49 protein-coding genes, 2 tRNA genes, 1 other RNA gene and 2 pseudogenes (1 of these 54 only partly in view) are annotated in these 56985 nt (G+C 66.9%); 18 read left to right on the top strand and 36 right to left on the bottom strand.

Translation table 11 applies throughout. From position 1 onward, the window contains the following. Both AR540_RS20785 and cobG read right to left on the bottom strand, forming a co-directional pair. On the bottom strand, window positions 1–260 hold the beginning of the coding sequence (locus tag AR540_RS20785) for a precorrin-8X methylmutase (protein WP_059231723.1). Its footprint begins 367 nt before the window's first position; only the first 260 of its 627 coding nucleotides appear in the window; the start codon lies at window positions 258–260; its stop codon lies beyond the left edge, outside the window. Continuing rightward, on the bottom strand, window positions 253–1539 hold the full coding sequence (cobG, locus tag AR540_RS20780; RefSeq protein WP_059231721.1) for a precorrin-3B synthase: 1287 nt from the start codon (window positions 1537–1539) through the stop codon (window positions 253–255). The genes AR540_RS20785 and cobG overlap by 8 nt, the downstream gene beginning before the upstream one ends. A 98-nt stretch (window positions 1540–1637) precedes the next feature. Here cobG and AR540_RS20775 point away from each other — a divergent pair, with 98 nt between their 5' ends. From AR540_RS20775 to AR540_RS26690, 4 genes and pseudogenes are all read left to right on the top strand, one after another. Beyond that, window positions 1638–2840 carry a bifunctional cobalt-precorrin-7 (C(5))-methyltransferase/cobalt-precorrin-6B (C(15))-methyltransferase gene (locus AR540_RS20775; protein WP_059231720.1) on the top strand — a complete coding sequence of 401 codons (1203 nt, stop codon included), beginning with the start codon at window positions 1638–1640 and terminating at the stop codon, window positions 2838–2840. A 343-nt stretch (window positions 2841–3183) separates the two neighbouring features. Next, complete coding sequence (locus AR540_RS20770) at window positions 3184–3906, top strand: cobalt-precorrin-6A reductase (RefSeq protein ID WP_059231717.1); 723 nt, start codon at window positions 3184–3186, stop codon at window positions 3904–3906. Then, entirely contained in the window at window positions 3903–4634 is a 732-nt protein-coding gene (cobM, locus tag AR540_RS20765) for a precorrin-4 C(11)-methyltransferase (RefSeq protein ID WP_059231715.1), read from the top strand. The genes AR540_RS20770 and cobM overlap by 4 nt, the downstream gene beginning before the upstream one ends. A gap of 519 nt (window positions 4635–5153) precedes the next feature. After that, window positions 5154–5324: pseudogene (locus tag AR540_RS26690) on the top strand (IS110 family transposase); the annotation flags it as partial. Between the two features lie 28 nt (window positions 5325–5352). Here the strand turns inward: AR540_RS26690 and AR540_RS26140 are convergent. Beyond that, window positions 5353–5529, bottom strand: a complete 177-nt coding sequence (locus AR540_RS26140; protein WP_236712106.1) for a hypothetical protein — start codon at window positions 5527–5529, stop codon at window positions 5353–5355. Here AR540_RS26140 and AR540_RS26685 point away from each other — a divergent pair. Continuing rightward, window positions 5515–6207 (top strand): transposase, encoded by a 693-nt coding sequence (locus AR540_RS26685; RefSeq protein WP_442963811.1) that lies wholly within the window; start codon window positions 5515–5517, stop codon window positions 6205–6207. The genes AR540_RS26140 and AR540_RS26685 overlap by 15 nt on opposite strands. Here AR540_RS26685 and AR540_RS20755 read toward each other — a convergent pair. The 3 genes from AR540_RS20755 to AR540_RS20745 all read right to left on the bottom strand — a co-directional run bounded on the left by AR540_RS20755 (window position 6167) and on the right by AR540_RS20745 (window position 9845). After that, window positions 6167–6598 carry a hypothetical protein gene (locus tag AR540_RS20755; RefSeq protein WP_153014292.1) on the bottom strand — a complete coding sequence of 144 codons (432 nt, stop codon included), beginning with the start codon at window positions 6596–6598 and terminating at the stop codon, window positions 6167–6169. The genes AR540_RS26685 and AR540_RS20755 overlap by 41 nt on opposite strands. A gap of 821 nt (window positions 6599–7419) precedes the next feature. Then, on the bottom strand, window positions 7420–8097 hold the full coding sequence (deoC, locus tag AR540_RS20750; RefSeq protein WP_059231713.1) for a deoxyribose-phosphate aldolase: 678 nt from the start codon (window positions 8095–8097) through the stop codon (window positions 7420–7422). 422 nt (window positions 8098–8519) lie between these two features. Beyond that, the gene (locus AR540_RS20745) at window positions 8520–9845 is read right to left on the bottom strand and encodes a DUF3100 domain-containing protein (protein WP_059231711.1); all 1326 of its coding nucleotides are present in this window, start codon (window positions 9843–9845) and stop codon (window positions 8520–8522) included. A 126-nt stretch (window positions 9846–9971) separates the two neighbouring features. On the opposite strand from AR540_RS20745, the gene AR540_RS20740 reads away from it, so the two are divergent. Both AR540_RS20740 and AR540_RS20735 read left to right on the top strand, forming a co-directional pair. Beyond that, a non-coding RNA gene (locus AR540_RS20740) (sX9 sRNA) lies at window positions 9972–10047 on the top strand. Between the two features lie 274 nt (window positions 10048–10321). Then, window positions 10322–11224 (top strand): LysR family transcriptional regulator, encoded by a 903-nt coding sequence (locus tag AR540_RS20735; RefSeq protein ID WP_059231708.1) that lies wholly within the window; start codon window positions 10322–10324, stop codon window positions 11222–11224. Window positions 11225–11450: 226 nt separating this feature from the next. On the opposite strand, the gene AR540_RS20730 is transcribed toward AR540_RS20735, so the two are convergent. From AR540_RS20730 to AR540_RS20720, 3 genes are read right to left on the bottom strand one after another with little or no spacing between them, the layout of a single operon-like run. After that, a complete protein-coding gene (locus tag AR540_RS20730; RefSeq protein ID WP_059231706.1) occupies window positions 11451–12605 on the bottom strand; it encodes a M20 aminoacylase family protein in 1155 nt (384 codons plus the stop codon). A gap of 3 nt (window positions 12606–12608) precedes the next feature. Further along, on the bottom strand, window positions 12609–14126 hold the full coding sequence (locus tag AR540_RS20725) for an aldehyde dehydrogenase family protein (RefSeq protein WP_153014291.1): 1518 nt from the start codon (window positions 14124–14126) through the stop codon (window positions 12609–12611). Between the two features lie 2 nt (window positions 14127–14128). Next, window positions 14129–15058 (bottom strand): NAD(P)-dependent oxidoreductase, encoded by a 930-nt coding sequence (locus AR540_RS20720; protein WP_442963809.1) that lies wholly within the window; start codon window positions 15056–15058, stop codon window positions 14129–14131. A 301-nt stretch (window positions 15059–15359) separates the two neighbouring features. Here AR540_RS20720 and urtA point away from each other — a divergent pair, with 301 nt between their 5' ends. The 7 genes from urtA (at window position 15360) to AR540_RS20685 (ending at window position 22763) form a co-directional block, all read left to right on the top strand. Continuing rightward, complete coding sequence (gene urtA, locus AR540_RS20715; protein ID WP_059231700.1) at window positions 15360–16634, top strand: urea ABC transporter substrate-binding protein; 1275 nt, start codon at window positions 15360–15362, stop codon at window positions 16632–16634. A 314-nt stretch (window positions 16635–16948) separates the two neighbouring features. Next, on the top strand, window positions 16949–18517 hold the full coding sequence (gene urtB / locus AR540_RS20710; protein ID WP_059231698.1) for an urea ABC transporter permease subunit UrtB: 1569 nt from the start codon (window positions 16949–16951) through the stop codon (window positions 18515–18517). Continuing rightward, window positions 18514–19593, top strand: coding sequence for an urea ABC transporter permease subunit UrtC (urtC, locus tag AR540_RS20705; protein ID WP_059231695.1), 1080 nt, complete (start codon window positions 18514–18516; stop codon window positions 19591–19593). Before urtB ends, urtC begins: the two co-directional genes overlap by 4 nt. Next, a complete protein-coding gene (gene urtD / locus AR540_RS20700; RefSeq protein WP_059231693.1) occupies window positions 19590–20435 on the top strand; it encodes an urea ABC transporter ATP-binding protein UrtD in 846 nt (281 codons plus the stop codon). Before urtC ends, urtD begins: the two co-directional genes overlap by 4 nt. Before the next feature lie 135 nt (window positions 20436–20570). Next, window positions 20571–21269 (top strand): urea ABC transporter ATP-binding subunit UrtE, encoded by a 699-nt coding sequence (gene urtE, locus AR540_RS20695; RefSeq protein WP_059231691.1) that lies wholly within the window; start codon window positions 20571–20573, stop codon window positions 21267–21269. A 193-nt stretch (window positions 21270–21462) separates the two neighbouring features. Then, complete coding sequence (gene aroQ / locus AR540_RS20690; RefSeq protein WP_059231689.1) at window positions 21463–21912, top strand: type II 3-dehydroquinate dehydratase; 450 nt, start codon at window positions 21463–21465, stop codon at window positions 21910–21912. After that, window positions 21909–22763: a shikimate dehydrogenase gene (locus AR540_RS20685; protein ID WP_059231688.1), complete on the top strand. Its 855-nt coding sequence runs from the start codon at window positions 21909–21911 to the stop codon at window positions 22761–22763. The genes aroQ and AR540_RS20685 overlap by 4 nt, the downstream gene beginning before the upstream one ends. Window positions 22764–22893: 130 nt before the next feature. Here the strand turns inward: AR540_RS20685 and AR540_RS20680 are convergent, their stop codons facing one another. Continuing rightward, window positions 22894–23349: an REP-associated tyrosine transposase gene (locus tag AR540_RS20680; protein ID WP_059231685.1), complete on the bottom strand. Its 456-nt coding sequence runs from the start codon at window positions 23347–23349 to the stop codon at window positions 22894–22896. 129 nt (window positions 23350–23478) lie between these two features. Next, window positions 23479–25746 (bottom strand): YgiQ family radical SAM protein, encoded by a 2268-nt coding sequence (locus AR540_RS20675; protein WP_059231683.1) that lies wholly within the window; start codon window positions 25744–25746, stop codon window positions 23479–23481. Between the two features lie 268 nt (window positions 25747–26014). Between AR540_RS20675 and AR540_RS20670 the strand changes: the two genes are divergently transcribed. Beyond that, window positions 26015–27391, top strand: a complete 1377-nt coding sequence (locus tag AR540_RS20670; protein WP_059231681.1) for an amino acid permease — start codon at window positions 26015–26017, stop codon at window positions 27389–27391. A 202-nt stretch (window positions 27392–27593) separates the two neighbouring features. Here the strand turns inward: AR540_RS20670 and AR540_RS20665 are convergent, their stop codons facing one another. The 10 genes from AR540_RS20665 to rnr form a co-directional block, all read right to left on the bottom strand. Beyond that, window positions 27594–29075 (bottom strand): glucosyltransferase domain-containing protein, encoded by a 1482-nt coding sequence (locus AR540_RS20665; RefSeq protein WP_059231679.1) that lies wholly within the window; start codon window positions 29073–29075, stop codon window positions 27594–27596. Window positions 29076–29333: 258 nt separating this feature from the next. Further along, window positions 29334–30347, bottom strand: coding sequence for a D-alanine--D-alanine ligase (locus AR540_RS20660; protein WP_059231677.1), 1014 nt, complete (start codon window positions 30345–30347; stop codon window positions 29334–29336). Beyond that, complete coding sequence (gene dnaB, locus AR540_RS20655) at window positions 30347–31741, bottom strand: replicative DNA helicase (protein ID WP_059231674.1); 1395 nt, start codon at window positions 31739–31741, stop codon at window positions 30347–30349. The genes AR540_RS20660 and dnaB overlap by 1 nt, the downstream gene beginning before the upstream one ends. Before the next feature lie 151 nt (window positions 31742–31892). Continuing rightward, complete coding sequence (gene rplI, locus AR540_RS20650; protein WP_059231672.1) at window positions 31893–32339, bottom strand: 50S ribosomal protein L9; 447 nt, start codon at window positions 32337–32339, stop codon at window positions 31893–31895. A 20-nt stretch (window positions 32340–32359) separates the two neighbouring features. Beyond that, window positions 32360–33250, bottom strand: a complete 891-nt coding sequence (locus AR540_RS20645) for a hypothetical protein (protein ID WP_059231670.1) — start codon at window positions 33248–33250, stop codon at window positions 32360–32362. A gap of 35 nt (window positions 33251–33285) precedes the next feature. Next, on the bottom strand, window positions 33286–33516 hold the full coding sequence (gene rpsR / locus AR540_RS20640) for a 30S ribosomal protein S18 (protein WP_058765609.1): 231 nt from the start codon (window positions 33514–33516) through the stop codon (window positions 33286–33288). 26 nt (window positions 33517–33542) lie between these two features. Continuing rightward, the gene (rpsF, locus tag AR540_RS20635; protein ID WP_059231668.1) at window positions 33543–33953 is read right to left on the bottom strand and encodes a 30S ribosomal protein S6; all 411 of its coding nucleotides are present in this window, start codon (window positions 33951–33953) and stop codon (window positions 33543–33545) included. 182 nt (window positions 33954–34135) lie between these two features. Further along, window positions 34136–34510: a response regulator gene (locus AR540_RS20630; RefSeq protein ID WP_059231666.1), complete on the bottom strand. Its 375-nt coding sequence runs from the start codon at window positions 34508–34510 to the stop codon at window positions 34136–34138. Between the two features lie 133 nt (window positions 34511–34643). Continuing rightward, window positions 34644–35393, bottom strand: coding sequence for a 23S rRNA (guanosine(2251)-2'-O)-methyltransferase RlmB (gene rlmB, locus AR540_RS20625; RefSeq protein ID WP_059231664.1), 750 nt, complete (start codon window positions 35391–35393; stop codon window positions 34644–34646). Further along, window positions 35390–38596 (bottom strand): ribonuclease R, encoded by a 3207-nt coding sequence (gene rnr / locus AR540_RS20620; RefSeq protein ID WP_059231661.1) that lies wholly within the window; start codon window positions 38594–38596, stop codon window positions 35390–35392. Before rnr ends, rlmB begins: the two co-directional genes overlap by 4 nt. A gap of 212 nt (window positions 38597–38808) precedes the next feature. Between rnr and AR540_RS20615 the strand changes: the two genes are divergently transcribed. After that, a tRNA-Leu gene (locus tag AR540_RS20615) sits at window positions 38809–38895 on the top strand. A 112-nt stretch (window positions 38896–39007) separates the two neighbouring features. Further along, window positions 39008–39094 (top strand) — tRNA-Leu (locus AR540_RS20610). A gap of 85 nt (window positions 39095–39179) precedes the next feature. On the opposite strand, the gene AR540_RS26680 is transcribed toward AR540_RS20610, so the two are convergent. From AR540_RS26680 to AR540_RS20550, 13 genes and pseudogenes are all read right to left on the bottom strand, one after another. Beyond that, entirely contained in the window at window positions 39180–39914 is a 735-nt protein-coding gene (locus AR540_RS26680) for a methyl-accepting chemotaxis protein (protein WP_442963810.1), read from the bottom strand. 123 nt (window positions 39915–40037) lie between these two features. Then, window positions 40038–40208: pseudogene (locus tag AR540_RS26675) on the bottom strand (HAMP domain-containing protein); the annotation flags it as partial. Between the two features lie 1105 nt (window positions 40209–41313). Further along, complete coding sequence (locus AR540_RS20600) at window positions 41314–42609, bottom strand: adenylosuccinate synthase (RefSeq protein ID WP_059231657.1); 1296 nt, start codon at window positions 42607–42609, stop codon at window positions 41314–41316. Between the two features lie 221 nt (window positions 42610–42830). Then, window positions 42831–44018: an ATP phosphoribosyltransferase regulatory subunit gene (locus AR540_RS20595; RefSeq protein WP_059231655.1), complete on the bottom strand. Its 1188-nt coding sequence runs from the start codon at window positions 44016–44018 to the stop codon at window positions 42831–42833. 268 nt (window positions 44019–44286) lie between these two features. Continuing rightward, the gene (gene hflC, locus AR540_RS20590; protein ID WP_059231653.1) at window positions 44287–45156 is read right to left on the bottom strand and encodes a protease modulator HflC; all 870 of its coding nucleotides are present in this window, start codon (window positions 45154–45156) and stop codon (window positions 44287–44289) included. After that, complete coding sequence (gene hflK, locus AR540_RS20585) at window positions 45156–46340, bottom strand: FtsH protease activity modulator HflK (RefSeq protein WP_059231651.1); 1185 nt, start codon at window positions 46338–46340, stop codon at window positions 45156–45158. Before hflK ends, hflC begins: the two co-directional genes overlap by 1 nt. Window positions 46341–46438: 98 nt before the next feature. Beyond that, window positions 46439–47743, bottom strand: coding sequence for a ribosome rescue GTPase HflX (gene hflX / locus AR540_RS20580; protein ID WP_059231649.1), 1305 nt, complete (start codon window positions 47741–47743; stop codon window positions 46439–46441). A gap of 20 nt (window positions 47744–47763) precedes the next feature. Then, window positions 47764–48009 carry an RNA chaperone Hfq gene (gene hfq / locus AR540_RS20575; RefSeq protein ID WP_059231646.1) on the bottom strand — a complete coding sequence of 82 codons (246 nt, stop codon included), beginning with the start codon at window positions 48007–48009 and terminating at the stop codon, window positions 47764–47766. An 87-nt stretch (window positions 48010–48096) separates the two neighbouring features. Next, window positions 48097–49077, bottom strand: coding sequence for a tRNA (adenosine(37)-N6)-dimethylallyltransferase MiaA (gene miaA, locus AR540_RS20570; protein WP_059231644.1), 981 nt, complete (start codon window positions 49075–49077; stop codon window positions 48097–48099). A gap of 42 nt (window positions 49078–49119) precedes the next feature. Further along, window positions 49120–51021 carry a DNA mismatch repair endonuclease MutL gene (mutL, locus tag AR540_RS20565; protein WP_059231642.1) on the bottom strand — a complete coding sequence of 634 codons (1902 nt, stop codon included), beginning with the start codon at window positions 51019–51021 and terminating at the stop codon, window positions 49120–49122. Further along, the gene (locus AR540_RS20560; RefSeq protein WP_059231640.1) at window positions 51014–52444 is read right to left on the bottom strand and encodes an N-acetylmuramoyl-L-alanine amidase; all 1431 of its coding nucleotides are present in this window, start codon (window positions 52442–52444) and stop codon (window positions 51014–51016) included. The genes mutL and AR540_RS20560 overlap by 8 nt, the downstream gene beginning before the upstream one ends. A gap of 90 nt (window positions 52445–52534) precedes the next feature. Next, the gene (gene tsaE / locus AR540_RS20555; protein ID WP_059232035.1) at window positions 52535–52996 is read right to left on the bottom strand and encodes a tRNA (adenosine(37)-N6)-threonylcarbamoyltransferase complex ATPase subunit type 1 TsaE; all 462 of its coding nucleotides are present in this window, start codon (window positions 52994–52996) and stop codon (window positions 52535–52537) included. Continuing rightward, the gene (locus tag AR540_RS20550; RefSeq protein WP_059231638.1) at window positions 52984–54471 is read right to left on the bottom strand and encodes a bifunctional ADP-dependent NAD(P)H-hydrate dehydratase/NAD(P)H-hydrate epimerase; all 1488 of its coding nucleotides are present in this window, start codon (window positions 54469–54471) and stop codon (window positions 52984–52986) included. Before AR540_RS20550 ends, tsaE begins: the two co-directional genes overlap by 13 nt. A gap of 61 nt (window positions 54472–54532) precedes the next feature. Between AR540_RS20550 and queG the strand changes: the two genes are divergently transcribed. After that, entirely contained in the window at window positions 54533–55597 is a 1065-nt protein-coding gene (queG, locus tag AR540_RS20545) for a tRNA epoxyqueuosine(34) reductase QueG (protein ID WP_059232033.1), read from the top strand. A 16-nt stretch (window positions 55598–55613) separates the two neighbouring features. Here the strand turns inward: queG and AR540_RS20540 are convergent, their stop codons facing one another. Then, window positions 55614–56300, bottom strand: a complete 687-nt coding sequence (locus AR540_RS20540) for a DUF2931 family protein (protein WP_059231636.1) — start codon at window positions 56298–56300, stop codon at window positions 55614–55616. Beyond that, window positions 56297–56985, bottom strand: a 689-nt coding sequence (locus AR540_RS20535; RefSeq protein ID WP_059231634.1) for a hypothetical protein, incomplete at its 5' end; no start/stop codon positions are given. The genes AR540_RS20535 and AR540_RS20540, both read right to left, overlap by 4 nt.

The following is a 56985-nucleotide window of genomic DNA, read 5'->3' as shown; positions in this document are numbered from 1 at the left end:
CGGGTGCGAGTGACCCCCTCGGCGACCATGCGCGCATCGCAGAGGATGGGCGCGCCGGCCGCCAGGGCCGCGCGACCGGCCGCGCCGGCACCCGGGGAAAAGGCCAGGTCCTGGACCACGTCGACCATGCCGCAGGCGTGGATCACCCGCACGGCGAGCTTTTCCAGGTCGGCGGGGATGGCCGAGAGATCGGCCTCGGCGCGGATGGTAGCGAAGGATTGGCGATAGATCGCCTGGCCGTCGCGTTCATATTCAAGCATCACTAGGGCTCCGGGCCAGCCAGGCGGCGGCCTCGTCGAGGGATAGTTGGGTAGCGCGCCGCCGGCCCGGACCGGGCAGGGTGGCGTCGCGCACGAAGAGGTCATAGCGACCGGGGGCCACCGCCAAGAGGGTGTGGGGCGCCTGGCCGGCCAGGGCGCAACTGCGTGGGCAACCGGAGAGGTGCACCTCGACGTCCGCCGGCAGCCGCTCGGCCAGGCGCAGGGCATCGCCCTTGGTGTCGGCCTGGCCCTTGGCGCAGCCCGCGCTGCCGGTACAGGCGACCAGCCGGGCCAGGGGTGCGGCGGGATCGGTGGTCAGGGCCAAGTTGGCCAAGGCCGTGAGCAGCTCCAGGGCCTTGTCGGCCGGCACGTCGGGTAGCAGCAGGCCCTGCCAGGGGGTGAGGTGCAATTCGTCCTTGCCCAGTCGCTCGGCCAGGTCGGCGACCGCGGCCAGGCTCGCGGCTGGCAGTCGACCCAGGGCGGGTTGGGCGCCGACCCAATGGAAGCCGGCTTGGCGCTGCGGATGACTACCCAGGCGTAGCGCGATTTCAGCCGGCGCGCGTGGACTGGCGGGGACGGGGAGCAGGTCCAGTCCCGCCAGCAGCCCCTCGGCCGGGTGCTGTGCCAGCAATTGGCGCATCCGGCCCTGCTCGGGGCTGGCCAGGTCAAGGAAGCGGTGCAGCAGTCGCGCGACCGTCGCTACCTCGCGTCCTTCGGGAATCAGGGCGACAGGCACATCCTGCGGTGTACCGGCCAGGCCGAGGACGTAGCCCTCGGCGCGAGCCGACAGCCAGACGTCATGGGGATGATCGAGCCGCGCCAGGGCCTCGCCGCCGTCCAGTTGCAGGGCGAACTTGGGCGACAGGCCATGCAGCCGGCGGTCGCCTTCCAGCAGGGCGAGCAACTCGGCGGCCAGGGGGCGGACGTCGCACAGCTGCTGTGGATCACGACCCGCCGCCGGACTGAGCAGCAGATTGCGCACGTCGTCGGCGGCCGGGTCGGCCGGTCCGAGACCAGCGCCCTGCAACTCGGCCACCAGGGCCACGGCGCCGTCCGGGCGTATGCCACGCAATTGCAGATTGGCTCTGTTGGTCAGCTCCAATACCCCATTCGCCCAGCGCTCGCTGGCGGCGGCGATGGCCCGTGCCTGGCCTGCCGTGAGCCGGCCACCCGGCAACTTCACTCGGCACAGGCCGCCATCGCGCGCGGGCACGATGCGCAGCAATCCCGGACAGGCCGAAGGCCGCGGGACGAGGGCGGAGGAAGATGGAGGATTCACGGCGGAAGGTCGGGCTGGACGGAGAAAGCCGCTATTATGCCCGCTTTGCCCGACCCCTTGAAAACGCCCGGTCGGCTGACGTTCGATGAGGTTTGTTCATGATCCCCTGGCTGACCGTGGTGGGTATCGGCGAAGACGGCTACCCCGGCCTCGGCAAGCAGGCCCGCCGCGCCCTGCTGGAGGCGCAGGTCGTCATCGGCGGTCCGCGCCAGCTGGCCCTGCTGCCACCCTGCATCCGCGCCACCCGCGAGCCCTGGCCGCAGCCCTTCGCCCTGGCCCCGGTGCTGGACCGACGCGGCGCCCCCGTCTGCGTGCTGGCCAGCGGCGACCCCATGCTGTTCGGGGTCGGGGCAAGTCTTTCGCGCCAGTTGTCGGCCGACGAATTGCAGGTGTTGCCGGCGCCCTCCTCCTACTCCCTGGCCGCCGCCCGTCTGGGCTGGCCGCTGCAGGAGGTGGCGCTCCTGTCGGTGGTAGCCCGGCCCCTGGCCGCCGTCGTGCGCCATCTGCATCCTGGCGCACGCCTGCTGGTGTTGAGCAACGATGGCCACAGTCCCGCCGCCCTGGCCGCCCTGCTGGTGGCGCAAGGCTTCGGTGCCAGCCAGCTGCAGGTACTGGAGCACCTGGGCGGTCCCCTGGAAAGACGGATCGCCGGTCGGGCCCAGGACTGGTCGTTGGCGGAGGCGGCCGCGCTCAACCTGGTCGCCATCGAGGTCCTGAGCGAGACCAGCGAGACGGGCCTGCCCCTCACCCCCGGCCTGCCGGATACGGCCTACCGCCACGACGGCCAACTGACCAAGCGAGACGTGCGCGCCGTGACCCTGGCGCGCCTGGCGCCGCGCCCTGGCGAACTGCTGTGGGACGTAGGCGCCGGCTGCGGCTCCATCGGTATCGAATGGGCCCGCAGCCATCCCAGTTGCCGGGTACTGGCCATCGAAGCCGACGCCGGACGCCAGGCCCATATCCTGCACAACCGCGATCACCTCGGCGCACCGACGCTGCAACTGGTGGCCGGCCAGGCGCCGGAGGCCCTGGCCGGCCTGGCCACCCCGGACGCCATCTTCATCGGCGGCGGCCTCACCGCCCCTGGCGTGCTGGACGCCTGCTGGGCCGCCTTGCGCCCCGGCGGCCGCCTGGTCGCCAATGCCGTGACCCTGCAGACCGAAGCCGCCCTGGTGACCTTTCGCGAAGACCACGGCGGCGACCTGACTCGCCTGCAGGTGGCCCAGGCGCAACCACTCGGCGCCTTCGACACCTGGCGTGCGGCGCTGCCCATCACCTTGCTGGAGGTGGTTAAGTCGTGAGTGTTGGACGTGGCGCCCTCACCCCAACCCTCTCCCCGAGGGGAGAGGGGGTGGCTTGGTGTGACCCTTTGATCCGCGGCGGTAAGCAGCGCCTTGCCCCCTCACCACACCCCTCTCCCCGTAGGGGCGTGGGGGTCGTTCGGTGGTGGGTTGGAAGTCTAGCGCCCGGGCTAACGCCTTCTACTCTTTCTGAGCAAGCTGCAATGACCGGCGGGAAAGCCGCCTGCGAGACCAGGATTCCTACTGCACAGCTCAGTCCCAGGCGCCGGCTTTGCTCCCCTCTCCCCCCGGGAGAAGGGCCGGGGGTGAGGGCGCGCCCGGCCACCCGCTTGGGAACAATACGATGAAGATCCTCCTGCTCGGCGGCACCACCGAGGCCCTGGCCATCGCCCACACGCTGCCGGCGGACGCCCTCTACAGCCTGGCCGGCCTCGGTCGCGTGCCCCAGGACCTACCCTGCCCGGTGCGGGTCGGTGGCTACGGCGGCGCCGCAGGCCTGGCCGCCTTTCTCCGCAGTGAGGGCATCGAGCTGCTGCTGGACGCCACCCATCCCTACGCCGCCCAGATCAGCCATAACGCCGCCCGGGCCGCGACCCGCGCCGGCATCCCCTGCTGGGCCCTGCGCCGCCCGGGCTGGCAGGCAGGTCCCGGCGATGACTGGCGCGAAGTGGCCGACTGGAACGAACTCCAGACCGCGCTTGCTTCCTTCACCCGCCCCTTCTTCACCCTGGGTCGCGAACCCCTGGAACATCTCCAGGAGATTCCCGCGGGGCAGTTCTGGACCCTGCGCCTGCTCGACGCCCATCCCGGCCATGCCCGGGCGCGGATCATCGCCGACCGCGGTCCCTTCGCCCTGGAGGCCGAGCGCGCGCTGTTCGCCGCGGGCGACTTCGATGTGCTGATCAGCAAGAACAGTGGCAGCGCCGCCACCCAGCCCAAGTTGCAGGTGGCCCGCGAACGCGGCCTGCCGGTGCTGATCCTGCGCCGCCCCGAGTTGCCCACCGTCGACCGCGAATTCGCCAGCGTCGCCGAACTGCTCGCCGCCCTGACCGAGGAAACCCCATGACCGTCCATTTCATCGGCGCCGGCCCCGGCGATCCCGACCTCATCACCGTCAAGGGCCAGCGACTGATCCGCCAGTGCCCGGTGATCCTCTATGCCGGCTCCCTGGTGCCGGCCGCGGTGCTGGAAGGCCATAGTGCCGAGACGATGATCGATACCGCTCATCTGGATCTGGATGCCATCGTCGGCCATCTGGCCGTCGCCCATGCCCGTGGCCAGGACGTGGCCCGGGTGCACTCCGGCGATCCCTCGCTGTACGGCGCCATCGGCGAGCAGATCCGTCGCCTGCAGGCGCTGGGCATTCCCTATGAGATCGTCCCCGGCGTCACCGCCACCGCCGCCTGCGCCGCCCTGCTGGGCTGCGAACTGACCCTGCCCGGGGTCAGCCAGACGGTGATCCTCACCCGCTATGCCAGTCGCACGGCCATGCCGGAAGGCGAGGCGCTGGCCGACCTGGCGCGGCATCGCGCGACCCTGGCCATCCACCTCGGCGTCGGCCAGCTGGAGCGCATCGTCGCCGACCTCCTGCCGCACTATGGCCCCGCCTGCCCGGTGGCCATCGTCCACCGCGCCAGCTGGCCGGACCAGGACAGCGTTCGGGGCATCCTGGCCGACATCGTCGAACGGGCGCGGGACAAGGATTTCCGCCGTACCGCGCTGATCCTGGTGGGTGAGGTCCTGACGCCGGGGGATTTCAGTGATTCCAAGCTGTATCGCCAAGGGCCGGGGTAGCCTGGCGTAGGTTGGGCTGTAGGGCATTCGTAGGTTGGGCTGAGCCCCGCGAAGCCCAACCTCGTATCTCTCCTGGGTAATGGGATTAGCTACCGCATCACCCGGAGCCAGCTAAGCACCTACCCAACCTGAGCACCCGATACTGTCTCGTAGAGTGTGCCTGCCGGCGCCCTTTCTCCACATCCTGAATGGTATCCAGGCCCCTCCCGGGGAGTGAGGCGGTATGCACTAGACAAGGAGCGAGAAATGGCGATCATCGGTATCGACATCAGCAAGCAGAAATTCGACCGTCTGTAGCTGCGAGACGTCCGCAGCCTGAAAGTGATGACCAAGGTCTTCGCCAATCGGCCCGCAGGATTCGCCGAACTGATCGACTGGTGTTGCGCCCAGACGGGGGGAGACGATGGAGCAGCTGCAGGTCTTCCTCGAAACGACCGGGGTCTATCAAGAGGCGCTGGCGCTCTACCTCCATGATCGTGGCGTCCAGATCTTCGTCCTCGATCCTGCGCGGGTACGCGAATACGCCGTAGCCCGGGCGTGCAAGGCAAGACCGACAAGCAGGACAGCCTGATCCTGGCGCGCTATGGCGCCACCCAGCCCGTACACCCTTGGACGCCAGAGCGCCGCGAGGTTCGCGAACTCAAGGCGCTGATCGCTCGCCATGAGGCGCTGCAAGAGGATCTGCAACGCGAACTCAACCGGCGCGACAAGGCCGAGGTCAGTGGGAAGCCTGGGCGTACTGGCCGCTATCGACAACCTGGTGAAGGCTCTGCAACAGGAGGCGGCGCGGGTTCGCCAGGATATCGACGACCACCTCGATCGGCATGATGATCTCAAGCGTGATCGGGCGTTGCTGCAGAGCATTGGCGGGATCGGCGAGGTGCTGTCGCGCCATCTGTTGGCTCTGCTGCACCGTCGCGACTTCAGCAGCGCACGACAATGTACCGCCTTCGTCGGCCTGGTACCCCGTCCCTGGCAATCCGGTAAGTCGGTGCAGGGACGCACGGTGCCGAGCAAGGCCGGCTCGCCACGCATCAGGGCCAAGCTATACAGGGGGGCCATCGTTGCCAAAGGGATGTACGAACGCCTGTTGGCACGCGGTAAACCTCGCATGAGTGCCCTAGGCGCGGCCGTGCGCAAACTGCTGCAGATCGCCTACGGCGTGCTCAAGACACAACACCTTATCAACCACGACAGGCCCTTTAGCGGACCTGTTGTAATTGGTGGGAGAGAGGGTATCTACGAAATCGACCCCGGCACCGTTGGGCTTCGCCTTCGCTCGACCCAACCTGCGGCACCGCGCCAGCCGGACAACGCTCGTAGCGCGGGCGCATTCGTAGGTTGGGCTGAGACAGCTCCATCGCCGAAGCCCAACAGAGAACTCAACCGCAGCACTGTTGGGCTTTGCTGCGCTCAGCCCAACCTACGTTCGTCCTACCTTACTCTGGTCACGATTACCGCTTGTCCGGTGAAAAGGTCATTTCCCGGTGGCCGCCCCGACGCTCTGCGGCGCCTGAGGGACGTCCGGTGTTTCAGCGGCCGCGCACCGTCGACGTCCTGCGGGCGCCGATGATGGCGCCGATCGCACTGACGGTGATGCCGAAGCTGTTGATCGCGATCGCGCCGGCCCAGCTCACCTGCGAATGGTAGAGATCGGGCAGGAAGCCGCGCTGGACGTGTGGAATTATGCCGATGACCGGCAGCACCAGCACGAACAGCGCCATGCCGATGCGATAGGTCCGATCGTACCCGCGCCAGCCGGCGAACAGCACCGCCAGATAGACGGCGAACAGGATCGTTGCCTTGACCAGCGCGGTCGGCGCCAGGGGCACCTCGCCGTTCAGACGGAGTATGAGGCTTGTCGCGTTGAAGCTCATCGCGAGTCCGACATAGACCAGTCCGGCAATGATGATTCGAGGAAGAACAGGTTTTTCCGGCGCGATATCGACTGCATCCTGACTCATGTGACGGCGCCCCTGATGAATAGCCGCCAAGCTAGATCGAGCCGATCACCGCTGTCAACAGAAAGCGTCTAATCCGGTGATTACAGATGGATTGTGCTGTGGCACGTACGGCGCCGCCCGCGACGCTGGCCAACCTGTACGTCGCGATAATTGGGATGCCGCGGCCGACGCGCCGGCAGGGCGCTACATAAAAGGAGCACAAATCATATGCTTTGGCGCGCCCCGAGATGATGGCGACTGGAAAAGGCTGGAGGCGGATTGCCGGCTATTCAGATCGACGGCCTAGCATCAGAACGGCACCAAAGGTCGCCACTCAAAAGACTAGTGCATTGAATACGCTGCAAAAAAATCGTAAGGACCGGTGGCCATGGACCAATAGGCTAGAACTGCCTCAGGGATAAAGCAGGCAGTAGGAGGAGCCACGACGGTGAGCACAGCGGCAAGAGCAAGTCGTCTCCCCGTCATGATGGGATAGCGTCTTGTCGGGTTGATGCCCCGCAATGGCCCTGAAGCCGTTGCAACCGTCCACACTCGAGCCGCTTTCCCCTGCCAGCTTCCGCAGCATGTGTGGCCTGGCGTGACGGCAAACAGGCGATTTCCGCGTGACCGGGCCGGGACGATGCGAACCGATCCCGAAGTACGCCCGACCTGCACGAAAAACTCTGTCGCCTCGTTCCAACGGCGGCGGGAGGGTTGGTCGCTCATGCTGGTGGGTTACCTGCGGGTGTCGTCGGTCGACCTCCAGCGCGATGCGCTGATCGCGGCAGGGGTCGAGGAGTGCCACAGGCATGTGACAAGGCGCCGGGCGCGCGCGGCGATCGTCAATACCCCGCCCCGCCCTCGCCGCCACTGACGATGGCCACGCCCGAACTGGTGCCCAGCCGGGTCGCGCCGGCTTCCAGCATGGCCAGGGCGGTGGCGCGGTCACGTACGCCGCCGGAGGCCTTCACGCCCATTTCCGGGCCCACCTCTTCGCGCATCAGCCGCACGTCCTCCAGGGTCGCACCGCCGTGGCCGAAACCGGTCGAGGTCTTGACGAAGGCCACTCCGAGGTCGCGACAGATTCGGCAGGCCTGGCGCTTCTGCTCATCGTCGAGCAGACCGGTCTCCAGGATCACCTTGAGCGGCACCTCACCACAGGCGGCCAACACCGCGGCGATGTCGGCGGACACCTCGTCCAGCAGGCCATCCTTGAGCCAGCCGATATTGAGCACCATGTCGATCTCCCCGGCCCCGGCGGCGATGGCCTGCTCGGCCTCGAAGGCCTTGGCCGCGCTCAGCCCGGCGCCCAGCGGAAAGCCCACCACCGCGCAGACCTTGACCGCACTGCCGGCCAGCTGCGCCGCGGCATGGGGTACCTGGGCGGAATTCACGCACACCGAATAGAAGCCGTGGGTCCTGGCCTCGGCGCACAGCTGGGCGATGCGCGCCCGACTGGCATCGGGCGCGAGCAGGGTGTGGTCGATGTAGGACGCGAGGGAGCGGGCATCGGACTGCATGGAAACCTCCAGGGACAGAAGGCTGCAGTATGGACGCCCGGCCCCGGTACGGCGACCGGGGCCAGGCATCTTGGAGCCTTTTCATAATCTCGCGAGCTAGGGACAAACTAGGCGAAAACAGTTGAGGAAGCGGACCGGGCTCGCGTGCGAGTTTACGAAGGGTAAATGAGCATTCCGAAGGGGCCGCCTAGGTGGGGCGGGTGACCCCGACTGTTTGCAACGCAGTTTGGCCGACGCGCAGCAGGTTATGAACAGGCTCCTAGTGTGGTGTTTCAGAAGTTAACTACACAATTTTGGCGGCGCTTTTTCGGCCTGGGCGGCGTTGCCACTCCTCGCCATAGCTCTGCTATGACTTGTCGCGGCGCCTGGCCCAGACCAAAAAATCACTCGCCAATTCTTGCGCGAACTTCTGAAACACCACACTAGTGGAACAGCTCAGCAATGAACACCGCGCCGATGAAGGTCCCGAAGCTGGCGATCAGGGAAACCAGCACGATGCGCCAGCCGAGGCGGCGGAAGGCCGGGATGTCCTTGGCGATGGACAGGCCGGCGAACGCCAGCATGGGGGTGATGACCGCCAGCACCCCGACGCTGTTGGAGGCGGCGGTGATCTGCGGCGCCAGCGGGCACCAGGGCGAGGTGAGGAACATGGCCACCAGCGACACCCAGCACACCGCCGGCACCTTGCGGCGGAATAGTTGGCAGAGCAGCTCGCCGATGACGGCCGCGCCGATCATCAGCGTCACCGCGGCGAGGGCGGCAGCCGGCAGCGCCTTGGCGGCCACGAAGGTGCCAAGCAGGGCCAGGCCGGCCGCAGCGAACCAGGCACTCAGGCGTCCCGACCATCCCAGTTCCACCGGCTCGTCCACCACCGTCTCGTCCACCTCGCTCTGGGCGAAGGAGGCCTTGGTCGTCCGGCCGATGCGCGGCTCCAGCACCCGATAGCCCCAGACCGCCAGCGGCAGGGAGATGAACAGGGTGAAATAGGTACCCAGGGTGGTGGTGATCAGGTTGGCCGCGGCGGCCAGCGCCATGACCTCCTTGGCCACCTCGGGGGTCTGCTGGGCCGCCACCGCACCGGCCGCGGCGGCCATGATGCTGCCCGAACCGATGCCGGCGCCCATGGCCAGGGAATAGGGGTGGAAGAGATTCAGGCTGGCGATGAAGCCGGCGACGATGGCCATGAACACCGCGCCGATCAGGGTGCCGGTGAGGTACTCGGCGAGCACGCCGCGGCCCTCCGGGGAGTCCATGCCGTAGCGTTCACCGATGATCGCCAGGCTCGGTTCGCGCCCCACCGAGAAGGTGGCGCCGATGGCCTCGCGCTTGATGCCCAGCAGCAGCGCCACAGGCAGCCCGAGCAGGATGGTGCCGACGAAATGGCCCAGCTCCTGGAAGGCCAGCGCCCAGCCGGCGGCGATCACCGTGGGCAAGGAACCACCCACCACCAAGCCGAGCTTGGCGATGAAGATCAGCAAGGCGTACTGCAGGATGGCCGCCGAGCGCACCTGGGCGCTACGACTGACACTCAAGCCCTGCGGCAGACGTTTGCCCATCAGGCCGACCGCCGCGCCGAGCAAGAGGGCCCAGATCATTGGCAGCAGCACCACCTTGCCCGGCCCCAACGGGATACTGACCGAGCCGATCAGCTCGGCGATGAGCAGCACCACCGCCGCCCAGACATAGAGTTTCACGGTATCGCTGACGGCTCGTTCCTGGCCGACGGCCAGAGTCGGATTGGCGCTCATTCTTCCCCCCTGCGGCCCACTCGCGGGCTCGGTTGTTGGTATGGTTGGCAGACGCGAACGTCTTGGAACGACCAACAAAACTACTGCGCGTCCGCCAGACGGGCGCGTGCGGTGCTCGGAATCCTCATGTACCGCTCGTACACTGCGGTTCCCGCGCGCCGCGCGCACCCGCCTGACAACCGCTCGCTACGTTTTGTTGGCCGCTCCTGGGCTCGCTGGGCAGAAACGAAGGCTCCGCAGGGGAGCGTGACCCGGCCGTTCTAGGTGGGCTGGTCGAGGGTACACAGGGGCTTGCCAGAGCCGGAAGAACGGGAAGAACAGCGTCTTCTTCGAGGTTTTCCGTATTTCTGGGCCACTGCGCCGCTGGCCTCGTCCAGGCCGGGGCGGCCGTGGTCTTGGCTGGAGTATGGACAGCGGCCTGTTCTCTCTCCAATACTGGAAACCGCCTTTTCCGTTGCCTTTACGAGAACACAAGGATGCGTGGAATTCACGAACAGCGCCTGCATTACTTCGTCGAGGCCGTGCGCCTGGGCAGCGTGCGCGCCGCCGCCGACGCCCTGGACATCGCCCCGTCCGCGGTCAGTCGCCAGATCGCCCAGGTCGAGGCCGAACTGGGCGTCGACCTCATCGAAAGACACCGCCGCGGCATCACCCCGACCGAGGCCGGCCAGCTCGTCCTGGACTACTTCCGCCAGCGCCAGACCCAGCTCGACGGCCTGAGAGACGCCATCGCCGACCTCCAGGGCCTGCGCACCGGCAATGTGGTGCTGGCCATCGGCGAGGGCTTCATCGGCGACCTGTCGCATACCCTGGGGGACTTCTCCGCGCGGCATCCGGAGATCGAGGTACGGGTCAACGTGGTGGGCACCAACGAGGTGATCCGCCAGGTAGTGGAAGACGAGGCGCACCTGGGGCTGGTGTTCAATCCGCCCCGCGATCCGCACCTGCGGGTACACGGCAGCCGGCCGCAGCCGCTCTATGCGCTGGTGGCCCCGGAGCATCCGCTGGCCAGGACGCAGGGGCCCGTGAGCCTGGACGAACTGGCTCGGCACCGTCTGGCGCTGCCGGAGATTTCCTACGGCATCCGCCAGATGCTCGACGCCGTGGAGCAGGCCGCCGGCCTGCGCCTGGCACCGACCCTCACCTGCAATACCTTCGCCCTGCTCAAGCACTATGCACGCGAAGGCGGCGTGACCCTGCTGCCATTGTTCGCCGCCACCCAGGAGCTGGACAGCGGCGCCCTGCGCGCCCTGCCCCTGGCCGATCCGGGCTTCGCCCGCGCCCATGTCGAGCTGGTCACCCGCCTGGGCCGCAAGCTCAGCCGCGCGGCGGACGAACTCAGGGCGAGCCTGGTGCAGCAGATGACCGCCTTTCGCTGAGCGCCTGCCCAAAGCCGGCTGCGCGTCGGTCAAACCGCGTTGAAAACAGTCGGGATCGCCCGCCCCACCTAGGTGGCCCCGTCGGAATGCTCGATCACCCTTCGTAAACTCGCACGCGAGCCCGGTCGAGCGCGAGTCCGATCCGCCTCCTCAACTGTTTTCGTGGGGCCGCCCAGGCCCTGCTTGGCTCTGGCTCGCAAGCCTTTGAACGGACGCTGAAAGGCACTCAGATTGGCAACTCCTGCCGCACCAACTCGGCCCACAGCCGCACCGCCGGCTCGATGATGGCGTCATTGAAGTCATAGGCCGGGTTGTGCAGGGGTGCCGAGGGCTGCTCGCCGTCGACGCCCAGCCAGAGATAGGCCCCGGGACGCGCCGCCAGCATGAAGGCGAAGTCCTCGGAGGCCATGGACGGTGGCACGCCGTCGCTGACCCGTTCGGCACCGAAGGCCTTCACCGCCGCCTCGCGCACCCGCGCCGCTTGGGCGGGATGGTTCTGGGTCACCGGATAACCCCGGGTGAACTCCAGCTCGCCGCGTACACCCTGGGCCAGCGGCGCCTGGGCGACGATCTCGCCGATCAGCCGCTCCACCTCGGCGCGCACCGCGCCATCCAGGCAGCGCACCGTACCCTTGAGTCGCGCCACCTCGGGAATGACGTTGATCGCCTCCCCCGCTTCCAGCATGGTCACGCTGACCACCGCGGACGCCAGCGGCGAGATCCGCCGGGCGACGATGGTCTGCAGCTGCAGGATCAGGTCCGCGGCGGCGACGATGGGATCGCGTCCGCGCTCGGGCATGGCCGCGTGGCAGCCCTTGCCGGTCAGGGTGATGGCGAAGGTGTCCAGCGAGGCCATCATGGCGCCCGGATTGACCACTACCTGGCCGGCCGGCAGTCCCGGCCAGTTGTGCAGGCCGTAGAGGGCGTCCATGGGGAAGCGTTCGAACAGGCCGTCCTCGATCATCCGCTGCGCGCCGCCGAGGTTTTCCTCGGCGGGCTGAAAGACGAAATAGAGGGTGCCGCGGAAGTCACGGTTCTCGCTGAGGTAGCGGGCCGTGGCTAGCAGGATAGCGGTGTGGCCGTCATGCCCGCAGGCATGCATGCGCCCGGCAGCGGTGGATCTGTAGGGAACGTCCCCCACCTCCTGCATCGGCAGGGCGTCCATGTCGGCGCGCAGCCCCAGGCTGGGGCCCTCGCCATGCCGCAGCACCCCGACCACGCCGGTGCCACCGAGGCCACGATGGACCTCCAGGCCGAAGCCCTCCAGCAATTCGGCCACCCGCGCCGCGGTGCGGTGCTCGGCGAAACCCAGTTCCGGATGGGCGTGGAAATCGCGACGCCAGCGGCGGGCGTCGTCCAACAAGGCTTGATGGATGGTCATCCGTTACTCCAGGCTGGCGCCGTAGCCGAAGCCGGCGGCGGGCACCGCGGCGGTTTCCACCCAGACGCTCTTCACCTCACTGTATTCGCGCAGGGCGTCGAGACCGGAGGAGCGGCCATAGCCGCTCTCGCCGTAGCCACCGAAGGGCGAGCTGACGTGGATGGTCTTGTAGCCATTGACCCAGAAGGTGCCGGCGCGCACGCCACGGGCCACCCGGTGGGCGCGACCGACATCGCGGGTCCAGACCGCCCCGGCCAGGCCGAAGCGGCTGTCGTTGGCGATGCGAATGGCCTCGGCCTCGTCCTTGAACGGAATGGCCACCACCACCGGCCCGAAGATCTCTTCCTGGGCGCAGGCCAGGCCATTGTGACCGGCCAACACGGTGGGATTGACGTAGTAGCCGGTCCCGGCCGGCAGCGGCTCGACGCCGTTGGCGACATGCCGCGCACCTTCCCCCAGGGCCCCTTCCACCATGGTGCGCACGTGGGCGAACTGCTTGGCGTTGTGAATCGGGCCGATCTGGGTCTCGGGATCGCTCGGATCGCCCACCTTGAACTGGCTGGCGGCGCGGGCCACGGCCTGGATGAAGCGCTCGTAGATGGACGCCTGCACCAGCAGCCGCGAACCGGACACGCAGCTCTGGCCGGCGCCGGAGAAGATCGCCGCCTGGGCGCCGCGCACCGCCAGGTCCAGGTCGGCGTCTTCGAAGACGATGTTGGCCGACTTGCCACCCAGCTCCAGCACCACCGGGATGCAACGCTGGGCCGCGGCGGCGGCGATGTGCCGGCCGGTGGCCGGCGAGCCGACGAAGACCACCTTGCGGATGTCGGCGTGGGCGATCACCTGTTGGCCCACGGTATGGCCCTGGCCGGCGAGTACGTTGACCAGGCCCTTGGGCGCCCCGGCGCGTTCCACCAGCACGCCCAGCAGCAGCGAGGTCACCGGGGTCAGTTCGGAGGGCTTGAGGATCACCGCGTTGCCGGCGGTGATGGCCGGCGCGATCTGCCAGCCACCGGTGAAGATCGGCGCGTTCCAGGGGGTGATCTGCAGCACCGTGCCCAGGGGTTCGTAGGTCACGTAGTTGAGATGGCTGGTGGGCACCGGGATGACTTCGCCGTGCAGCTTGTCGGCCCAGCCGGCGTAGTACTCGAACATCTCGGCGACCTTGAGCACCTCCACGCGGGCATCGCGGATCGGCTTGTTGGCGGTCTGGGACTCCAGTTGCGCCAGGGCCTCGGCCTCCTCACGGATCAAGGCGCCTACCTTGTAGATGATGCGCCCGCGTGCCTGGGCGGTCAGGGCGCGCCACTCCTCACGCGCCCGGCGGGCGGCGGCATCGGCACGCTCGACCACGGCCAGGTCGGCATCGGGATAGCTATAAGCGGGGCTGTCGTCATGGGCGTTGCGCACGGTGATCCGCTCGCCGCTGCCGTCGACGAATTCACCATCCACATAGCTGGCGACCTGCTGGCGGTCACCCCAGAAGGGCTTGAGCAATTCCAGCGTCTTGGCATTCATCATGATCATTCCCCCTTGCCGAACAGGTCTTCGCTGGTGCGTCGGACGATGGCGCAGAAATCCTCGCCATCGGCCAGGGTCTCAGCACTGGCGGCCCACGCCTGGGCGGTAGCCGCGGCCAGCGGCAGCTCGAGACCGAGTTCGGCGATGAGGTCCTGGGCCAGGCCCACGTCCTTGCGCATCAGGCCCATGGTGAAACCGGAGTCGTAGGCCTTGTTCAGCACCCAGGTGGGGAACATCGCTTGGCTGGCGGCGCTGCGCCCGGAACCGGCGTTGATGCCTTCGATCAGCTTCTCCGGCGCGACGCCGGCGCGAGCGGCCAGGGTGACGGCCTCCGCGGTGGTGATCAGGTGCGCGGCGGCCAGCAGGTTGTTGGCGATCTTGGCGATGTTTCCGGCGCCCACGGCGCCGATGTGCACCCGCGTCGCGCTCATGGCTTCCAGGGCCGGCAACGCCTTGGCCAGGGCCGCCTCGCTGCCGCCGATGACCATGGTCATGGTGCCGGCCGCGGCACCGGCGGGGCCGCCGGAGACCGGGGCATCGAGGAAATCGGCGCCGACCTCGGCGAAGGCCGCCGCCACCCGGCGACTGGTCTCCGGAGTGGAGGTGGTGGTGTCGACAACCACGGTGCCCGGTCGCACGCGGCTGACCAGCCCCGCCTCGCCCAGACATACGGCCTCGACGTGCTCGGCCTTGGGCAGCGACAGCACGATGACGTCACTGCTCGCGGCCAGGGCAGCCAGGTCGCCGGCGACGGCCACGCCCTGGGCAGCGACCCGTTCGCAGGCGGCGCTGGAAGGGTCCAGCCCGATGACCGGCACGCCCTTGCGCGCCAGGGTGATCGCCATGTTGCCGCCCATGTTGCCGAGTCCGATGACCCCGACCTGCCTGCCCATGCCCTGTTCCTCTCTTCGCGGATGACGGTCGACCGGCACTCTGGCCAGCCCTTGCGATCGAGTATGGGAGGCGCCTGGCATCACCACCAATACGGCATTCGGTCTTTCGTGTTGCGCGAAAGGCAACGGATCTGCCCTCGGCACCAGTACTGTGCAAAGCCAGACCTGCGCGCACCGCGCAGCCCCAAACCGGTGCATGCAGCCATTCCTGAACAGCCGGTCAAGCCAGTGGCCACCGGCCCCCACGCGGTCGCCTGGCCGCTGGCACAAATCCTGAAATGGCGTCTGCCGGGCCCAGAGCCCAGCCCAACAACAGCGCACGTCGCCAGGAGCCTTTCGCATGAAGCGCCGCCCCCTACTGAAGTCCACCCTCGCCGCCAGCGCCCTGCTCATGAGCGGCCTGTTTCCCTGGAGCGCCGCCCACGCCGCGGACACCATCAAGGTCGGCATCCTGCATTCGCTCTCCGGCACCATGGCCATCTCCGAGACCTCGCTCAAGGACATGGCGCTGATGACCATCGACGAGATCAACGCCAAGGGCGGGGTGCTGGGCAAGAAGCTCGAACCCGTGGTGGTCGACCCGGCCTCCAACTGGCCGCTTTTCGCCGAGAAGGGCCGCCAGTTGCTGACCCAGGACAAGGTCGCCGTCACCTTCGGCTGCTGGACCTCCGTGTCGCGCAAGTCGGTCCTGCCGGTCTATGAAGAACTCAACGGCCTGCTGTTCTACCCGGTGCAGTACGAAGGCGAGGAGATGTCGCCCAACGTCTTCTACACCGGCGCGGCGCCGAACCAGCAGGCCATCCCGGCGGTGGAATACCTGCTGAGCGAAGAAGGCGGCGGCGCCAAGCGCTTCTTCCTGCTGGGCACCGACTACGTCTACCCGCGCACCACCAACAAGATCCTGAGATCCTTCCTGCACAGCAAGGGCATCCAGGACAAGGACATCGAGGAGGTCTACACCCCCTTCGGCCACAGCGATTACCAGACCATCGTCGCCAACATCAAGAAGTTCTCCGCCGGCGGCAAGACCGCGGTGGTCTCCACCATCAACGGCGACTCCAACGTGCCCTTCTACAAGGAACTGGGCAACCAGGGCCTGAAGGCCACCGACGTGCCCGTGGTGGCCTTCTCGGTGGGCGAGGAAGAACTGCGCGGCATCGACACCAAGCCGCTGGTGGGCCAGCTGGCCGCCTGGAACTACTTCGAATCGCTGGATAACCCGGTGAACAAGAAGTTCGTCGAGGCCTGGAAGGCCTACGCCAAGGCCAAGAACCTGCCCAACTACCAGACCGCCGTGACCAACGACCCCATGGAAGCCACCTACATCGGCATCCACATGTGGGCCCAGGCGGTGGAAAAGGCCGGCAGCACCGACGTCGACAAGGTGCGCAAGGCCATGGCCGGCCAGACCTTCGCCGCGCCGGACGGCTACACCGTGAAGATGGACGAGAAGAACCACCACCTGCACAAGCCGGTGATGATCGGCGAAGTCCAGGAAGACGGTCAGTTCAACGTCGTCTGGCAGACCGACGGCCCGGTCCGCGCCCAACCCTGGAGTCCCTACATCCCCGGCAACGACAAGAAGTCCGACGAACCGGTGAAGAGCGGCAAGTAACGGCCGCCCTCACCCCCGGCCCCTCTCCCAAGGGGCGAGGGGAGCAAGACAGGCAGCTCCGGGCTCCGGGCTCCGGGCTCCGGGCTCCGGGCTCCGGGCTCCGGGGTGAGGCTGCTCTTTCCCCCTCTCCCGCTGGGAGAGGGCTGGGGTGAGGGTAGCGCACCGCTCCGTCCTCTCCCTCCGGGAAAAAGCCGGGGGAAGGCCGCCAGAGCGCCCGGCCGAACCGCCAGGCACCCGGCACCAGAAACGAGGCCAGCCGCGCCGCACGCTCCACGTCGCTGCGCCGGAGCCTTTACCTTTAGACGAGGCCGCGCATGTCCCTACGCCTTTTCCTTCTGCCCCTGCTGTTGCTGCTCGCCGGCACCGTCCAGGCCGGCCCCGCCGCCGACCTCGCCGCCGCCAGCGCCAGCGACCAGGCCAAACTCCTGCAGGACTGGGCCGCCGCGCCCGATCCCGCCCAGCTCCCGGTGCTCCAGGCACTGCAGGACGGTCGCCTCTACGTCGACGACGCCAAGCGTCCCTTCTACAAGACCGGCGACACCTTCGCCGCCGCCGAAGGCGAGACCGCCGCGCCCGTCGGCACGCCCAAGCAGATCCGCCTGAACAACCGCCTGCGGGTGCTCATCGGCGCTGCCCAGGCCAGTGGCGGCCTGCTCTCCAGTGACGCCACCCAGCGCCTGGCCGCCGCCCAGGCGCTGCGCCAGGAGGCCAAGCCCGAACAGCGGCCCTTCCTGGAAAAACGCCTGCAGACCGAAGCGGACAAGGACGTGAAGGCCGCCCTCGCCGCCGCCCTGGCCAATCTGCAACTGACCGATCCCGACCCCGCGGTGCGCCTGGCCGCGGTGCGCCTGCTCGGCGAATCCGGCGAGCCCCAGGCCAAGACCCGTCTGCAGGCCCTGCTCGATCCCGCCGTGGAAGCCAACGAAGACGTCCGCAAGGCCGCCGCCACGGGCCTTGCCCAGGTAGACCGCAAGCTGCTGCTGGGCGATCTGCTCGGCCAGGCCTTCACCGGACTGTCGCTGGGCTCCATCCTGCTGCTGGCCGCCCTGGGCCTGGCCATCACCTATGGCCTGCTCGGCGTCATCAACATGGCCCACGGCGAGATGCTGATGCTCGGCGCCTACACCACCTACGTGGTGCAACTGACCCTGCAGCGCCTGGCGCCCGAGTGGCTGGCCTGGTATCCGCTGTTGGCACTGCCGATGGCCTTCCTGGTCACCGCCGCCATCGGCATGGCCCTCGAACGCACCGTTATCCGCCATCTCTATGGCCGGCCGTTGGAAACCCTGCTGGCCACCTGGGGCATCAGCCTGATGCTGATCCAGGCGGTACGGGTGCTGTTCGGCGCCCAGAACGTCGAGGTGGCCAACCCGGCCTGGCTGTCCGGCGGCATCCAGGTGCTGCCCAACCTGCTGCTGCCGTGGAACCGGGTGATCATCCTCGGCTTCGTGGTCTTCGTGCTGGTCCTGACCTGGACCCTGCTGAACAAGACCCGCCTGGGTCTCAACGTGCGCGCCGTGACCCAGAATCGCAACATGGCCGCCTGCTGTGGCGTGCCCACCGGGCGTATCGACATGCTCGCCTTCGGCCTCGGCTCCGGCATCGCCGGTCTCGGCGGCGTGGCCCTGTCGCAGATCGGCAACGTCGGCCCCGACCTCGGCCAGAGCTACATCATCGACTCCTTCCTGGTGGTGGTGCTGGGCGGCGTCGGCCAACTGGCCGGCAGCGTGCTGGCGGCCTTCGGCCTGGGCATCCTCAACAAGATCCTCGAACCCCAGATCGGCGCCGTGCTGGGCAAGATCCTCATCCTCGGCCTGATCATCCTGTTCATCCAGAAACGGCCCCAGGGCCTGTTCGCCCTCAAGGGGAGGGTCATCGATTGAACCAGCCACTCGCGCTTACCGCCGTGCAGAAGGTCGGCCCGCGCCTGAGCCTGGCCGTGCTCGGCCTGGCCCTCGCCGTGCTGATCGCCCTGCCGCTGCTGTCCCTGCTGCCCGCCGACAACCCCTTCCAGGTCTCGGCTTACACCCTCACCCTGGTCGGCAAGATCCTCTGCTACGCCATCGTCGCCCTGGCCCTGGACCTGGTCTGGGGCTACGCCGGGATGCTCTCCCTCGGCCACGGGTTGTTCTTCGCCCTGGGCGGCTACGCCATGGGCATGTACCTGATGCGGCAGGCCGCCGGCGATGGCCTGCCGCCCTTCATGAGCTTTCTCTCCTGGACCAGCTACCCCTGGTTCTGGGCCGGCACCGACCACTTCCTCTGGGCCCTGTGCCTGGTGGTGCTCGCCCCCGGTCTGCTGGCCCTGGCGTTCGGCTTCTTCGCCTTCCGCTCCAAGATCAAGGGCGTCTACTTCTCCATCATGACCCAGGCGCTGACCTTCGCCGGCATGCTGCTGTTCTTCCGCAACGAGACCGGCTTCGGCGGCAACAACGGCTTCACCGGCTTCACCACCCTGCTGGGCTTCCCGGTGGCGGCCCAGGGTACCCGCGCGGTGCTCTTCGCCCTCACCGTGGCGCTGCTGGTAGCCAGTCTCTGGCTGGGCTGGCGCCTGGCGCAGAGCAAGTTCGGCCGCATCCTCACGGCGATCCGCGACGCCGAGAACCGGGTGACCTTCTGCGGCTACGATCCGCGTGGCTTCAAGCTGTTCGTCTGGGTGCTCTCGGCGGTGCTCTGCGGCCTGGCCGGTGCGCTCTACGTACCCCAGGTGGGCATCATCAACCCCAGCGAGATGGCCCCGACCAACTCCATCGAGGCCGCCATCTGGGTCGCCCTCGGCGGACGCGGCAGCCTGATCGGCCCGGTGCTCGGCGCCGGCATCGTCAATGGCGCCAAGAGCTGGTTCACCGTGGCCTTCCCCGAGTACTGGCTGTTCTTCCTCGGCGCCCTGTTCATCGTCGTCACCCTCTACCTGCCGCGTGGCGTGATCGGCCTCATCAAGAAGGAGCGCGACGCATGAAAGCCGCCCCCGTTCCCCCTCTGGCCGCCGAGGTGCTCGACCCCGGCATCGGCGGCGAAGCCAGCGGCCTCGGCCATCGCGCCGGCAAGGGCCTGGACACCCGCCACGGCACCATCCTCAGCCTGGAAGGCATCGAGGTCAGCTTCGACGGTTTCAAGGCCCTGCGCGACCTCAATCTCTACATCGGCGTCGGCGAATTGCGTTGCATCATCGGCCCCAACGGCGCCGGCAAGACCACCATGATGGACGTCATCACCGGCAAGACCCGCCCCGACCGCGGCAGCGCTTGGTTCGGCGAGACCCTGGACCTCACCCGCCTGCAACCGGTGCAGATCGCCCAGGCCGGCATCGGCCGCAAGTTCCAGAAGCCCACGGTGTTCGAGGCCCTGACCGTCTGGGAGAACCTGGAACTGGCGCAGAAGACCGATAAGGGCGTCTGGGCCAGCCTCCGCGCCCGGCTCTCCGGCGAACGGCACGATCGCCTGGAAGAGGTGCTCAGCACCATCCGCCTGCAGGAGTCCCGCGGGCGCACCGCCGGGCTGCTCTCCCATGGCCAGAAGCAATTCCTCGAGATCGGCATGCTGCTGGTACAGGAGCCGCAGCTCTTGCTGCTCGACGAACCGGTGGCCGGCATGACCGACGCCGAGACCGAATTCACCGCCGAGCTGTTCAAGTCGCTGGTGCCCAGGCACTCGCTGATGGTGGTAGAGCACGACATGGGCTTCGTCGGCAGCATCGCCGACCACGTCACCGTGCTGCACCAGGGCCACGTCCTGGCCGAAGGCTCGCTGGACCAGGTCCAGGCCAACGACCAGGTGATCGAGGTGTACCTGGGGCGCTGAGCCCAATTGAATGCCTATCGCGGCCATGGGCCGCTCCTACCAGGAGCGGTCACATCGGCGAACCGCCATGGCCGCGAGCGACACCCTATCCGTAGGAGCGGCCCATGGCCGCGATAAAACCCGCCCGAGGCCCCCATGCTCCAGGTCAATGAACTCCATCAGTACTACGGCGGCAGCCACATCCTGCGCGGCCTGTCCTTCGATGCCCCCATCGGCGAGGTCACCAGCCTGCTCGGCCGCAACGGCGTCGGCAAGACCACCCTGCTACGCTGCCTCATGGGCCTGATCCCGGCCAAGCGCGGCAGCGTCACCTGGGAAGGCCAGGACATCACCGCGCGCAAGCCGCACCAGCGCGTGCAATCCGGGATCGCCTACGTGCCCCAGGGCCGCGAGATCTTTCCGCGCCTCACCGTCGAGGAAAACCTGCTCCTGGGCCTGTCGCGCTTTCCCGCCCGGGAGGCACGCGAGGTACCCGAGTCCATCTACGAACTCTTCCCGGTGCTCCGGCAGATGCGCCAGCGCCGCGGCGGTGACCTCTCCGGTGGGCAGCAGCAGCAGCTGGCCATTGGTCGCGCCCTGGCCAGCCGTCCACGGCTGCTGATCCTCGACGAGCCCACCGAAGGCATCCAGCCCTCCGTGATCAAGGAGATCGGCACCGTCATCGCCCACCTGGCCAAGCGCGGCGACATGGCCATCCTGCTGGTGGAACAGTTCTACGACTTCGCCAGCGAACTGGCCGACAACTACCTGGTGATGTCCCGCGGCGAGATCGTCCAGCGCGGTCGCGGCACCGACATGGAAGCCGAAGGGGTACGCGGCCTGGTGGCGATCTGATCCGGCACGAAGGCGCCGTGGTCGTCTCCGGCTGACCGCGGCGACGCCCGACACCGCGAGCCCGAACAAGGGCGATAATCGAACGATTCCGCTGTGGGCCATCTCCTGCCAATTGACGGAAGTAACCGGTTGGTACATTTTCTCTGCAGCGCCGAACCCATTCGGCCATAACAACAATACAGAGAAGCCCTCCATGTCCCGCCGTATCCTGGTCCTCAATGGCCCCAACCTGAACCTGCTCGGCACCCGCGAACCCGCTACCTACGGTCACGAAACCCTGGCCGACGTCGCCCACCTGTGCGAGCGCACTGCCACCGCGGATGGCTACGAAGTGGATTTCCGCCAGACCAACCACGAAGGCGAACTGCTCGACTGGATTCACCAGGCCCGAGGCGCCTATGCTGGCGTGGTGATCAATCCCGCCGCCTGGACCCATACCTCGGTGGCCCTGCGCGATGCCCTGGTGGCCAGCGAACTGCCGGTCTACGAGGTGCACCTGTCCAACGTGCATCGTCGCGAGGCCTTCCGGCATCATTCCTACGTCTCGGGCATCGCCGTCGGCGTCATCTGTGGCCTCGGCAGCCAGGGCTATCGCGCCGCCATCGCCGCGCTCATCGCATACCAGGAAAACCAACGTCCATGACCGCACCCACCTCCGTCCTCGCCGGCCTCATCGGCGCCGGTATCCAGGCCTCGCTGACCCCTGCCATGCACGAGCGCGAGGGCGATGCCCAAGGCCTGAGATACCTCTACCGTCTGATCGACCTGGACGTCCTCGGCCTTACCGCCGACGCCCTGCCCGAACTGCTGCAGGCCGCCCAGCGCACCGGCTTCACTGGCCTCAATGTCACCTTCCCCTGCAAGCAGGCGATCATCCCGCTGCTCGACGACCTCTCTCCCGAGGCCCGCGGCATCGGCGCGGTGAATACCGTGGTGCTGGCCGATGGCCGCGCGGTCGGTCACAACACCGACTGCCTGGGTTTCGCCGAGGGCTTCCGCCGCGGCCTGCCGGACGTGGCCAAGGGTCTGGTGGTGCAACTGGGCGCCGGCGGCGCCGGCAGCGCCGTGGCCCATGCCTTGCTCGCCGAGGGTGTCGACCAGCTGTTCATCTTCGACGTCGAGGCCGAGCGCGCCCAGGCGCTGGTGGACAACCTGACCCGCCATTTCGGCCCCGGTCGCGCCGCGGTGGGTACCGACCGGGCGGCTGCCCTGGCGGCCGCCGATGGCCTGGTCAACACCTCCCCGGTGGGCATGGCCAAGCTGCCCGGACTGCCGTTGCCGGCCGAACTGCTGCACCCCGGCCTCTGGGTGGCCGAGATCATCTACTTCCCGCTGGAAACCGAACTGCTGCGCCAGGCCCGCGCGTTGGGCTGCCGCACCCTGGACGGCGGCACCATGGCCGTGTTCCAGGCGGTCAAGGCCTTCGAACTCTTCAGCGGTCGCACCGCCAACGCCGACCGCATGCAGGCCCACTTCGCCGAATTGCGCGGCTGATATCGCGGCCATGGCGGTCCGCCGATGCGGCCGCTCCTACGGCACCTTTTATCGCGGCCATGGGCCGCTCCTACAGAAACTTGGGGACTGTAGGAGCGGCCCATGGCCGCGATAAGCCCTGTGGCACGATCTACAACCACACCGCATCCCAAAACGGATAATCGCCCACCCGTCGCACCAATCCTGCCCTTACCGGATTGGCAACGATGTAGCGTGCCACCGCCTGCATATCCTCTTCCACCCGCAAAGCATGATCGTGATATGCCGGTGCCCACACGGCGCCTTGCGTCTTTCGAGCCGCATTGACCTGGCGCGCACTCGCCGACTTCAAACGAAGAACCAAATCGCCCAGACTGAATCGTTCGCCGAGCGCTATCAGCCAATGCGCGTGATCGGGCATCAATACCCAGGCAAGCAACTGAGCGTCGCCGAACAAACGATGGTCGTTGAAAGTACGGGCAGCCGTGCACGCCACGGAGAAATTGGCGAATAGGGGCTGGCGCTGGTTAGTAGTCTTAGTCAGGAGATACAACTGGCCAGGCAAAGAAACCCGGCCCCTGCGCAACGCCGCATGACGCGATGACATCGCTCGTCCTTGAGAGATGAAAACGACAGTCTAAGCATTTCTAGCGGTTTTATCGCGGCCATGGGCCGCTCCTACGGAAACACCGGACTCTGTAGGAGCGGCCCATGGCCGCGATCAAAATCCCACACCCTACCTCGGTATATTCGGCTGCCGGCGCGACTTCTTGCGCGGGCCGCCCTTGGCGTAGCCGGCGGCCTGGCCTTCCTGGCCCTTGTCCCACGCCTTGCTGCCGTCGCTGGCACGGGGCGGCAGGCCGGTGTGCTGGGTGAGGATGCGCCCGCCACCGGTACCGGCCTTCTTGCTGCCTACCGGGGTGGAATTCTTGCGCCGCGCGCTCTGGTAGCCGGCATCGCCCACCGGCTGGGTGGCCGGAATCAGCTGGTGCTTGCCAGGACCGATCAGATCGGCACGCCCCATCTCCTTGAGCGCCTCGCGCAGCATCGGCCAGCCCTTGGGATCGTGGTAGCGTAGGAAGGCCTTGTGCAGGCGGCGCTGCTGGTCGCTCTTGACGATGGTCACGCCATCGCTCTTGTAAGTGACCTTGCGCAGCGGATTCTTGCCCGAGTGGTACATGGCCGTGGCGGTGGCCATCGGCGAGGGATAGAAGGCCTGCACCTGATCCGCGCGGAAGCCGTTGCGCTTGAGCCAGAGGGCGAGGTTCATCATGTCCTCGTCCGTGGTGCCCGGGTGCGCAGCGATGAAGTAGGGGATCAGGTACTGCTCCTTGCCCGCCTCCTTGGTGTACTTCTCGAACATCTGCTTGAAGCGATCATAGCTGCCGATGCCCGGCTTCATCATCTTGTCCAGCGGACCGCGCTCGGTGTGCTCGGGCGCGATCTTCAGGTAACCGCCGACGTGGTGGGTCACCAGTTCCTTGACGTACTCGGGCGACTCCACGGCCAGGTCGTATCTCAGCCCCGAGGCGATCAGGATCTTCTTCACCCCCGGCAGCGCCCGCGCCTTGCGGTACAGCTCGATCAAGGACGAGTGATCGGTATTGAGGTTCTCGCAGATGCCGGGGAATACGCACGACGGCTTGCGGCAGTGGCGCTCGATCTCTGGGTCCTTGCAGGCGATGCGGTACATGTTGGCGGTCGGTCCGCCCAGGTCCGAGACCACGCCGGTGAAGCCCGGCACCTTGTCGCGCATCTCCTCGATCTCGCGGATGATCGAGTCGTGGGAGCGATTCTGGATGATCCGGCCTTCGTGCTCGGTGATGGAGCAGAAGGTGCAGCCACCGAAGCAGCCACGCATGATGTTCACCGAGAAGCGGATCATCTCGTAGGCCGGGATCTTCTCCTTGCCATAGGCTGGGTGCGGCACCCGTGCATAGGGCATGCCGAACACATAGTCCATTTCCTCGGTGGTCATGGGAATGGGCGGCGGATTGAACCAGACGTCCACCTCGCCATGCTTCTGCACCAGCGCCCGGGCATTGCCCGGGTTGGTTTCCAAGTGCAGCACGCGATTGGCGTGGGCATAGAGCACCGGGTCGTTGCGCACCTTCTCGAAGGACGGCAGGCGGATCACCGTCTTGTCGCGGGTCATGCGCGGGCTTGCCAGCAGCTGGACCACCTTGGCTTCGTTGGGATCCTCGACCTCGCCCTTGGCCTGCTCGATGGCGCAGGCCTCGGTGTCCTGCGTATTCACGTAGGGATTGATGATCTTGTCGACGCGGCCAGGGCGGTCGATACGGGTCGAGTCGACCTCGAACCAGCCCTCCGGCGTGTCCCGGCGGATGAAGGCGGTGCCGCGCACGTCGGTGATGGCCTCGACGCGCTCGCCACGGGCCAGCCGCTGGGCGATCTCGACCACCGCCCGCTCGGCGTTGCCGTACAGCAGGATGTCGGCGGTGGCGTCCATCAGGATCGAGCGGCGGACCTTGTCCTGCCAGTAGTCGTAGTGGGCGATCCGGCGCAGCGAGGCCTCGATGCCGCCCAGCACGATCGGCACGTGGCTGTAGGCTTCCTTGCAGCGCTGGCTGTAGACCAGGCTGGCGCGATCCGGCCGCTTGCCGGCGACGTTGCCCGGGGTATAGGCATCGTCGGAGCGGACCTTCTTGTCCGCGGTGTAGCGGTTGATCATGGAGTCCATGTTGCCCGCCGCCACGCCGAAGAACAGATTCGGCTCGCCGAGCTTCATGAAATCGTCCTTCGACTGCCAGTCCGGCTGGGCGATGATGCCCACGCGGAAGCCCTGGGCCTCCAGTAGCCGGCCGATGATGGCCATGCCAAAGGACGGATGATCGACGTAGGCGTCCCCGGTGACGATGATGATGTCGCAGCTGTCCCAGCCGAGTTGCTCCATCTCCGCCCGACTCATGGGCAGGAAGGGTGCAGGACCAAAGCACTCGGCCCAGTATTTCGGATAGTCGAACAGCGGCGTGGCGGCTTGCATGGCAGCTTCCGGGAAAGGGGTGTATTCAGGAGGGCGCGCAGAATAGCACAAAAAATGACCAGTTCAGCCCCCGGACATCGATTGCCTTTGGCCGCTATTCCCCCTCTCCCTCAGGGAACGGGCCGGGATGAGGACGCCCCTCCAAACGCCAAGCCGTAGGGTGGACAACGGCGCAGCCTTGTCCACCTATGCTCCCCAAGACCAAGCCCTCGATGACGGGAGTGCTACCATAGCCCCTGCTCCCCTCACCAACGAGACACCCCCCTCCATGTCCCAGCCCCAACCCGCCGCCGGCCAGCTGCAGCGCGGCCTGAAGAATCGTCATATCCAGTTGATCGCCCTCGGCGGGGCCATCGGCACCGGTCTGTTCCTCGGCTCGGCCGGGGTACTCAAGTCGGCCGGACCGGCGATGATCCTCGGCTACGCCATCGCCGGCTTCATCGCCTTCCTGATCATGCGCCAGCTCGGCGAGATGATCGTCGAGGAGCCCGTCGCCGGCTCCTTCAGCCACTTCGCCAGTCGCTACTGGGGCCGCTTCCCGGGCTTTCTCTCCGGCTGGAACTACTGGGTGCTCTATGTGCTGGTGGGCATGTCGGAACTCACCGCGGTGGGCAAGTACGTGCAGTACTGGTGGCCCGAGGTGCCGACCTGGGCCAGCGCCCTGGTGTTCTTCGTGCTGGTCAACGCCATCAACCTGTTCAACGTGAAGGCCTTTGGCGAGACCGAGTTCTGGTTCGCGCTGATCAAGGTGGTGGCCATCCTCGGCATGATGGCTTTCGGCCTCTGGCTGCTGGTCAGTGGCAGCGGCGGCCCCGAGGCCTCGGTGAGCAACCTCTGGAGCCACGGCGGCTTCCTGCCCAATGGCTGGAGCGGCCTGTTCGCGGTACTGGCGATCATCATGTTCTCCTTTGGCGGCCTGGAGCTGGTGGGCATCACCGCCGCCGAGGCCGACCAGCCGCGCACCGTCATTCCCAAGGCCATCAACCAGGTGGTCTGGCGCATCCTGATCTTCTACGTCGGCGCCCTGACCATCCTGCTGTCGCTGCACCCCTGGGACGAACTGGTGCGCAGCATCGGTGCCGGCGGTGACGACTACGCCGGCAGCCCCTTCGTGCAGACCTTCGCTCTGCTCGGCAGCGACACGGCCGCGCACCTGCTCAACTTCGTGGTCTTGACCGCAGCGCTGTCGGTCTACAACAGCGGTGTCTACTGCACCAGCCGCATGCTCTACGGCCTGGCCGAACAGGGCGATGCCCCGCGTGCCCTGCTGCGCACCAATCGGCGTGGCGTACCGCTGCTGGGCATCGCCGTGTCCTCGGCGGTGACCCTGCTCTGCGTGCTGGTCAACTACCTGCTGCCGCAGAATGCCCTGGAGCTGCTGATGTCGCTGGTGGTGGCCTCGCTGGTGATCGCCTGGGCGCTGATCAGCCTGACCCACCTGAAATTCCGCGCCGCCCTGCGCCAGGCCGGGCGCACCTCGCACTTCCCGGCGTTCTGGTCGCCTGTCGCCAACTGGCTGTGCCTGGCCTTCGTCGGCATGATCCTGGTGCTGATGCTGCGCATCCCCGGCATCGCCGTCTCGGTCTACGCCATCCCGGTCTGGCTGGCCTTCCTGTTCGGCTGCTACAGGCTACGCCGGGGCTGATCGTCCCCTGCTCCCTCGTAGGTTGGTGTTGAAGCCTTTGATCGCGGCCATGGGCCGCTCCTACAGATGGGCTCCGTTCCTGTAGGAGCGGCCCATGGCCGCGATAGCCCGTAGGTTAGGCTGAGACCGCTCTCTCGTCGAAGCCCAACGGGCGTAGCCAGGCATTGTTGGGCTTCGCTACGCTCAGCCCACCTACTCGCCCCTACTCGAAGGGTATCCACGGCTGATGCGGCTTCATGATGATGCAGCCATCCTCGCCCACCGCCCAGATGTCGTAGAAGAGGTTGTCCACCAGGCGCACCCCGGCGCCGGGGACGGCCACGCGCTGGGTGCAGGTGTCGCTGTCGGAATCGTCGATCACCCCCAGGTCCAGCAGACGCTCGGCGATCATGAAGTTCCCCGGCGACAGCGCCAGGATGAAGGGCATCACCGGCAACTGCTCCAGGGTCTTGTGCGCCAGCGGCAACCAGGTCGCCTCCAGCGGACCACCGGTCCAGAGGATGCGCTTGAACTGGCGCAGCTCGGGCCGGCTGGCGAGATCGTGGTGCAGCTCCTGCGCCAGGCCGCGCTCGAAGGCCTTCTGCGCCGACAGGATCTGCCCGTAGGCATAGGCCAGCGACAGCATCCACAGCAACGGCAGCACCAGCAGCCAGGTCAGGCGCGGCTGCAGCCGCTCCAGCAGGTCGTGGGCCAGCAGCAGCGCCAGGGTCAGGACCACCGCCAGCCCCATCAGGGTGCGGGCCTCGAGGATGAAGTCGCTGAACAGCAGGGTGATGCCCGCCACGCAGAAGGCCAGCACCGGCAGGGTGGCCCCGTACACCACCAACGGCAGCAGCGCCCGCCGCCGGTAGGCGCGGCCATAGGCCAAGGCGCCGAGCCCGTAGCCGACCACCGCCAGAGCACCGAACAGCACCCATAGCCAGAGATTGCCCGGAGTGATCAGCAGCGCAACGCTATGGAACACCTCGCCCAGCCGCTGCCAGAGGATCGTCAGGACATCACCGCCCAGACCGGCATGCCGGGTGGTGGTGACTAGCTGATAGGCCGTCAGGTAATAGAGCACGCAGCCCAGCAGCAGCTGTACACCCTGGCGCAGCACCCGTCGCAATGCCTGCTCCGGTGCCTCGCGGCGTTGCACGGCGCGAACCAGCTCCAGGCAGCAGAGCGCGACGAAGACGTTGAGCGCCACCTGGTAGAAGGCGATGGCCGCCGCCACCAGCAGCGCGGGTACCAGCAACGCCAGGACGGTATGGCGGCTGCGATGGATGACTGCATAGATCACCGCCACCAGGCTCAGGGCCATGGTCGGGCCGTCGTACTGGTAGGTCAGGTTGCCCAGCCAGAAGGGCGAGAACCACAGCGGCAGCAGCGCCAGGCATTGGGTGGCGCGCGGTGCGCCGAAGCAGTGCCGGGCCAGATCGCCAAGGGCCCAGGCCGCGGCGCAGCAAGCGATCAGCAGCGGTAGCGGAAAGAGATTGAGGGTGCTGCCGCTGAAGGTCAGCAGGCGATAGAAGACCTCGGTGAGCACCCGTCCCTGCTCGCGCCATTCCGGGCCGTTGCGCAACTGGATGCGCCAGTTGTCGTCCACATAGGGAAAGTCGGCGAGGATGAAGGGCAGGACGAACAGCAGCAGGGCGATCAGGAAGAACAGGCGAGTCTGTAGCGGGGTCAACGGCCGATTCAAGATTCCGCTCCCTGGCGGCGAATGAAGGGACCTGCGGGTGGGCACCGGCAGGGGCTGCCAACCGATCGGGCGCCTGCCCGGCCGGGTTCCGGCAGGACCACAGGTGGCCGGCAACGACGCCGGGGAGGCAGGCAGGGCAGCCACAGGCCCATCCCCCAGGGAGTCACGGCCGACGCCTGGAGCAGGCTCTACCGGGTCGGATCGCGTCTACTGCGGGAGTCGCTCAGCGTGTCGCGACCTTCCCACAGCAGGTGCTCATCATCGCAGAGCCAGGCGACAAATGCGCTCGCACAGTTCATCGAAATCGATACCGACCGCCGCCGCCGATTGCGGCAGCAGGCTGGTGGCGGTCATCCCCGGCAGGGTATTGACCTCCAGGCACCATAGGCGCCCCTCGGCGTCCAGGCGGAAGTCCGCACGGCTGTAGCCGTCGAGCTTGAGTGCCCGGTGCGCGGCCAGGGCCAGGCGGCGTGCTTCCTCGGCGATCTCCGTCGAGACCTCGGCGGGAAACACCTCCACCGCGCCCTGGGGCTGGTACTTGCTGGTGTAGTCGAACACGCCGCTTTGGCCGAGGACGATCTCGCCCACCGCCAGCGGCTGGTCGCCCAGCACGCCCACGGTCAGCTCGCGCCCGGCGACGAAGCGCTCGATCATCACCTCGCGGTCGTAGCGCAGTGCCAACTCGATGGCCGGCTGCAGGTCTTCGGCACGGCTGACCTTGCTCAGGCCCACGGTGGAGCCCTGCTGGCTCGGCTTGACGATCACCGGGAAGCCCAGGGTGTCGGCCACGGTCTGGGCCTCCACCGGCGCCATCAGCCAGTCTGCGGTGGGCACGCCAGCGGCGCGGAACAGCCGCTTGCTCAGGTCCTTGTCCATGGCCACGGCGCTGCCCACCCGGCCGCTGCCGGTGTAGCGCAGCTCGGCCAGGTCGAGCAGGGTCTGCAGGGTACCGTTCTCGCCGGTACCACCGTGCAGGGCGAGGAATAGCAGATCCTGGTCGCCCAGCTGCGCCCGGCTGAGCACGGCACCGGCATCCTGGCCGCGCATGCGTACCAGGGCGGTCCGCTCGGGCGGTTCGAGGCCAACCCTCGCTTCCAGCAATGCTCGCTCGGCGTCCTCGTCGAGCAGGCCCAGGGCGGTGTCCACGGTCACCACCTGATGCCCGCGCCGGCGCAGCGCCGCCACCACCTGGGCACCGCTGGCGATCGACACGTCGCGCTCCTCGCTGGTACCGCCGAGCAGGACCGCGATCTTCAGCTTGTCCTTCACCATCATTCGTCCTCGAAAACGTAGCTGCCGGGCGCGAGATTCTCGAACCGGGTGTATTTGCCGATGAAGGCCAGCCGCGTGGTGCCGATCGGGCCGTTACGCTGCTTGCCGATGATGATTTCCGCCACGCCCTTGTACTCGGTCTCCGGGTGGTACACCTCGTCTCGGTAGACGAACATGATGACGTCGGCGTCCTGCTCGATGGCGCCCGATTCCCGCAGGTCGGAGTTCACCGGGCGCTTGTTCGGCCGCTGTTCCAGCGAGCGGTTCAGCTGGGAAAGCGCCACCACCGGGCAGTTGAATTCCTTGGCCAGGCCCTTGAGCGAACGCGAGATCTCGGAAATCTCGTTGGTCCGGTTCTCGCCGCTGCTGCCGCCGATCTGCATCAGCTGCAGGTAGTCCACCATGATCAGCGCCAGATCGCCGTGCTCGCGCACCAGGCGCCGGGTCCGGGCGCGCATTTCCGAGGGGCTGATACCGGCGGTGTCGTCGATGAACAGCTTGCGGTCGTTGAGCAGGTTGACCGCCGAGGTCAGCCGCGGCCAGTCGTCGTCGTCCAGCTTGCCGGAACGCACCTTGGTCTGGTCGATGCGGCCGAGGGACGACAGCATCCGTAGCACGATGGAGTCGGCGGGCATCTCCAGGGAGAACACCAGCACCGCCTTGTCGGTGCGCAACACCGCGTTCTCCACCAGGTTCATGGCGAAGGTGGTCTTGCCCATGGACGGGCGGCCAGCGACGATGATCAGGTCGGCCGGCTGCAGGCCGCTGGTCTTCTCGTCCAGGTCGGCGAAGCCGGTGGATACGCCGGTGATGGCGTCGCTGGAGTTGAACAGGGTATCGATGCGATCGATGGCCTTGGTCAGGATGTCGTTGACTCCAACCGGACCGCCGGACTTGGGTCGTGCCTCGGCGATCTCGAAGATCTTGCGCTCGGCCTCGTCGAGCAGCTCGTTGGCGCCGCGGCCTTCCGGGTTGTAGGCGCTGTCGGCGATGTCGGCGCTGATGCCGATCAACTGGCGCAGGGTGGCCCGCTCGCGGACGATCTGCGCATAGGCCTTGATGTTCGCCACCGAGGGGGTGTTCCGCGCGAGTTCGGCCAGATAGGCCAGGCCGCCCACCTGGGACAGCTGGCCTTCGTTGTCCAGTTGCTCGGACAGGGTCACCACGTCGAAGGGCTGGTTGCGCTCGGCCAGACGGGCCACGGCGCGGAAGATGAGTCTATGGTCGTGGCGATAGAAGTCGCCATCGGACACCTGATCGAGGACACGCTCCCAGGCGTTGTTGTCCAGCATCAGACCACCCAGCACGGCCTGTTCGGCCTCGATGGAATGTGGCGGGACCTTGAGGGCGGCGGTCTGCAGATCGTACTGCTCGGGCAGGGAAATCTCGTTCATGCGCAGGTCTTGGGCCCCCGTTGCGGGCGGCGAAGTGATTTTTCGAAACGGCAGAAAAGACAAAGGGCACGTCACTGCCTTGGCAATGACGTGCCCGATTGTCGGCAGACCGGCGCCGGGGCGCAAGTCCGCCAGTCAGGCGACGGCGCGCTTACTCAGCGACGACGACCACCTTGACGGTAGCTTCGACGTCGGTGTGCAGGTGCACTTCGACGTCGTATTCGCCGGTGTTACGCAGCGCGCCGTTGGGCAGGCGAACTTCGCTCTTGTCCAGCTCGACGCCAGCGGCGCTGACGGCTTCGGCGATGTCGCGGGTGCCGATGGAACCGAACAGCTTGCCTTCGTCACCGGAGTTGGCGGCGATGGTCACGGTCAGTTCAGCCAGCTTGGCGGCACGGGCGTCGGCCTGGGCCTTCTTCTCGGCAGCCTGCTTCTCGAGCTCGGCGCGACGAGCTTCGAAAGCCTCGACGTTGGCAGCGGTGGCTGCGGTGGCCTTGCCCTGCGGCAGCAGGAAGTTACGGGCGTAGCCGCCCTTGACGTTCACTTTGTCGCCCAGGTTGCCCAGGTTGGCGATCTTTTCCAGCAGGATGACATCCATTGAGTCTTTCCTCTTAACTTTTAACCTTCACCGTCCGTAGGACCCTGCGGCTCTTGCGCAGACCGTCCACGGAAATCGAACACGCTATCGATCACAGCCAGAATCACCAACAACGGATAGATCAACTGCCCGAACAGCAGCAGCGTCACGTACAGCCCCACCAACCAGAATCCCGCCAGGCGCTTGGCCGCCACCAGTCCGTGCAGCAGGGCGATACCGGCGAACGCCAGCGGCACACTGCACAGCGGGGTCAGCAGGCCGAGCCCACTGCCCAGGTTCGGCGCCAGCACCAGCAGGGCCAGCAGGCCGAGGGCGATGGCCGGACGCAGGCGCAGGGCCCGGAACTCGCGGCCAAACCCCTGGGGGTTGTACAGCGCCGCCTGCCAGTAGCGCCCGAGCATCAGGCACAGCAGGCAGGTGATCTGGAAGAACGCCGCCATCAGGCCGGTCAGCACGGGCAGCAGCAACTGCTGCAACTGCGCCTGCTTTTCCGGCGGCAACTGCGCCGCGCTCGGGCCCAGCACCTGGGGCAACATCTGGCGGATGGTATCCGCCAGCTCGTTGATACCCTCGGCGTAGACCTGTCCCAGCACCAGGGCGAAGACCAACCCCAGGGGAACGCTGGCCAACAGCACCCGCGTCCAGGACAGACTCTGGCGCAAGATGGCCGCCAGCAGCGTCGAACCCAGCACCACCAGCAGGATGCTGGCGTCGCCCCAGTACAACCAGAACAGCGCCGGCAGCAGGGCCCAGATCAGCACCCCGGCCGCCGCGGCAGGTCCCCGGCGCAACAGCACCAGGCTGCCACCGGCAGCGGTCATCCAGTACAGCAGCGGCACGACCGCCCCCAACACCACCACCAGGGTGGCCTGGGTACGCCCGCGCATGATGAACTCAGCCAGAGGCCGCATGCCGTGTTTATCCGTTATCCGTGCTCAGGCGTCGATCAACGACCGTGGCTGTCGGTGTAGGGCAGCAGGGCCAGGTAACGGGCACGCTTGATGGCGGCGCCCAGCTGACGCTGGTACTTGGCCTTGGTGCCAGTGATACGGCTCGGGACGATCTTGCCGGTTTCGGAGATGTAGGCCTTCAGGGTGTTGAGATCCTTGTAGTCGATCTCTTTCACGCCTTCGGCGGTGAAACGGCAGAACTTACGACGACGGAAGAAACGTGCCATGACAATGATTCCTCGCTAGATCCAGATTACTCGGCGCTGTCGGCGTCGTCGGAGCTGCCATCGGCGGACTCGGACTCGGCGGGACGCTCGCGACGCTCGCGACGCTCGTTGCGGTTTTCTTCGGCCTTGAGCATCTCGGACTGACCGGTGACGGCCTCGTCACGGCGCAGGATCATGTTACGGATCACGGCGTCGTTGTAGCGGAAGTTGTCTTCCAGCTCGGCCAGGGCCTTGGCGCTGCACTCGATGTTCATGAGCACATAGTGAGCCTTGTGCACGTTGTCGATGGCGTAAGCCAGCTGACGACGACCCCAGTCTTCCAGGCGATGGACTTTGCCACCGTCTTCTTCGATAGCCTTGGTGTAGCGCTCGACCATGCCGCCCACCTGTTCGCTCTGGTCCGGATGAACCAGGAACACGACTTCGTAATGACGCATTTAATGCTCCTTACGGGTTGCAGCCTGCCGCGGAAACGCGGTCAGGCAAGGAGTGAATAGTTCGGATGACTTGCCCGGCGGAGTACGGACGCACTCCAGGCAAGGGGCGACATTCTAGAGAAGGGCGCCAAAGGGTGCAACTGCAGCCATCACCGGCGCGACCATCGGCCGGCGCGCGGGACTCAGCGTTGCACGTCGGCGAGGGCCTGGCGGATCTTGTTCAGGTCGTAGGGCTTGATCAGCACCCCGACCCGGGCCTCCATGCCCGGCTCGCGCTCGAAGGCGTAGCCGGAGGCGACGACGATGCGCAGCGCCGGATCCATCGCCAGGGCGCGACGGGTCAATTCGATCCCGGACATGCCACCCAGCCCGATGTCGGTGAACAGCACATCATGGTTGCCCTGGGGCAGCAGTTCGAGGGCGGCCTCGGCCGAGGCGACCGCCGTGACCTGATGATCCAGCTCTTCGATGACTTCCGTGGTCAGCATACGCAGCGTGGCGTCGTCCTCGACGAGCAACACGCGCAAACCTACCGGCTCTTGGATCTCCTGACTCACACGGGCATCCTCTTGTTGGCAGGATTCGCCTCGAAAGTGCACGAGGCTAGCCCGGTATTCTGCGCACTGTGGCGCGATTCGTATAGTGCGATACGCACCGGAACAGCGCCCAAGCGTTTCAGCATGTTCACTTTCAGAGCGCGGATGGCCGTCGTTGACGCACCGCCTCGAACAGGCAGACGCCGGTCGCCACCGACACATTGAGACTGCTGACGCTGCCGGCCATGGGCAGCCGCGCCAGGTGATCGCAATGCTCGCGGGTCAGACGGCGCATGCCCTTGCCCTCGGCGCCCATGACCACCACCGTCGGCCCACTCATGTCGACATCGTAGATCTCCTGGGTCGCCTCGCCGGCGGTACCCACGATCCACAGGCCGCGCTTCTGCAGCTTCTCCAGGGTCCGCGCCAGGTTGGTCACGGCCACCAGGGGTAGCACCTCGGCGGCGCCGCAGGCCACCTTGCGCACCACCGCGGTGAGGGTGGCGGACTTGTCCTTGGGCACGATCACCGCCAGCGCACCGGCGGCATCGGCGCTGCGCAGGCAGGCGCCGAGGTTATGTGGATCGGTCACCCCATCGAGCACCAGCAGCAACGGCGGCCCTTCGGCGCGGTCGAGCAACTCCTCGAGCATGGCCTCGCCCCAGACCTGACTGGGGCTGACCTGGGCGACGACGCCCTGGTGCACCCCTTCGGCGATCTCATCGAGCAGGGCGCGCGGCTTGGTCTCCACCGCCAGTCGCTGGCCAGCGGCCAGCTCCAGCAACGCCTCGACCCGCGGCTCGCGCCGCCCTTCGGCGATCCAGAGCTGCTTGACCCGGCGCGGGTGGAAGCGCAACAGCGCTTCCACCGCGTGGATACCGTAAACGGTTTCCAGCTGGCTCATGCATCACCCTTAGAACGCGACTGTCCCTTGCGATGGGGCTTCTTCGCCTTGGCCTTGACCCTGTTCTTGGCAGCGGCCTGGGTCTGGCTTTCGTCCTTGGACTTGCCTGCCGACTTCTTCTTGGCGCCAGCGGCCTTGGCTTTCTTGACCTTGGCCTCCACCGCCGCGGCACCTTCGGCAGCCGACACCTTATCCTGCCGCGCGGGCGCAGTACGGGCCTTGGCCGTGTCGCTGGCCTTGCCTTTGCCGGCATTACCCTTGGCCTTGCCACTGGTCTTGCCTTGGGCTTTGGGCTTGCCACCCTCGACCTTGGCCTCGGCCAACAGCGCCTGTTTCACCGCCCGACTGCGCTTGACGTCGGTATTACCGAGCACCTGCTCGTCTTGCTTGGGCGACGTCGCAGCAGCGACCGCAGTCGACACCTCCGCGGTCGCACCGGTGCTCTGCGGCTGTTTTGCCGAAGCGGCGCGGCGGCGGTCGCTACGCGAGCGGCGCGGCTCAGGCTCAGACTCGAGTGCAACGCTTGCAGCGGGCGCTTCGCCGACGGAGGCGACGCTCTGCTCCTGGGCTGGTGCAGTGCGACGGCTGTTACGCGAGCGGCGAGGCTCACGCTCCGACTCCACCGACACGACCTCAGCCGGCATCTCGGCCGTCGGGGCAGCGCCTTGCTCCTGCGCTGGCGCACCACGACGACGGCTGTTGCGCGAGCGACGCGGCTCCCGCTCCGGCTCCGCCGACACGACCTCAGCCGGCATCTCGGCCGTCGGGGCGGCGCCTTGCTCTTGCGCTGGCGCACCACGACGACGGCTGTTGCGCGAGCGACGCGGCTCACGCTCTGGCTCCGGCGAAACTGCCGCAGCGGGCGCCTCGGCAGCCGGGGCAGCGCTCTGTTCTTCCGCCGGCGCACCGCGACGACGATTGTCGCGCTTACGGCGCGGCTCGCGTTCCTCACGCACCCGCGGTGCACCAGCGCTGGCCGGCAGCACGAAGTCGATCTTGCGTTCGTCCAGGTCGACCCGGGCCACCACCACTTCGAGGGGATCACCCAGGCGATAGCTGCGCCCGCTGCGCTCACCGGCCAGGCGATGATGGACACTGTCGAAGTGGTAGTAGTCATCCGGCAGCGCGGTGACGTGCACCAGGCCTTCGACGAATACCTCGGACAGCTCGACGAACAGACCGAAGCCGGTCACCGAGGTGATGACGCCGGCGTAGGTCTCGCCGACGCGATCCTTCATGAACTCGCATTTGAGCCAGTTGGAAACGTCCCGGGTGGCTTCGTCGGCGCGGCGCTCGGTCATGGAGCAGTGCTCGCCGAGCTGATCCAGGCGCAATTCGTCGTAGGGATAGATGCGCGCCTTGGCCATGCTCGTGGCGCCTGCGCGCTTGACGTGCTTGGTCTCCAGCTTGGAGCGGATCACGCTGCGGATCGCGCGATGGATCAGCAGGTCCGGATAACGGCGGATCGGCGAGGTGAAGTGGGTATAGGCCTCGTAGTTGAGACCGAAGTGCCCATTGTTGTCCGGACTGTAGACCGCCTGGCTCAGGGACCTGAGCATCACCGTCTGGATCAGGCGGAAGTCCGGCCGCTCACGAATCTGCTGGAGCAGCGCCTGATAGTCCGACGGCACCGGATTGGCCTTGCCCTTGGTCAGCGACAGCCCCATTTCACCGAGGAACTGCCGCAGATTGGTCTGCTTTTCCAGGGGCGGTGCGTCATGGACCCGGTACAGGGCCGGCACCTTGTGCTTCTCGAGGAATTTGGCGGTGGCCACGTTGGCGCACAGCATGCACTCCTCGATCAGCTTATGGGCATCGTTACGCTGGGTCGGGCGAATCTCGGAGATCTTGCGGTCGGCGCCAAAGACGATGCGCGTTTCCTGGGTCTCGAAATCGATGGCGCCGCGCACGTGGCGGGCCGCCAGCAGCACCTTGTACAGCCCATAGAGCTGCTCCAGGTGCGGCACGAGCGCGCCGAGCTGCTTGCGCAACTGCTTGCCTTCGGCCGATTTGGGCTGTTCCAGCACTGCGGAGACCTTGTTGTAGGTCAGGCGCGCGTGGGAATGGATGACCGCTTCGTAGAACTGGTAGCCCGTCATCCGGCCGGAGGCGGCGATGGTCATCTCACAGACCATCGCCAGGCGATCGACCTGGGGATTGAGCGAGCACAGGCCGTTGGACAGGGCCTCCGGCAACATGGGAATGACCCGCTCGGGGAAGTACACCGAGTTGCCGCGTCTCTCCGCCTCGGCGTCCAGCGCCGAACCGACCTTCACATAATGGGAGACGTCGGCAATGGCCACGTACAACCGCCAGCCGCCGGACTTCTTGGCCTCGGCATAGACGGCGTCATCGAAGTCGCGGGCGTCTTCGCCATCGATGGTGACGAAAGGCAGCTGGCGCAGGTCGATGCGCTTCTGCTTGTCCTTCTCTTCCACCTCGGGCTTGAGCTTGGCGGCTTCCTTTTCGACGGCCTTGGGCCATTCGTTGGGAATGTCGTAGCTGCGCAGGGCGACCTCGATCTCCATGCCCGGCGCCATGTAGTCGCCGAGGATCTCGACCACCTCGCCCTGGGCCTGACGGAAGGTGGTAGGCCACTCATCGATACGCACCTGCACGAACTGGCCGTGAGCGGCGCCGCCGTGCTTGCCTTCGGGCACCAGCACCTGCTGACCGATCTTCGGATTGTCGGGCACCACATAGGCCAGGCCACTCTCCTGGAAGAACCGACCGACCAGGGACTCGTGAGCGCGACTGACCACCTCGACCAAGCCGCCTTCGCGACGACCGCGACGGTCATGGCCGGCGACCCGCGCCAGGGCGATGTCGCCATCGAACACCAGGCGCATCTGCGCCGGGCTGAGGAAGAGGTCGTCACTGCCGTCGTCGGGGATCAGGAAGCCGAAGCCATCGCGGTGGCCGGCGATGCGGCCACGCACCAGATCGAGCTTGTCGATGGGGGCATAGGCACCACGGCGGGTGTAGATCACCTGGCCATCGCGCTCCATGGCGCGCATGCGTCGCCGCAGGGCTTCGAGCTGGTCTTCGGTGACGAGGCCGAATTCCTCGGCCAGTTGCGGCCTAGTGGCCGGGGCGCCGCGATCGGCCAGGTGAGCCAGAATGAGTTCGCGACTCGGAATGGGGTTATCGTACTTTTCCGCTTCCCGGGCGGCCTCGGGATCGAGGGATTGCCAATCGGCCATCAGTCTGGGGTTACCTTCTGTGTCTGTGTACGTTAGGAGCTGTCATGACGCCTATTGAAACGTGAAAACCGCGCAATAGTTAGCCTGCCATGCTCAATAAAATATTTTTCGCAGCAGGGGTTTACAAGCAAACGCCCCCTGAGTAAAGTGCCGCCCCACGACGGCGTGAGCAGTTGCGACGTCGGAGTCGATGAGCGATCATCGCACTGAGTGCCCAGGTGGCGGAATTGGTAGACGCACTAGGTTCAGGTCCTAGCGGTGGCAACACCGTGGAAGTTCGAGTCTTCTCCTGGGCACCACTCATTATAGTCGATCGATTTGCAGATCGGTCGACGAAAAGCCGGCGCTAGCCGGTTTTTTAATCCTGGAACCCGCAAGGGTGACGGGAAGCGGCCAGAAGTCGCGCTGCAGGCCCAGGTGGCGGAATTGGTAGACGCACTAGGTTCAGGTCCTAGCGGTGGCAACACCGTGGAAGTTCGAGTCTTCTCCTGGGCACCAATACCAAACGGACGATCCTGAATCGGACGTACAGAAAAAACCGGCTACGGCCGGTTTTTTCTTGTCCGCGAAAAAGTGCCCCACCCTAGGCCCTGAACTGCCCCAGACTGCCACGCAGTTGCGCCGCCAGCTCCGCCAGGGTCCGCCCACCGCGGGCGGTGGCCGCCATCGACTCGGCCGCCTTCAGGGCTTCGCCATGGATGACCTCGACGCGCAGCCGTACCGCCGCAGCTCCCTCCGCCTGTCGCTGGGCCGCCTGGGCAGCGGTCGTCATGCTGGCATGCACCTGGTCCACCGCAAGATGGACGTTCTGCTGGATACGCGTGCTGTCGCGCAGCATCACCAGGCCGCTACCCGCCTGCTGGCGAGCCTCGCCGATGGCCGCCACCGCCTCGCGGGCGCCGTCCTGCAATCCGGCGATATGGGCCCGGATGCTGCCGGTGGATTCCTGGGTCTTGCTGGCGAGCGCCCGGACTTCATCGGCGACCACCGCGAAGCCCCGCCCGCTCTCCCCGGCCCGCGCCGCCTCGATGGCGGCGTTGAGCGCCAGCAGATTGGTCTGCTCGGCGATACCGCGGATCACGTCCAGCACCACCTCGATCTGCTCGCTCTGCTCGGCCAGGCGCTCGATGACCTTGGCCCCGGACTCGACCCGGGTCACCAGGCCCTCGATGCCGTGGGCTACCTGGCTGGCGATCCGCGCGTTGCTCTGGGTGGAGCTGCGAATGGCTTCCACCTGCTGCAGCGCGCCCTGCATGGCGGCACTCTCGCCCTGCGCCTCTTCGGCGATGCCGGACAGCGCCTCCAGGCTGCGGGCCACCTCTTCGCGCTGCCGTTCGGCCGCGGCCTCGGCCGTAGCACTGCTGCCGGCCAGCCCGCGGATCTCCTCGCCGGTGCGCTCGGCGACGCTATGGGCCTCGCTCACCAGAGGTTGCAGCTTGGCGATGAAGCGGTCGACCGCTCCTCCGAGCGCCTGGATCTCGTCGCCCTCCCCCAGCTTCAGCCGCCGGGTGAGATCGCCCTCCCCCGCCGCCAGATCGTCCAGCGCCCACTGCAGCAGGCCGATACGCCGCAGCACGCGCCGGCCCAGCACCAGGGCCACCGCCAGCACCATGACCACACCAACCAGCACCAGCCCGAAGGCGATCTGCCAACGCAGCGCAGCGGCCATGGAGGCCACCGTCTCACCCGCATTACGGCTCATCGCCAGGGCCGTCTGACGAGTGCCCTCCAGGCGCGTGGCCAGGGTGGCCGTGCTGCCCTTGGCGGCCTCCGCCACGCTGGAAGACACCAGGCCGCCCGCATCATCGATCAGGCTCTTGAAACTCTTGTCCAGCTTGGCACCCGCGCGCTCGATGGACGCCGTGGAAATCCCCACCAGCACCTTGCCGATCTCCACGCCATTGGGACTGATGGAGGCGTCCACGCGATACACGGACGGGTCGCGGGTCGCCGCATCAAGCACCTTGGCCAGGGCGCCCTCACCTTGGCCCACCTCGAGCAGATGGGTGATACGGGCATCCTGACGATTGAGATAGCGCGTCAGGTTCTGGCCCTGAGCATCCTGGAAGATCACGAAGAGCACATCGGGATTGCTCTGGGCCCGCCGCGCCAGATCGGAGAGCGCCGGCACATCGGCATCCCACATCGCCTTGGGCGACACCCCAGCCAGCAGCTCCGCCAGGTTCTTCGCATTGCCCTTGAGGGTATCGGTCAGGGTTTCCCCCACCTGCTCCCGCTCGCGGGTCAGCCGCTGCGACAACCCCTCGGCCAGGCGCCCACGCGTCTGGCCAGCCAGTTCAGCCAGGCTGCCACCCACCTCACTCCCCGCCTGGCGCAGCGTATCGGCAAGACGCTCGGACTCCCCGGACAGACGCTCGGCCAGGCCGAGCTGCAGATCCCGCACCGCGCTCTGGGTCAACCACACCGCCAGGGCGACCTGGATGACCACCGCCAGCAACAGACTGATGAACACCGGCAGCAACAGCCGACTGCGCAACAACGACAAGAGAAACGACATGGGGGTCTCCGGCGACAAAGGACGATTAAAGGCTGTCGGCCAACTCCTCGCGAGCTGGAGCCAAGTGGTCAGATGTCATAGCAATTTGCTGGCCACACTAGACCAGTGGCCATTACCGGCAGATGGCTGAGAGGCTTACCCCTGGAAAGCACAAAGCCCCGCGAGGCGGGGCTTTGGGAGCTGCATCCTTCTAGCGCATTCAGGCGAAAGGATGGCGCAGCACGATGGTTTCCTTGCGATCCGGACCGGTCGAGACGATGTCGATCGGCGCGCCGACCAGCTCGCCGATGCGGCGGATATAGGCCTGGGCGTTGGCCGGCAGCGCTTCGAGGCTCTGGGCGCCAACGGTGGATTCGCTCCAGCCGGGCAGGTCCTCATAGACCGGCTGCAGACCTGCGTAGCTGTCGGCGTCGGTGGGGGCCTCGGTCAGCAGGTTGCCGGCGGCATCCTTGTAGCCGGTGCAGATGCGCACGGTTTCCAGGCCGTCGAGTACGTCCAGCTTGGTCAGGCAGATACCGGAGATACTGTTGATCTCGATGGAGCGACGCAGGATGACCGCATCGAACCAGCCGCAACGGCGCGGACGGCCGGTGACGGAGCCGAATTCATGGCCCTGCTTGGCCAGGTAGGCACCGGTCTCGTCGAACAGCTCGGTCGGGAAGGGACCGGAGCCGACGCGGGTGGTGTAGGCCTTGGTGATGCCGAGGATGTAGTCCAGGTACAGCGGACCCACGCCGGAACCGGTCGCCACGCCACCGGCGGTGGTGTTGGAGCTGGTGACGAAGGGATAGGTACCGTGGTCGATGTCCAACAGGGTGCCCTGGGCGCCCTCGAACATCAGGTTCTCGCCGGCCTTGCGCAGCTCGTGCAGACGGCTGACCACGTCCATGACCAGCGGCTGCATGACCTTGGCATGCTCCATGGCCTCGTCGTAGGTCTTCTGGAAGTCCACCGGCGGCTCGTTGAAGTAGTTCTGCAGGACGAAGTTGTGGTAGTCCAGCACTTCCTTGAGCTTGGTGGCGAAACGCTCGGGATGGAACAGGTCGCCGACGCGCAGGCCGCGGCGAGCGATCTTGTCTTCGTAGGCTGGGCCGATACCACGACCGGTGGTGCCGATCTTGGCTTCGCCGCGGGCCTTCTCGCGCGCCTGGTCCAGAGCCACGTGGTAGGGCAGGATCAACGAACAGGCCGAGCTGATGCGCAGACGCTCGCGCACCGGGACGCCACGGGCTTCCAGCTCGCCGACTTCCTTGAACAGCGCCTCTGGCGAGAGCACCACGCCATTGCCGATCAGGCACTGGGTATCGGCGCGCAGGATGCCCGAGGGAATCAGCCGCAGGATGGTCTTCTGGCCATCGATGACCAGCGTGTGACCGGCGTTGTGGCCGCCCTGATAACGCACCACGGCAGCGGCCTGGTCGGTCAGCAGGTCCACGATCTTGCCTTTGCCCTCATCACCCCACTGGGTGCCCAGGACGACGACGTTCTTACCCATAACCTTATCCCCTGTCAGGAAGATTTCTGTCGGCCAGGCCGACGATGCTCACGTTCACCCGGATGCACGATCCGGTGCTTAGAGCCTGTTCACGATCTCGCGAGCTAGAGCCAAACAAGGCGAAAAGGCCTGAGGAAGCGGAGTTTACAAGTAGTAAATGAGCATTCCGAAGGCGTTTTCAACGCAGTTTGGCCGACGCGCAGCAGATCGTGAACAGGCTCTTAGGAATTCAAGGGCTCCACCACCCAGCTACCCTGCCGCTCGACCAACCGCCGGTCGCAACCGGCGGCACGCAGCTGGGCTTCGTCTTCCAGGCTGGTGGCCTGGATGATCCGCTCGCCGGCAGCCCGCAGGGTGCGCACAGCCTGCCAGAGCGGCGCCCCGTGCCCGGTCGGCGCCCAGATGCCGCGCCGCGGCTCTTCGAGCACGGCGGTACCCAGCTCGACGAGACTCTTGAGGTCGGTGGAGAAACCGGTCGCCGGCCGCGAACGGCCGAAATCGGCGCCGATGTTGTCGTAACGGCCACCCTGGGCGATGGACTGCCCGGTCCCCGGCACGAAGGCGGCGAAGACCACACCGGTGTGGTAGTGATAGCCACGCAGTTCGCCGAGATCGAAATACAGCGGTACGTTCGGGAAACGCCCCTGCAGCGACTCGGCCAGCGCGACCAGTTCATCCAACGCCTGCAGTACCTCTGCCGGCGCACCGGCCAGACGCTGACGCGCCTGGTCGAGCATGGTGGCATCGCCGCTGAGCTCCACCAGGGCCCGCAGCCAGCCACGCGGCGCGGCGGGCAGGTCGGCGGTCAGCTGATCGATTTCATCGACGGCCTTGCGCTGCAGGGCGTCGAACAGCTCCTGCTCGCTGGCGCCGGAGACACCGGCGACCTGGCAAAGGCCACGGTAGATGCCCACGTGGCCGAGATCCATGTGGACATTAGGCACCTGGGCCTGCTCGAGCACGTCGAGCATCAGGCTGATGACTTCGAGATCTCCTTCGCTGCCCGGCACGCCATAGAGCTCGGCGCCGACCTGGATGGGACTGCGGGAGGTGGACAGGGCCCGCGGCCGGGTGTGCAACACGCTGCCGGCGTAGCACAGGCGGCTGGCGCCATCGTGCTTGAGGCTATGGGCGTCCATGCGCGCGACCTGAGGCGTGATGTCGGAACGGAAACCCATGAGGCGCCCGGAGTTGGGATCGGTCACCTTGAAGGTGCGCAGTTCCAGTTCCTGGGCGGCGCCGGTGAGCAGCGACTCCAGAAACTCCAGGTGCGGGGTGATGACGAACTCGTAGCCCCAGCAATGGAACAGCTCCAGTACCCGGCGCCGGGCGCCTTCGATGCGCGCCGCGTCGGGCGGCAGGATTTCCTCGATACCGTCAGGCAGCAGCCAGCGGTCTACCGTAGCCATTAGGCCTCTTCTCCATGTCATGGATCGGCACGCGGCCAACACGGTCAGCGCGATGGGCTCGCAGGGGAGCCATCGGCCGGATCGAGCCGCGTTGCCGTGGATTGCTACCCGGATCAGCCAGGGCGTTGCCCTGCCACGGGTTTCGTACGGACGCAAAAAAGCCGGGGATGGCCCCGGCTGATTCATGATAACACGAAAAAATCGGCGATCGGGGAGGAACGACGAGCGAGGCGTACCGCGCTTGCCTAGTCGTCGTCCCACCCGGCCATCACTGCCCCGGGCTCTGGAAATACTTGAAGAAATCGCTCTTCGGATCCAGCACCAGGACGTCGCTCTTGCTGGAGAAGCTGGAGCGATAGGCCTGCAGGCTGCGATAGAAGGAGAAGAACGACGGATTCTTCGAGTAGGCCTGGGCATACACCTGGGCCGCCTGGGCGTCGCCCTCACCGCGGGCCTGTTCGGCCTGGCGATAGGCTTCGGCCAGCAGCACGCGGCGCTGACGATCGGCGTCGGCACGGATGCCTTCGGCCAGCTCGCGACCCTTGGCCCGATGCTCGCGGGCTTCCCGCTCACGCTCGGTGCTCATCCGCTCGTAGACGCTGCGACTGACTTCCTTGGGCAGATCGATGGCCTTGACGCGCACGTCCAGCACCTCGATACCCAACTCCTGGTTGGCCATCTTGTTCAGCGAGGCAGTCAGGGAGCCGACCATGGCATCGCGCTCGCCGGAGACCACCTCATGCAGGGTGCGACGACCGAACTGGTCACGCAGCCCCGCCTCCAGGCGGCGCAGCAGGCGCTCGTCGGCGATCTGCTTGAGACCCGAGGTGGCAGTGTAGTAACGGTCGGCATTGAAGATGCGCCACTTGGCATAGGCATCCACCATGACCGCCTTCTTCTCCAGCGTCAGGAAACGCTGGGTCGGGGTGTCGAGGGTCTGCAGGCGGGCATCGAACTTGCGCACGCGATTGACGTAGGGAATCTTGAAGTGCAGACCGGGCTCCAGGTTGGGCTCGACCACGCGACCGAAGCGCAGCATCACCGCCCGCTCGGTCTCCTTCACTACGAACAGACTGCTCCAGGCGCCGAGGCCCAGGACGACCACGACGATCAGCGCGGCCAGCGATTTATTGCTCATCAGCGGCTCTCCCTGGTACGCGGCTCGGTGGACTGCGGCAGATTACGAATGACCGAGGCAGCCGTATCGCTGGACGCCGCCGGAGCCGCGCCACTGCTGATGGCCGAGGTCGGTGCCGGAGCGCGGTTCTGCATCAGCTTGTCGAGCGGCAGATAGAGCAGGTTCTGGCCGGCCTGACCGGTGACCATGACCTTGCTCGACTGACCCAGCACCTCCTGCATCGTCTCGATGTACAGACGCTCGCGGGTCAGCTGCGGGTTGAGCGCGTACTGCACCGCCAACTGGCTGAAGCGCGACGCATCGCCCTGGGCGCGGGCGACGACTTCGTCGCGATAGCCGTTGGCCTCCTCGATGATGCGCTGGGCAGCACCGCGGGCTTCGGGGATCACGCCGTTGGCATAGGCCTCGGCCTGGTTCTTCTCGCGCTGCTCGTCTTCGCGGGCCCGGATGACGTCGTCGAAGGCTTCCTGGACCTCACGCGGCGCCGAGGCGCTCTGGATGTTCACCTGGGTCACGGTGATACCCGTGCCGTAGGTGTCGAGGAAGCGCTGCAGCCGCTCGCGGACGCTGGTAGCGACCTGCTCGCGGCCGTCGGTCAGCAACTGGTCCATGGTCGACGAACCGGCGACGTGGCGCAGCGCGCTGTCGGTGGCCTGCTGCAGGCTCACTTCGGGCTGGTCGACATTGAGGACGAAGTCCTTGAGGTTGGTGATGCGGTACTGGACCGTCAGCGGCACCTCGACGATGTTCTCGTCCTGGGTCAGCATCGCACCCTGCTTGCTGTAGGCCCGCTCGCGGGTGACGTTTTCCTGGTACTTGGTCTCGAAGGGCGGGAAGTAGATATTCAGGCCGGGCCCTACGGTCTCGTGGTACTTGCCCAGGCGCAGCACCACGGCCTGCTCCTGTTCGTCGACGACGTAGACGGCGTTGTACAGCCAGAGCGCACCGATCAGCACCACGCCGAGCAGCAGCAAGCCCTTGCCGCCACCGGAGCCGAGGCTGTTGCCGTCGCTGCCGCCGGAGCGCTTCTTGCCGCCGACCAGACGGTTGATGCGATCCTGAAATTTACGCAAGGCTTCGTCGAGATCCGGCGGCCCCTTGCGTCCACCATTGTTGCCACCGCCGTTGCGGCCGCCCCAGGGGTCTTGATTATTCGAGTTGCCACCGGGCTCGTTCCAAGCCATAGCGCTCTCCCTACTGATAACGCGAAAACGCGCCGAAATGGCGCGTCGACCAATGCTACCGGATGGTCCCCGCCCGAACAAAAGCGCCGAGCAAGGGTTTATTGCAAAACATGTTGCTGGATAAAGACTTCCGGTTCTTCACCGGCCCGGCTGAGCAGTCGATTGAGTTCGGCGCGGGGTACTCGTACAGACAACAGGATATTGCCTTCGTCGTCATGGTCATCGCCTTGCACCACGCCGAGTTCGAACAGCCGCGCGCGCAGGCGGGCATGGCGCTGGGGCAGGCGGAACACGCCGACGAAGAGGTCTTCGCCGAGCAATTCGGCCACGGCCTGACCGATAAGGTCCAGACCACGGCCGTCGCGCGCCGAGACCCAGACCCGGATCGGGCGGCCGGTTTCGTCGTCGCGCTGGATATGGGGTTCGACGCCGTCGAGCAGGTCGATCTTGTTGTAGATCTCCAGCATCGGCAGACCGTCGGCACCAATTTCGTGCAGGACTGCCTCGACCTGCTGGATCTGCAGCTGGCGATCCTCTTCATGAGCATCGATCACGTGCAGCAGCAGGTCGGAATTGCTGGACTCCTCCAGCGTCGCACGGAAGGCTTCCACCAGCTTGTGCGGCAGGTGGCGGATGAAGCCGACCGTATCGGCCAGCACGATCGGCCCGAGATCCGGCAGCTCCAGGCGGCGCAGGGTGGGATCGAGGGTGGCGAACAACTGGTCGGCGGCATAGACGCCGGACTCGGTGAGGCTGTTGAACAGGGTGGACTTGCCGGCGTTGGTGTAGCCGACCAGGGACACGGCGGGAATCTCGGCGCGACGCCGGCCGCGGCGGGCCTGCTCACGCTGGCTGCGCACCTTGTCCAGGCGCTGGCGAATCTGCCGGATCCGTATCCGCAGCAGACGACGGTCGGTTTCCAGTTGGGTTTCACCCGGGCCACGCAGGCCGATACCGCCCTTCTGCCGCTCGAGGTGAGTCCAGCCGCGGACCAGCCGGGTGCTCATGTGTTCGAGCTGGGCGAGCTCCACCTGCAGCTTGCCCTCGTGGGTACGGGCGCGCTGGGCGAAGATATCGAGAATCAGACCGGTACGATCCAGGACGCGGCACTCGAAGGCTTTTTCGAGGTTACGTTCCTGACTGGGCGTGAGGTCGTGATTGAAGATGACCAGGTCAGCCTCGTTGGCATGCACCTGATCGTGCAGCTCTTCGACCTTGCCGGTACCTATGAGAAAACGCGCGGTCGGCTGGCTGCGGTTCACCGTGACGAAAGCCACGGTTTGCGCACCCGCCGACCGCGCGAGTTCGAGAAACTCCTGAGGGTCTTCGCGCGCCTCGGGATGCAGGCCTTCCAGATGGACCAGAATGGCCCGCTCACCACCTTCGTGACGCTCGAAGAACAACAGGGCGCTCCTCTTGTTATTTATTCGCTATCCGACTCGCCAGTCTCGGAGCTGGGCAGACGGACCGGGCGGCTCGGCACCACCGTGGAAATCGCATGCTTGTAGACCATCTGGCTGACGGTGTTCTTGAGCAGGATCACGAACTGGTCGAAGGACTCGATCTGCCCCTGCAGCTTGATGCCGTTGACGAGATAGATGGAAACCGGAACGCGCTCTTTACGCAGGGTGTTCAGGTAAGGGTCTTGTAGCGAATGCCCTTTTGACATCGTGTCGCTCTCCTAAAGAATGAAAAATACCGATCTGGCGACATGCCAGCTTCCGCTGCCCACCATGGACATGCGGACAAAAACGATTCAGCTGCGGGGCGATATGGAGTCGCCGGCGAGACATTTCAAGATCCGTGGCAGATTGTCGCAAGCCAGGCTGTCGAAGGTGTACGCGGCGGGCCAGCCACGCAACCAGGTCAACTGCCGCTTCGCCAACTGCCGCGTCGCCGCGATGCCACGCGCCACCATTTCTTCCCGCGTGCAGCCCCCCTCGAGGAACTCCCAGACCTGACGATAGCCCACGGATCGCATGGACGGCAGACCCGGATGCAGATCGGGACGTTCCCGCAAGGCTGAGACTTCGTCGATGAAGCCCTGTTCCAGCATCAGTTCGAAGCGCTCGGCGATTCGCGCATGGAGCACGTCGCGACGGCCAGGCGCCAGGATCAATTGGGCGACAGTATAGGGCAATTGTGTCTGGGACGCCCCGTTCGAATCGGTATTGGCACTCATTTGCCGCGCCCGATGCTCGGTCATCGAACGGCCGCTGACGCGAAACACCTCCAGCGCCCGCAGCAGACGCTGGGGGTCGTTGGGATGGATGCGCGCGGCGGAGACCGGATCGACCTCCGCCAGTTGCCGATGGATCTCGCTCCAGCCGGCCTGCGCCGCCAGGGCTTCGATCTCGGCACGCACCGCCGGATCGGCACTGGGCATGTCGGCCAGGCCTTCGAGCAGGGCCTTGAAGTAGAGCATGGTGCCGCCCACCAGCAGCGGGATGCGGCCGGCCGCGGTGATCTCGGCCATGGCGGCCAGGGCATCGCCGCGGAATTCGGCGGCGGAGTAGCTCTCGGCGGGATCGCGGATGTCCACCAGTCGGTGCGGATGGGCCGCCAGCAGCTCGGCGCCGGGCTTGGCGGTACCAATGTCCATGCCGCGGTAGATGAGCGCTGAGTCGACGCTGATCAGCTCGATGGGCAGCAGCCGGGCCAGTTCGATGGCGAGGTCGGTCTTGCCGGAGGCGGTCGGCCCCATGAGGAAGATGGCGGGCGGCAGGGGGGCGGTCATCAGGGGTTCTCGAAAGACGCCGCGCAGGACGCGGCGTGGCGGTCAGCGGCCGCGCAGGAAGAGTTTGTCCAGGTCGTCCAGGCTGAGCTGGGCCCAGGTCGGACGACCGTGGTTGCACTGGCCGCTGCGCTCGGTGGTTTCCATGTCGCGCAGCAGGGCGTTCATCTCCGGCAGCGTCAGCCGGCGATTGGCGCGCACCGAGCCATGGCAGGCCATGGTACCGAGCAATTCGTTGAGGTGCGCCTGGATGCGGTCGCTGGTGCCGTAGTCGAGCAGATCGGCGAGCACGTCCTGCACCAGCCGGGCGGCCTGGGCCTGCTTGAGCAGCGCGGGAATCTGGCGGATGGCCAGGGTCTCCGGACCGAGGCGCTGCAGTTCGAAGCCGAGGCGCTCGAACCACAGCCCGTGCTCTTCGGCGCAATCGGCTTCGCGCTCGCTGACCGCCAGGGACTCGGGCACCAGCAGCGGCTGGCCGCGCAGGCCTTCGCTGGCCATGGCCACCTTGAGGCGCTCGTAGGTGATGCGCTCATGGGCGGCATGCATGTCCACCAGGATCAGGCCCTGGGCGTTCTCGGCCAGGATGTAGATACCCTTGAGCTGGGCCAGGGCATAGCCCAGGGGCGGGACGTCGCCCTGCTCCGCCGGCAGGGACGCAGCCTGCTCACCCTCCGGCAACGGCGCGAAGAAGGCCTTGTAGGCACTCTGCACCTCGGCGACCGGCGCCCCGGCATAGGGCTGCGGCATGGGGCCACTGTAGCGCGGCGCGCCACCCGGGCCACCGCCGCCGGCAAAGGGCTGGGCAGGCGGGGCGGGACTGTCGTGCAAAGCGGCGGCGGCCAGGCGCATTTCGCCCTGGGGGCCGAATTCGCCGGCGGCCGGGCCGCTCAGGGGCGTCGCTGCGGTAGGCGCCACCACGGCGAGTTGGGCGTCCGGACGGATGTCACCCAGGGCACGGTGCAGGGTGCCGTAGAGAAAGTCGTGCACCTGGCGGCTATCACGGAAGCGCACCTCGTGCTTGGTGGGGTGGACGTTGACGTCCACCGTCGCCGGATCGAGTTCGAGGAACAGCACGAAGGCCGGATGGCGACCGTTGTAGAGCACGTCGCGGTAGGCCTGACGCACGGCGTGGGCGACCAGCTTGTCGCGCACCATGCGGCCGTTGACGTAGAAGTACTGCAGATCGGCCTGGCTGCGCGAGAAGGTCGGCAGGCCGACCCAGCCCCAGAGACGCAGGCCGTTGCGCTCATGCTCCAGCGGCAGGGCCTGTTCGAGGAAGGCCGGGCTGCACACGGCGCCGACCCGCCGTCCCTGGCTCTGCGGATCGCCCGCCGGATGCAGGGCGAGCACGCTCTTGCCGTTGTGTCGCAGATGGAAGCCGACGTCGAAGCGCGCCAGTGCCAGGCGTCGCACCACTTCCTGCAGGTGGTCGAATTCGGTCTTCTCGGCGCGCAGGAACTTGCGCCGCGCCGGCGTATTGAAGAACAGGTCGCGGACCTCCACCGAGGTACCCTGGGGATGGGCGGCGGGCTGGACCCGCGGCTGCATCTCGCGGCCTTCGGTCTCCACCTGCCAGGCCTGGTCCTCGCCCCGGTAGCGCGAGGTCAGGGTGAGGCGCGACACCGAGCTGACCGAGGCCAGGGCCTCGCCGCGAAAGCCCAGGCTGGTGACGCTTTCCAGTTCGTCCAGATGGTAGATCTTGCTGGTGGCATGGCGTGCCAGGGCCAGCGGCAGGTCATCCGCCGGGATGCCGTGGCCATCGTCGCGGATGCGCAGCAGCTTGACGCCACCCTGCTCCACCTCGATGTCGATGCGAGTGGCCCCGGCATCCAGGGCGTTCTCCAGCAACTCCTTGGCCACCGAGGCGGGGCGTTCGACCACCTCACCGGCGGCGATCTGGTTGGACAGCCGCGGACTGAGCAGCTGGATGCGCCGGGGTTCAGTCATTGCTGGCCGCCAGTTCGTGGGTGGGAATGGTGAGGACCTGGCCGGAGCGGATGCGGTCGCCCTTGAGCCGGTTGGCGGCGCGCAGGGTGGAGAGGTCCACGTCATAGCGCCGGGCGATCAGGCTCAGGCTCTCGCCGGGTTGCACCCGGTGCTGGTCGACGCCACGCACGATGCCGAGCTTGCCACCACGCTGCTCGCGCTGCCAGGCCAGGTAGGTGCCGGGCGGCGGCCGGTGCTGGAAGTATTGCACCACACCCGCCTGGATCTGCCGGGCCAGTAGGCCCTGGTGCGCCGGACTGGCCAACTTGGCCGATTCGTTGGCATTGGTGATGAAGCCGGTCTCCACCAGGATCGAGGGGATGTCCGGCGACTTGAGTACCACGAAGCCGGCCTGCTCGACCCGCGAATGCAGTAGCTTAGTGGCCCGGCCGACCTGGCCGAGGATGGTCTGGCCGACCTCCAGGCTGGAGGCCACGGTGGCGGTCATGGACAGGTCCATGAGCACGCCGGCGAGCATGGGATCCTTGTTGTCCAGGGCGTCGGAGACGCCGCCGACCTGGTCGGAGCGGTTTTCCGCGTCGGCCAGCCAACGGGCGGCCTCGGAAGTGGCGCCGCGCTGGGACAGGGCGAAGACGGTGACGCCCTCGGCGCTGGAGCTGGGCGCCGAGTCGGCGTGGATGGAGATGAACAGGTCGGCGCCCTTCTTGCGGGCGATGACCTGCCGCTGGCGCAGCGGGATGAAGTAGTCGCTGGTACGGGTCAGCTCGGCGCGAAAGCCCTTCTGCCGGTTGAGATTGGCCTGCAGCTGCTTGGCGATGGCCAGCACCACGTTCTTCTCGTACAACCGGCCGCGACCGATGGCACCCGGGTCTTCACCGCCGTGGCCCGGATCGATCACCACCACCACGTCGCGCTTGCCACTAGGGCTCGACGGCAGGCGCGTCGCCGGCTGGGCGGGCGTCACCGGAGTGGCCGGCAGATTGGGCGTGACGGTGGCGGGGATGTCGCTGGTGGCGGGATCGGTGCCCTGGTCGTAGAGGTCGACCACCAGGCGATTGCCGTATTCCTTGTTGGGCGCCAGGGTAAAGCTCTTGGGCGTCAGGGCGCCCTTGGTGTCCAGCACCAGGCGCACCTCGCCCGGCGAACGCTGGGCCGCCCGCAGGCCGGTGATGGGGGTGTTGCGCAGCGGCTTTTCGTTCAGCCCACCGTCGAGCTGCGCGCCGGACAGGTCGATGACGATGCGGTCCGGGGCACTGAGGGTGAAGACGCTGGCCTTGACCGGGCCGGTGAGATCGAACACCAGCCGGGTATTGTCGGGCGCACGCCAGACGCGCATCCCCTTGATTTGGGTAGCGGCGAGGAGCTGGCTGCTCAGGATCAACAACAACAGGCCGAGTCCCGACCTGAGAAAACGCTTGCGCATGCCTGCGACCGTATAGCTGGAGAACGAAGGATCGGCGCCTAGGAGTCGCCTGACAGTCGCGGAGCGACTATCGGGTCGTTTCAGACCGACCTAGGACGCGAGGGCGGCGCACCAGGCCTCGCCATGGGCTCCCTGGCTGACCAGGCGGAGATCACGGCCGTCGGCGCGTGGCGTAATGGTAATGGCCAGGTCCGGCTTTGGCAAAACGCCCTGCCCGCGCTCGGGCCATTCCACCAGGCACAAGGCCTCGGATGTGAAGTAGTCGCGAATCCCCATGAATTCCAGTTCCTCCGGATCGGCCAGGCGATAGAGGTCGAAGTGATAGACCGCGCCGCCGGCCAGTTCATAGGGCTCGACCAGGGTGAAGGTAGGACTCTTCACCGCGCCGGCATGACCGAGGCCGCGCAGGATGCCGCGCGACAGGGTGGTCTTGCCGGCGCCCAGATCACCGTGCAGATAGAGCACGCCGCGCCCACCGCTGGCCTGGGCCAGGCGCGCGCCGAGGGCGTACATGGCGGCTTCGTCGGCGGCGTACAGGGTCAGTTCAGGCATGGCTGGAGTTCCTCGAGCAACTGGCGGGCGACCGGGGGCAGATCGCTGGCGGCGAGGCCGCGGCCCTGGCGACCCAGCTCGGCGCCGGCGCGGCCATGCAGCCAGGCTCCCAGGCAGGCCGCCTCGAAGGGTGCCAGCCCCTGCCCCAGCAGGGCGGCGATGATACCGGTGAGGACGTCGCCCAGGCCACCGGTGGCCATTGCCGGATGCCCTTCGCCACACAACGCCATGCGTCCATCCGGATGGGCGATCAGGGTGCCGAAACCCTTGAGCAGAGCCACGGCGCCGTAGCGCCGGGCCAGTTCGCGGGCACTGCCGGGCCGATCAGCCTCGATGTCGGCGGTCGCCACGCCCAGTAGCCGCGCCGCTTCGCCTGGGTGGGGTGTCATTACCCAGGGACCACGGGGCGCCTGCACCACGCCAGCGGCGAGCAGGTTGAGAGCATCGGCGTCCCAGACCTGGGCGACGTCAAGCGTCGCGGCCGCACTGGCCAAGGCTTTGCCCCAGGCGCCCTGCCCCAGGCCCGGCCCGACGGCGAGCACATCGGCCTTCTTCGCCAGTTCCAGCACGGCAAAACTGGAATGCACGCCAGCGACCATGATCTCCGGGCGCCGTGCCAGGACCGCCGCCACGTTGGACGGCCGGGTTGCCAGGCTGAGCATGCCGGCACCGCAACGCAGCGCCGCCTCGCTGGCCATGATGGCTGCACCGCCGGTGCCTTCGTCGCCGCCGATCACCAGCAGATGCCCGAATTGCCCCTTGTGCGCATTGAGCGGTCGCGCCATCAGCCGCGGCAGGTTGCCCGGCGCCAGGCGTTGGGCGGTGGCATGGGCGGGATTCTGCGGCTCCTCCATCAAGGGCTCGAACACCAGGCTACCGACGTGATCCGGGCCCTTGCCGGTGAACAGCCCGAGCTTGAGGCCAATGAAGCAGATGGTCAGGTCGGCCCGCACCAGGGGGCCGGCCGCGGCGCCGGTATCGGCGTCCAGCCCGGACGGGAGGTCGATGGCCACCACCGGCAGTTCGCTGGCGTTGATCCGTTCGATGGCCGCGGCGTAGGGCTGGCGGGCCGGCCCCTTGAGGCCCGTACCCAGCAGGGCATCGACCACCACGCCGCCGAGCGGGGCATCCGCGCGCCAGGGCTGGATGTCCACCCCGGCGGCCTGCGCCTCGGCATGGGCCAGGGCGGCGTCGCCCCTGAGCCCAGCCGGGTCGGCCAGGTACCAGACACGCGCCTGCCAGCCGGCCTTGCGGGCCAGGCTGGCGACCAGATAGCCGTCACCCGCATTGTTGCCGCCGCCGGCCAGCACGCACAGCGCGCCGGCATGGGGCCAGCCATGGCGCAGGGAGCGCCAGGTCGCCGCAGCCGCACGGCGCATCAGTTCGAGCCCCGGCAGGCCGCCGGCGATGAGTTGGGCATCGAGATCCCGCACCTGCTGGGCGCTGTAGAGCTGGAACGGCAGTTCGTCGTGCATGCTGGGAAAGCCTCCGGAGTCTGGCAAAATGGGCGGCCCTCCTGCCCGTGCGTTCCTGTCGATGTCCGCTTGCGCCCTAGACCTCGCCGCCCTGGCCGACCTCATCAAGACCTGGGGCCGGGAACTGGGCTTTCAGCAGACCGGTATCGCCGGCCTGGATCTGGCACGTCACGAAGAACATCTGGAGCGCTGGCTGGCCGCCGGTTTCCACGGCGAGATGGACTATATGGCCGCGCACGGAACCAAACGTTCGCGGCCGGCCGAACTGGTCCCGGGCACCCTGAGAGTCATTTCCCTGCGTATGGACTACCTGCCCGGCGACACCCGCATGAGCGAGCGCCTGGCCGATGGCACCGCCGCCTACCTCTCGCGCTATGCCCTGGGCCGCGACTATCACAAGCTGATCCGCAAGCGCCTGCAGCACTTGGCCGAGCGCATCCAGGCCGAGGTCGGCCCCTTCGGCTATCGCGCCTTCGTCGACAGCGCCCCGGTACTGGAAAAGGCCCTCGCCGAACAGGCCGGCCTGGGCTGGATCGGCAAGAACACCCTGGTGCTCAATCGCAAGGCCGGGAGCTGGTTCTTCCTGGGCGAACTCTTCGTCGACGTGCCCCTACCGGTGGACGAGCCTACCCCACGTGACCATTGCGGTACCTGCCGCGCCTGCCTGGACATCTGCCCGACCCAGGCCTTCGTCGGTCCTTACCAGCTTGACGCCCGGCGCTGCATCTCCTACCTGACCATCGAGTTCAAGGGCAGCATTCCGCCGGAGCTGCGCCCTTTGATCGGCAACCGGGTCTTCGGCTGCGACGACTGCCAGCTGGTCTGCCCCTGGAATCGCTTCGCCAAACCCTCTGCCGAAGGCGATTTCCAGCCACGCCACGGACTGGACAACGCCAGCCTGGCCGACCTCTTCCGCTGGAGCGAAAGCGAATTCCTCAGCCGCACCGAAGGCTCACCCCTCCGCCGTGCCGGCTACGAGCGCTGGCTGCGCAACCTGGCGGTGGGCCTGGGCAATGCACCGACCAGCATTCCGGTGCTGGAGGCGCTGAAGGTCCACGCCGAGCATCCTTCGCCGCTGGTGCGCGAGCATGTGGAATGGGCGCTGGCGCGGCACGGCGAGGCGTAGACTACACGTCCCGCGTTCAAGGGCCGACCGTGGTGTAGGGGATCGGCGCCCACCAGCTGCCGTAGGGCACGCCGTACTTGTCGACATAGGCCTTCACCACCGGAGACAGCGGGCGGTACTTGCCGCCCGACTTGCCACCGTAGGGCCCCTTGGGCTCAATTTCGGCTTGCAAGGTCAGGACTTCGATGGGGTCGAGACAGGGGCCCATGATCCAGACTTTGACCACACCGCCTGGGGCCAAGCCGATGGTGAGATCCTTGCGATAGTCCGAGGTGCGACCACTGACAGGACAGTCTGCTGGCAGACTCTCGACCATCTTCCTTCGCGCCCAATCGGGAATAAGAAACGCCGCATGGTAGGTCTGGGGCTCGACCATGGATTGCCAACGCAGTGAAACCACATAGGGCAGATCCAGGCCGGTCATGGAGCGGCCTTTGCCCGAGCCGATTCGCTTGGGCCAGCCCCTGGCGGTAGCCGATAGACTCTCGGGCTGGCCCATGGCAACCACCCCCCCCATGGCCCTGGGAAAGATGAGGCCGTTGATGTCGCTGATGTCGGCTCGCTCCAGCCAGACCTCCATGTAGTTGGGTGCCAGGAAGCCCAGGTACCAGGCAGCGTAGGGCAGCTTGGGGTTGGTCGCGGCACTGGACTGGCAGCCGGTCAGTCCCAGCACCAGGATGAGGCAAAGCAGCCAGCGGCTCATTGTGGATAACCTGCCTGGGGAAGGTTTGGATAGACGTAGCGCCGACCGTCGGGCGTGGGGGCATGGACGAAGACCACGTCCACGTTGCCCAGGCCGCGGCCGATCTGGGCCTGCCAATGGGCGGAGAGGTGCACGTAGCGCCCGAACAGCAGGCGGGTTTCGGCCTGGTCGAGATGGAGCGCAGCCCCCTGAGCATGGGCCTGAAGCTTGGTGGCTATTGCCTGGAGTTCATCCGGCAGGCGTAATTCGGGATCGTCGTCATCGATGGCCGACAGCGGCACCCCTTGGAGGCTGGCCAGGCGGTGCATCACCCGCAGATAGACCAGGGACAAGTCGCCCCGCACCCGTCGTTCCAAGCGCACGGCGGCGAAGACCTCGGATTCCGGCCGGTCGCCGCGAGCAGCGGGCAGCCTGATGCGCCACGTATCGAGGGTCAGCCTGGCCTGATCCGGATCGAACCAGGCTTCCTGCTGGATATGCGCCAGCTCGATCTGGGCCTGGCGATAACTCCAGGCGGTATGGCTGTCGGTGCCATAGCGTTCGCGCGAGGCGCGCGGTCGGGTCAGCAGCAGGCGCTCGGTCATCTCGGCCGGATAGCCGCCACCCAGGTCGGCATGGGCGCCGGGCAGGACGATTTCCTCGTGCTGGGGCGCGACGCGGGTGAGGGCGAAATTGCGCCGCTGCT

Source organism: Pseudomonas sp. EpS/L25, assembly GCF_001512295.1.
Classification (GTDB): Bacteria; Pseudomonadota; Gammaproteobacteria; order Pseudomonadales; family Pseudomonadaceae; genus Chryseomonas.
This window is presented reverse-complemented; position numbering and strand designations above follow the sequence as displayed.

Coding starts and splice junctions, on each gene's coding strand:
- AR540_RS20775 (WP_059231720.1), top strand. CDS start 1,638: ATGATCCCCTGGCTGACCGTGGTGGGTATCGGCGAAGACGGCTACCCC.
- AR540_RS20770 (WP_059231717.1), top strand. CDS start 3,184: ATGAAGATCCTCCTGCTCGGCGGCACCACCGAGGCCCTGGCCATCGCC.
- cobM (WP_059231715.1), top strand. CDS start 3,903: ATGACCGTCCATTTCATCGGCGCCGGCCCCGGCGATCCCGACCTCATC.
- AR540_RS26140 (WP_236712106.1), bottom strand. CDS start 5,529: ATGGCGCGACAGCACCTCGCCGATCCCGCCAATGCTCTGCAGCAACGC.
- AR540_RS20755 (WP_153014292.1), bottom strand. CDS start 6,598: ATGAGTCAGGATGCAGTCGATATCGCGCCGGAAAAACCTGTTCTTCCT.
- deoC (WP_059231713.1), bottom strand. CDS start 8,097: ATGCAGTCCGATGCCCGCTCCCTCGCGTCCTACATCGACCACACCCTG.
- AR540_RS20745 (WP_059231711.1), bottom strand. CDS start 9,845: ATGAGCGCCAATCCGACTCTGGCCGTCGGCCAGGAACGAGCCGTCAGC.
- AR540_RS20735 (WP_059231708.1), top strand. CDS start 10,322: ATGCGTGGAATTCACGAACAGCGCCTGCATTACTTCGTCGAGGCCGTG.
- AR540_RS20730 (WP_059231706.1), bottom strand. CDS start 12,605: ATGACCATCCATCAAGCCTTGTTGGACGACGCCCGCCGCTGGCGTCGC.
- AR540_RS20725 (WP_153014291.1), bottom strand. CDS start 14,126: ATGATGAATGCCAAGACGCTGGAATTGCTCAAGCCCTTCTGGGGTGAC.
- urtA (WP_059231700.1), top strand. CDS start 15,360: ATGAAGCGCCGCCCCCTACTGAAGTCCACCCTCGCCGCCAGCGCCCTG.
- urtB (WP_059231698.1), top strand. CDS start 16,949: ATGTCCCTACGCCTTTTCCTTCTGCCCCTGCTGTTGCTGCTCGCCGGC.
- urtD (WP_059231693.1), top strand. CDS start 19,590: ATGAAAGCCGCCCCCGTTCCCCCTCTGGCCGCCGAGGTGCTCGACCCC.
- urtE (WP_059231691.1), top strand. CDS start 20,571: ATGCTCCAGGTCAATGAACTCCATCAGTACTACGGCGGCAGCCACATC.
- aroQ (WP_059231689.1), top strand. CDS start 21,463: ATGTCCCGCCGTATCCTGGTCCTCAATGGCCCCAACCTGAACCTGCTC.
- AR540_RS20685 (WP_059231688.1), top strand. CDS start 21,909: ATGACCGCACCCACCTCCGTCCTCGCCGGCCTCATCGGCGCCGGTATC.
- AR540_RS20680 (WP_059231685.1), bottom strand. CDS start 23,349: ATGTCATCGCGTCATGCGGCGTTGCGCAGGGGCCGGGTTTCTTTGCCT.
- AR540_RS20675 (WP_059231683.1), bottom strand. CDS start 25,746: ATGCAAGCCGCCACGCCGCTGTTCGACTATCCGAAATACTGGGCCGAG.
- AR540_RS20670 (WP_059231681.1), top strand. CDS start 26,015: ATGTCCCAGCCCCAACCCGCCGCCGGCCAGCTGCAGCGCGGCCTGAAG.
- AR540_RS20660 (WP_059231677.1), bottom strand. CDS start 30,347: ATGGTGAAGGACAAGCTGAAGATCGCGGTCCTGCTCGGCGGTACCAGC.
- dnaB (WP_059231674.1), bottom strand. CDS start 31,741: ATGAACGAGATTTCCCTGCCCGAGCAGTACGATCTGCAGACCGCCGCC.
- rplI (WP_059231672.1), bottom strand. CDS start 32,339: ATGGATGTCATCCTGCTGGAAAAGATCGCCAACCTGGGCAACCTGGGC.
- AR540_RS20645 (WP_059231670.1), bottom strand. CDS start 33,250: ATGCGGCCTCTGGCTGAGTTCATCATGCGCGGGCGTACCCAGGCCACC.
- rpsR (WP_058765609.1), bottom strand. CDS start 33,516: ATGGCACGTTTCTTCCGTCGTCGTAAGTTCTGCCGTTTCACCGCCGAA.
- rpsF (WP_059231668.1), bottom strand. CDS start 33,953: ATGCGTCATTACGAAGTCGTGTTCCTGGTTCATCCGGACCAGAGCGAA.
- rlmB (WP_059231664.1), bottom strand. CDS start 35,393: ATGAGCCAGCTGGAAACCGTTTACGGTATCCACGCGGTGGAAGCGCTG.
- rnr (WP_059231661.1), bottom strand. CDS start 38,596: ATGGCCGATTGGCAATCCCTCGATCCCGAGGCCGCCCGGGAAGCGGAA.
- AR540_RS20600 (WP_059231657.1), bottom strand. CDS start 42,609: ATGGGTAAGAACGTCGTCGTCCTGGGCACCCAGTGGGGTGATGAGGGC.
- AR540_RS20595 (WP_059231655.1), bottom strand. CDS start 44,018: ATGGCTACGGTAGACCGCTGGCTGCTGCCTGACGGTATCGAGGAAATC.
- hflC (WP_059231653.1), bottom strand. CDS start 45,156: ATGAGCAATAAATCGCTGGCCGCGCTGATCGTCGTGGTCGTCCTGGGC.
- hflK (WP_059231651.1), bottom strand. CDS start 46,340: ATGGCTTGGAACGAGCCCGGTGGCAACTCGAATAATCAAGACCCCTGG.
- hfq (WP_059231646.1), bottom strand. CDS start 48,009: ATGTCAAAAGGGCATTCGCTACAAGACCCTTACCTGAACACCCTGCGT.
- miaA (WP_059231644.1), bottom strand. CDS start 49,077: ATGACCGCCCCCCTGCCGCCCGCCATCTTCCTCATGGGGCCGACCGCC.
- mutL (WP_059231642.1), bottom strand. CDS start 51,021: ATGACTGAACCCCGGCGCATCCAGCTGCTCAGTCCGCGGCTGTCCAAC.
- AR540_RS20560 (WP_059231640.1), bottom strand. CDS start 52,444: ATGCGCAAGCGTTTTCTCAGGTCGGGACTCGGCCTGTTGTTGTTGATC.
- tsaE (WP_059232035.1), bottom strand. CDS start 52,996: ATGCCTGAACTGACCCTGTACGCCGCCGACGAAGCCGCCATGTACGCC.
- AR540_RS20550 (WP_059231638.1), bottom strand. CDS start 54,471: ATGCACGACGAACTGCCGTTCCAGCTCTACAGCGCCCAGCAGGTGCGG.
- queG (WP_059232033.1), top strand. CDS start 54,533: ATGTCCGCTTGCGCCCTAGACCTCGCCGCCCTGGCCGACCTCATCAAG.
- AR540_RS20540 (WP_059231636.1), bottom strand. CDS start 56,300: ATGAGCCGCTGGCTGCTTTGCCTCATCCTGGTGCTGGGACTGACCGGC.